We start from the raw sequence: 56,651 nt of genomic DNA on the forward strand, positions 1-56,651 counted from the left end.
ACAAAACCATCTGCTACGGTCTCTCCTGTTGTCCATCGACAGGAGTCGACTGATGTCCCACGACGCACGTCCCGTGCACGAGCAGCCCACCCGCTCACCCTGGTTGGCGCTGGCGATCCTCTGCGCGGGAATGCTGATGATCATCCTCGACGGCAGTATCGTCACCGTGGCGTTGCCGTCGATCCGCGACGACCTCGGCTTCTCGGCCTCGAGCCTCACCTGGATCCTGAACGCCTACCTGATCGCCTTCGGCGGACTGCTCCTGCTGGCCGGCCGGCTGGGTGACCTGATCGGCCGCAAGCGTACGTTCGTCGCCGGCCTTGGCCTGTTCACCGCCGCCTCGCTGCTGTGCGGTGTCTCCACCAACCAGGAGATGCTGATCGCGGCGCGCTTCGTCCAGGGCCTCGGTGGGGCGGCGGTCTCGGCGGTGAGCCTCGGCATGATCGTCACCTTGTTCCCCGGTCCGCGCGAGCGGGGCAAGGCGATCGGTGCCTTCAGCTTCGTCGGCGCCTCCGGTGCCTCCATCGGACAGGTGCTCGGCGGCGTACTCACCCAGGCGTTCAGCTGGCACTGGATCTTCTTCATCAACCTGCCGATCGGGATCGCCGCGATGCTGCTGGCCGTTCGGGTGCTCCGATCCGATCGCGGGCTCGGCCTGCGGGCGGGAGCGGACGTGCCGGGAGCCGTCCTCGTCACCGCCGGCCTGATGCTCGGGGTCTACACGATCGTGGAGTCCAGCCGGTACGGATGGGGATCGCCGCACACCCTCGGGTTCGGACTCCTCGCCGTGGCGCTGCTGGTGGCGTTCGTCGTACGGCAGGCGAAGGTGGCCGAGCCGCTGCTGCCGCTGCGCGTGCTTCGTTCCCGCAACGTCGCGGGCGCCAACCTCATCCAACTGCTGGCGATCTCCGCGATGTTCGGGTTCCAGATCATGGTCGCGCTGTACCTGCAGAACGTCGTCGGCTACGGTCCCGCGGCCACCGGCCTCGCCATGCTCCCGGCCGCGGTGATGATCGGGACCATCTCCCTCGTCCTCTCGGCGCGGCTGAACGCCCGCTTCGGCGAACGCCGGGTGCTCCTCGCCGGCCTCGCGTTGCTGGTGGTCGCGTTGGGCCTGCTCGCCAGGCTGCCGGTGCACGCCGACTACGTCACCCACCTACTGCCCACGATGCTCCTCGCGGGCGGTGGCGGGCTGGTGCTGTCCGCGCTCACCGTGCTCGGCATGTCCGGAGCGGGTCCCGAGGACGCCGGTGTCGTGTCGGGTCTGTTCAACACCGGGCAGCAGGTCGGCGGCGCACTCGGGGTCGCGGTCCTGTCGACGCTCGCGACCGCGCGCGCCGGTCACCTGCTCGCCGACGGACAGAACGCGGCCGCGGCGACCACCAGTGGGTTCCACCTGGCGTTCGGCGTCGGAGCGGGCCTGCTCGCCGTGGGCTTCCTTCTCGCCCTCCTGGTGCTACGGCAGCCGGCAGCGTCGGCACCGGAGCAGGAGCAGGAGCCGCGGCCGGAGGTCGTTCCCGTCAACGTCGGCTAGACATCCCACGTTCGTAAGGTGTCAAGCGGCTTGGTGATCGGTTTGGTTGGTGGGGGGCCAGGCGGTCGTTTCGTTGTAGGGGGTGTGGTGGCGTAGGCAGCCGTGGAGGATGCCGACGAGTCGGTTGGCGAGTGTGCGTAGGGCTTGGTGGTGGGTGGCGCCGCGGGCTCGGTGGGTGTCGTAGTAGGCGCGTGCTCCTGGCGAGGCGCCCAAGGCGGCGAAGGCTTGCTGGTAGAGCGCATCAGCGAGTCGGCGGTTGCGGGCGTGTCGGGCCAAGACGACGCGTTTCTTGCCGGAGGCTTTGGTGACCGGCGCCATGCCGGAGTAGTTCTTGCGGGCGCGGGCGTCGGTGTAGCGGTCTGGGTCGTCTCCGAACTCGGCGAGCACCCGGGCACCAAGCGTCATGCCGAGCCCTGGCTGGCTCAGGTAGATCTCAGCGTCCGGGTGCCGACCAAAACCCGCCTCCACCTCACCCTCCAGGGTCTGGATCTGGCGGGACAGTTCGCTGATCACCGCGACCAGGGCGGCCACGCTGGCCGCGTAGGCGTCGACGACACCCTCCCGGGCGGGTAGCTGTTGGGCGGCCAGCGCGGTCACGATCGTCTCCGCGGTGCCGGGCAGGTTACGTTTGCGCCCGGCCCGGGCCAGCACCTGCGCCACCCGCTTCTGGGTCAACCGGGCCCCCTTGGCGGGGGTCGGCGCGAGGGTGAGCACGGCGAGTGCGTCACGGCTCGCCAGGTCGTCGAAGGCGGCCAGAGCGCCGGGGTAGAACTCGCGCAACGTGGAGCGCAGCGTGTTGGTCTGCCGCTGCCGAGACCACACCAGCGACTGGTGCGCCCGGGCCACCACCTTGACGTGCTCGGCCAGCGCGGAGTCCCCGGCCACGGGGCGATGGTGGGCACGGTCCAGCCGGACCAGCTCGGCCAGCACATGCGCATCCCCGGCATCGCTCTTGGCGCCGGAGACTGCGTGTCGTTCCCGGTAGCGGGCGGCCTGCAACGGGTTGACCGCATAGACGGTGTAGCCGGCCGCGATCAACGCCTGCACCCACGGGCCCCGATCAGTCTCGATCCCCACCACCACATCTACCGGCTCACCCTGATCGGGTAGATGATCAGCGACCAGCCCGTGCAACACGGCGATCCCGGCCACCCCTTCCGGCACCCGCCGCCGCACCAACCTTCGCCCACCCTCATCCACGATCTCGATGTCGTGATGGGACTCCGCCCAGTCATCACCCACGAACAACACCAGCCAGGCCTCCCTACACCCTCCTCGACAACACCACACGAGCCTGCGAGGAGACCCAGGCGACCTAATGGACCAGTGCTCACCGGCACGACATCCCACCAGCCCTACCGCTCCCCGACCACCAGCACGGGGCACGATCTAGCCATAGGTCTCAAACACAAGACCAGGGCGCGTAAGTGCTCACCGGCCAGCGGCTCAGACACCAGACTGGCAAAACCACCCGGTGCACTCCCATTAGGGTGCGTCTCCCACACCCTAGGGCCGGTCTCGTCCGTCCCGCCGGACGCACGTGTCGGTCATCAGTTTGTCGGGAGTGAGCGGCAGGTCGCGACGCCGGATACCGGTGGCATGGTAGATGGCGTTCGCGACCGCCGCGGCCGTTCCGCTGATGCCGACCTCCCCGATCCCCTTGGCCCCCATCGGGTTGACGTAGGGATCGTCCTCCTCGACCCAGATCGCGTCCACGTCGCCGATGTCGGCGTTCGCGGCGATGTGGTACGTCGCGAAGTCGTGGTTGACGATGTGCCCGAAACGGGGGTCGAGGACGCTGTCCTCGTACAGAGCCATCGAGATCCCCATGGTCATGCCGCCGATGAGCTGCGAGCGTGCCGTTCGTGGGTTGAGGATTCTCCCGGCCGCGAACACACCCAGCATCCGGTCCACCCGGACCTCGCCGGTGCCAGGGTGGACCCTCACCTGTGCGAACTGGGCGCCGAAGGTGTCCATGGCGTACTTCGCGAGGTTGGGGTTCTGGGGCATGTCCACGGTGACGTCCGCGCCGGTCTCCGGGCGGTCGCCGTACTTGGTCCGGAACGCCTCCGCGGCGGCCACGATCGTCGACCCCCACGAGCTGGTGCCTGACGACCCGCCCGCGACCGATCCGGGCGGCAGTTCGCTGTCACCGATGCGCAGGTTGACCCCTTCGAGCGGAACCTCGAGCGCGTCGGCGGCGATCTGGGCCAACACGGTCCACGCGCCGGTACCGATGTCGGCGGCGGCGATCGAGACGTCGTACCGCCCGTCCGCACCCAGTCCGATCGACGCGGCGGAGCCGGGCAGCAGGTGCACCGGATACCTCGAGCTGGCGACGCCGGTGCCGACCAGCCAGTCGCCGTGCCACCGGACCGCCGGCGTGGGGTCGCGCCCTTCCCACTCGAAACGGCGCGCGCCCTCCCGCAGGCAGGCGAGGAGGTTCCGGCTCGACCACGGACGCCCGGTCTGCGGGTCCACCTCGGGCTCGTTGCGGATCCGCAGCTCGACCGGGTCCAGCCCGCATCGAAGGGCGAGCTCGTCCATCGCCACCTCGAACGCGTACATTCCCGGCGTCACACCGGGCGCGCGCATCCAGGCCGGCACCGGAAGGTCGAGGGCGGCCAGCCGGTGACTCGTGCGCCGGTTGGGCGAGGCGTACATCATCCGGGTCGGTGTCGCGGTCTGTTCGGCGAACTCCTTGACCTTCGCGGTCAGCTCCACGACGTCGTGCACGATCGCGGTGAGGTGTCCGTCGCTGTCCGCGCCGAGACGGATCCGCTGGATGGTGGGGGTCCGGTAGCCGAGGAAGGAGAACATCTGCTGGCGGGTGGCGGCGAACTTCACCGGCCTGCCCCGCGCGACCTTCGCGGCCAGCCCGACGAGCACGTTGTGCGGATGGGGACTGCCCTTGGAGCCGAACCCGCCACCGACGTACGGCGAGATGACCCGCACCTTCGCCGGGTCGACGCCGAACACCTCCGCCAGCGCGGTGCGCACCCGGGACGGGCCCTGGGTCGAGTCGTACATCGTCAGCCCGTCGTCGGTCCACTGCGCGATGGAGGCGTGTGGCTCCATCGGGTTGTTGTGCTCGAACGGGGTCGAGTAGGTCTCGTCCAGCGTGACCGCGGCCGAACGCAGCGCCTCCTCGACGTCGCCCTGGTCGGTGTCCGGTGCGTACCCGGCGTTGAGCACCTTGGGTGTGTAGAGGTCGTCCCGGTCGACCCGCAGCTCGACGTCGTGCGGCTGCTCGGCGTACTCCACCCGGACCAGCTCCGCGCCATGGCGGGCGATCTCGGATGTCTCCGCGAGGACGGCGCCGACGATCTCACCGCGGTAGGAGACCTCCTCCGACTGGAGCACCCACAGCTCGCTGTCCGCGTCCGAGGCCAGCCGGGGCGCGTTCTCATGGGTGAGGACGGTCACCACTCCGTCGAGGGCGGTGGCGGCGGAAGCGTCGACCGCGATGATCCGTCCGCGCGCGATGGTGGCCTGGACCGGATACACGTACAGCGGATCGAGGACCGGGAACTCATAGGCGTACGGCGCTGTCCCGGTCACCTTCGCCCTGCCCTCGACGCGGGACAGCGACCGGCCCATCTCGCGGGCCTGGACTGGTGTGGTCATCGTCCCTCCTGCTCGGCGAGTTCGTGGAGAACGGAGATCACCGTGTTGCGCGCCATCGGCACCTTGAACGCGTTACCGGCCAGGGGCCGCGCGGCGGCGAGTTCGGCGTCGGCGGCGCGGCGGAAGGTCTCCGTCGTGGCCGGAGCGCCACGCAGCACCTCCTCGGCCCGGCTCGCCCGCCAGGGCCGGTGTGCGACGCCGCCGAAGGCCAGCCGCGCCTCGCGGACCGTACCGTCCGCGACGTCGAGAGCCGCCGCCACCGACACCAGGGCGAACGCGTACGACGCGCGGTCACGCACCTTGCGATAGGTCGAATGGGCGGCGACCGGAAGCTCCGGCAGATCGACCGCGACGATGAGGTCGCCATGGCCGAGCACGGTGTCGCGCTCCGGCTCCTCGCCTGGCAACCGATAGAAGTCCGTCAGCGCGATGGTCCGTTCGCCGTCCACACCCAGGACGACGACGCGCGCGTCGAACGCCGTCATCGCGACCGCCATGTCGGAGGGATGCGTCGCCACACAGTGCTCCGAGGCGCCGAGGATGGCGTGGTCACGGTTGTAACCGTCGATCGCCGAACAGCCGGAGCCGGGTTCGCGCTTGTTGCACGGAGTGGTGACGTCCTGGAAGTAGACGCAGCGCGTGCGCTGCAGCAGGTTGCCCCCCGTCGTCGCGAGGTTGCGCAGCTGTGCCGAGGCGCCCGCGAGCAGCGCCCTGGACAGCGCCGGATAGCAGGCGCGGACGGTCGGGTGGATCGCCAGGTCGGTGTTGCGGACCGCGGCGCCGATCCGGAGTCCGCCGTCGGGGCGTTGCTCGACGTGGTCGAAGGGAAGTCTGCTCACGTCGACGAGCAGGTCCGGACGTGCGACCCCGAGCTTCATGTGGTCGACCAGGTTGGTGCCGGCGCCGAGGAACCGTGCGCCAGGGTGGGCCGAGACCGTGGCCACCGCGCTCGCGGCGTCCGTCGCGCGCACGTACTCGAACGGGTTCACCGGGCCACCTCACGAACCGCGGCGACGATGTTGACGTAGGCGCCGCACCGGCACAGGTTGCCGCTCATGCGTTCCCGGATCTCCTCGTCGTCCAGCTTGATCGAGCCGATCAGGTCCTTCGTGACGTGGCTGGGGTGGTTCGCGTGGACCTCCTCCAGCATTCCGACCGCGGAACAGACCTGGCCCGGCGTGCAGTACCCACACTGGAAGCCGTCGTGCTCGACGAACGACTGCTGCATCGGGTGGAGCTCCGCGCCGTCGGCCAGGCCGTCGGCGGTCGTGATCTCCGCACCGTCGTAGGCGACCGCGAGGGCGAGGCAGGTGACCGCGCGACGACCGTCCAGCAGCACGGTGCAGGCGCCACACTGGCCGTGGTCGCACCCCTTCTTGGGAGAGGTCACCCCCAGCCGGTCCCGGAGTGCGTCCAGCAACGTGGTGCGGGTGTCGACGGTCAGTGCGCGCGGCTGCCCGTCCACCCGGAGTTCGATCTGCGCGTCCATCCCTGCTCCCCTCACGGCCGACGCCCGACCCGGCCTGGCACCGGTGGCGTGGCGGCCGCGAGTGGCCAGACCGACTCCTTGCAGCCTAGCCACGGTCACGCTCGTGCCCGGTTCGTGCGCTGCGTGCCCGAAGGGATGATGTAGGACCGGCTGTGCGCATTCTCCTGACCCACCGGACCACCGATCCGCCCCGATCGCGCCGCCCGGGGCCGGTCTGGCCAAGATCGGCAACGGCTGGCGGGGGACTTTTGGGGGAGGCCGGACTTCACTACTGTCGCCCCGCTGTGCGGTGCCGTCGCGGCCGCGGGGGTACGACGGGGGCACGGGGAAGGACCGGCGATGAAGCGTCGCATGGGTCGGTGGAGAGCTCTGCTCGTCCTGCTGTGGCGGGCCGGACGCTGGCAGGCGGTCGTCGTCGGTGTTCTCGCGATCGTGCAGGGACTCCTGCCGACCGGCCTGATCCTCGCCACCGGCGAGTTGGTGGCCGCGGTTCCCGACGCCGTACGCCAGGGCCTGGACTCGGCGGCCGGTGACCGTGCCCTGTGGGCGCTCGGGCTGGTCGGCGGCGCGTTCGTCGCTGGCGCGATCCTGCAGGCGATCACGTCGTACCAGGTCTCGGTGCTCGACAACCGCTATGCGGAAGCTCTGCACGACGCTGTGGCGAGGGCGACCCTGGGCACACCGGGAATCGCGCCGCTGGAGGACCCGCGGATCGCGAACGAGATCGCCGCCCTGGAAGAAGTCGAGCGGGTGGACAACTTCCTGGAGACGGTCGCCAACCTCCGCCAGGTCGTGCAGGAACGCGCGACCGGGATCGGTGCCTTTCTCATCCTGCTCTCCTTCGCGTGGTGGGCGCCGTTCGTGTTGTACATCGGCTGGCGGGCCGTGATCGTGATGGTCACCCGGCTCGTCGAGCACGGCGTCGAACTCGGCTTCAGCCTCGGCGCGGCGGGTGAGATGCGACGCTCCCGCTACCTGCGCGGACTCGCGGTCGAGTCGGCCGCGGCCAAGGAGATCCGCGTGTTCGGGTTGGCCGACTGGGTCACCGGGAGCTACGCGCACAGTTGGCTCACGTCGATGCGACGGATCTGGCGGGGCCGGTTCAACGACGGGCTTCGCACCATCGGCGCGGTCGCGGTGCTCGCGGTGGCGCACGTGGTCGTGCTGGGCGTACTCGGCTGGGAGGCCGCTCGCGGCACCCTCTCGGTCGCCCAGGTGGTGGTGTTCGTCCAGGCCGTGCTCGCCACCGAGTCGCTCGGCTGGGTGGGCGATCCGCAGTGGGCGACAAGCCGTGCGGCCGTCGTGGCGGGTCAGGTGGTGGACCTCGAACGACGGCTCGCGGCCGCTCCGTCGGCTGGACCGGCCCGCGCCGCGGTCGACGGGCCGTCCGGTCCGGTTGCCGTTCGCCTCGAGAACCTCAGCTTCACCTATCGCGGCCGTGCCCAGCCGACCCTGTCCGGACTGGATCTGGAGATACCGCCCGGACAGTCGCTCGCCATCGTGGGTGAGAACGGCGTCGGCAAGACCACGTTGATCAAACTGCTCTGCGGCCTCTACGACCCGGACGCGGGTGCCGTCCGCATCGACGGCGCATCACCCCAACAGGACCGCAGCCGGATCGGGGTGATCTTCCAGGAGTTCGTGCGCTACGAACTGCCGCTCCGCGAGAACGTCGGCTTCGGCAACCTCTCCTTGACAGGTGAGGAGGAGGTGCTGCGCAGGGCGCTGGCCGACGCTGGTGGGGCCGACCTGCTCGCGACGATGCCCCTGGGCTGGGACACCGTGTTGGCGCGCGGTTACGAAGGCGGCCGCGACCTGTCCGGAGGCCAGTGGCAGAAGGTCGCGCTGGCGCGGGCACTGACCGCGATCCGTGGCGGAGCGGGCCTGCTGATCCTCGACGAACCGACCGCCAACCTCGACGTGCGCGCGGAGACCGAACTGTTCGACCGGTTCCTCGAGCTCACGAGGGACACGACCACCATCCTCGTCTCGCACCGGTTGGCGAGCGTCCGGCACGCGGACCGCATCGTCGTCATCGACGACGGCCGAATCGTCGAGGACGGCACTCACGACGAACTCCGTGCACTCGGCGGCCGATACGACCGCATGTTCGGGCTGCAGGCGCAGCGGTTCGCGGCCGAGGCGGCCGGGACGGGAGGGGGTGAGGCCGATGCGTGAGCAGTGGCGGGGATTCCGGCTGCTGGTGTCGACGGCCGTCCGGACCGATCCGTGGCGGACCTTCGGGCTGGTGCTCGAGCCGATCGGTCGGCTGGCCTGGCCACTGGCCGGACTGTGGCTGTCGTTCCTGACCGACGGCGTACTCCAGGATCGTGGCAACCTCATCGTGGCCGGCATCATCGGGCTCCTCGCCGGCGTCGTGGGCAACTGGGGGATCAGCCTGTGCGGCAACATGATGCGGATCACGCTGTCGGAGAAGGTGGGTTTCGCGTTCGACCGTGAGATCACCCGGCTCACCGCGGACCTGCCGGGTCTGGACCACCACGAGCGTGCCGACTACCAGGATCGCCTCGAACTGCTCCGGCAGAGCCAGGGCGCCCTCGGCGGGGCGATGAACAGCCTGATCAACTCCGTCGCGAACGTCGTGGGCGGGGCGGGCGTCATCGTGATGCTGGTGGTCGTTCATCCGCTGCTGTTGGTCCTCGTGTTGTTCGCGCTGCCGGCGATCCCGGTGGCACGCCTGGAGCAGCGGTGGAACAAGCAGGCCGAGGAGGAGTCGGCCACCCCGAGCCGGCAGGCCCGGCACCTGCGCCGGCTGGCGTACGACCGCGGCGCCGGCATGGAGATCCGGGTCTTCGGCCTGCAGGAGGAGTTGCGGGCGCGCTCCCGCGAGGCCTGGCGGACGGCTCGCCGCCCGGCGGTGCGGGCCGCGTGGCGGCGGGACCTGGCGCACGGCATCCAGGAGATCGTCTACGCGTTGGCGTTCGTCGCCGCGATCGGTTTCGTCCTGTGGCGGGCGACGCGCGGGCAGTCGAGCGTGGGCGAGGTGGTGATGGCCGTCTACACCTGCGCGCGTGTCCAGCAGGTCGTCTGGGCCATCCACGGCGTTGCCCGGTTGGGCCAGTCGCTGCGCGCGGCAGGCCGGATGCTGTGGCTGCGCGACTACGCCGCGACGGCCGACGCGAGGCGCTCCGGACGAGCGCCGGAGCAGAGCATCGCCGACGGGATCGTGTTCGAGAACGTCTCCTTCCGCTATCCGGGAACCGAACGCTGGATCCTTCGTGGGATGTCGCTCCACATCCCGGCGGGTGGGGTCGTCGCGCTGGTGGGGGAGAACGGCGCCGGGAAGTCCACGCTGGTGAAGCTACTGGCGCGGATGTACGAACCGACCGAGGGACGCATCCTGGTCGACGGTGTCGACCTGGCCGAACTCGACGTGGACGCTTGGCGGGAACGCCTCTCGGCCGCGTTCCAGGACTTCGCGAAGTTCGAGTTGGTCGCGCAACAGACGGTCGGCGTCGGCGACCTCTCCCGGCTGGACGACGAAGCCGCCGTCACCGCGGCGTTGGACCGCGCCGGCGCGGCCGATGTCGTACCGAAGCTGCCACAGGGCGTGGCTTCCCAGCTGGGTTCGAGCTGGGAGGACGGCGTCGACCTGTCGACCGGGCAGTGGCAGAAGCTCGCGTTGGGGCGGGCACTGATGCGGGAGGCTCCCCTGGTCGTCTTCTTCGACGAGCCGACCGCATCGCTGGACGCTCCGACCGAGCACGCGTTGTTCGAGCGGTACACCGAGGCGTCCCGGGCCGGCGCGGCCCGCGGCATGATCACCGTGCTGGTGTCGCACCGATTCTCGACCGTTCGGTCGGCGGATCTCATCCTGGTGATCGACGACGGACGGATCGCCGAGCTGGGAAGTCACGCCGAGCTCATGGAGATCGACGGACTCTATGCCGAGCTGTACACCCTCCAGGCCAGGTCCTACGCGTGACGCTGGGGTGCGGGTTGGTTGGTTCGCTGCGAGGGCGGGCGAGCCTCAGCGGATGGTGGTCCGGTCGGTGTGTCGGATGACGTTCTGGTAGGGGTCTACCCAGGGTGGTGGGATGTATTCGGGGTGGCCGTCGCTGATGCGGACGGTCCAGCCTTGGGTGTGGATGACGGTGTGGTGGTGTTGGCACAGGAGCACGCCGTTGTTGAGGTCGGTTGCTCCTCCGTCTACCCAGTGCTTGATGTGATGCGCTTCGGTCCACTTCTCTGGTCGTCTGCAGTCGGGGAAGTGGCAGAAGTAGCCGTCGCGTTCGGCCAATGCGTGTCGTTGGGAGTAGGTGAACAGCCGGGTGCCTCGTCCGAGGTCGAGGACGGCGCCGTCTCCACCGAGCACGACGGGGATGATCTCCGCATCACAGGCCAGTTGCCGCACCAGGGTGGCTGACAGCGGCGGCCCGGTGATCCGGTAGCCGATCACCGCGTGTCTCCCGCTCCCGTCCTCGTCGCTGTGGGTCTTCACGTGCAGGTGCGCGGGGCCGGAGTCGGTGAGCACGGAGTTGAGGGTGCCGTAGCCGAGCCGGGCCACGAGGTCGGCCAGGGACATTGTCAGCGTGAGGCGCGGCCTGATGCTGCTGCGGGTGGGTGCGCTGGCTGCTGCCTGGGCCAGGGCGAGGAGTTCGGCGAAGGCGTCTGCATAGCGGCGTTCGCTGCTGCGAAGATCTGGCCCGTCAGGGCCGGTGGGACGCGGGCGGGCGAGTGGGTCGAGGAGCGCTTGCAGGATTGCGAGGGTGGGGACGTCGAGGCGCATGAACATGGTGCCCATCCCGTCGCGGACCGGGCCGAAGCTGAGGGTGCGGTTCTCTCGGGCGTGGCATTCCTGTTCTTCCAGTTGCTTGCCGATCCGGCGTTCGGCGTCCTCGGGTGCGATCACTTCGTAGAGGTGTTTGCCGGCCTTGTCCAAGTCATCGGTGTCGAGGGCCTGAGCACTGTCCGGGAGGAAGGCTTGCGCTTCCGCCTTCACGGCGGCGTCGACGTCGTTGGGCAACCGTCGGATCGCACGTTCGATCACCTGCGCCTGGCCTAGCGAAATCTCGCCGTCAGAGAGGGCTTCGCCCGTGGCGCGGAGCGTCTGGTCCAACGCCTTCGCGAGCCGAACTGACACCGACGCCTCACGCCGGCCCATCCGCGTCACCTGCTGCACCCAGCCCGCCGTGTTCGCGGCACCGGTCAGCTTCCTGACCTCGTTCAGCTCGGCTTGCCGCGTCAACGACAACCGCAGCGACGCGAGCCTCGCCTCGCAGACAGCGACCTGCCGTAGCGCCGACTCGTACTCGCCCAGCGGCAACGACAGTGTCGGGCACTCGATCGCACCATCGATCTGCTCACCAACACCAGCAAGCCAACGCATCAACGGATGCGCCAAGCCTTCCCCGGTGTCAATGTCCATGACCAAACCGTAGACCCGACCACCGACAACAACCCCAACAAAACAGGGGCATCCAGGATCATCCGGCAACGTCAGGCGTCGTGGTCGACTCCTGCCCGCTTGGTGCCGTCCGGCCTGCGATGGTGCTCATGGAGACCTCGCTGAACCACTCCCGGCCGAGCAGGAGTCCGAAGAGTGGCACCGGCAGGCGAACGAGAACGCGCGTGACGGAGGCGATCCTGCCGTTGCCGTTCACCTCCGAAAGATGTGCCGCGAGTGCGGCACGTTTCTGCCGGGCGAAGCGACGCACGTTCAGACGGTGGGTGATGGCCGAGGCGGGGCTGTAGGTGGCGTCGAACGCATTGTCGTCGAACCGGAACGGGATGCGCAGCAGGCGGATCAGGCGTACGAGCCGCTGGACGGTGTCGCGGGGCATGGTCGCCTCCAGCACCCGCCGGACTCCCGCGAGTTCGGCGGCACGCCTGCCGACCTGGTGCACCCGAACGTGGTCGGGGTGTCCGTAGCCGCCGTTGGGGTCGTAGCTGAGCAGGAGGTCGGCGTTCTCCGCACGCAGGAGTGCGGCGAGCCGTTCGGCGGCCTCCTCGGGGTCGGCGCGGGTGAAACGTGCCCGGTCCGGCGGGTCCGGATAGAGAATCGGGCCGTGGCCACTGTCGGCGTATCCCAGATGTTCGACGCGGTGGACGCCCAGGATGGCCGCGCTGGCACGTAGCTCCCGAAGTCGCGGGGCTCCCTGCGGCGGGACTGCCCCCATGACTCCGTCGCAGGCGACCACGACCACCACTCGGTGGCCCTCGGCCGCGGCTTGGGCGAGAGTCCCGCCCGTCAGGATCACCTCGTCGTCGGGATGTGCGTGAAATGCCACCAGGGTCGCCATCACCACATTGTCGACCACCAACCGACGTACGGGGTCAGGGTCTCTCCGTTCCATGGCATCGAAGGTCCGGCACCGAAGGAGTGAACCCCACCGGTGCGAGGCTCACCCCGTTTTCAGCGGTTGTAGTGGGGCGCGATGCCGCTGAGTTGGTCCCAGACCAGGTCGCACGCACGCAGCGTGTCGTCGTCCAACGCCGGACCCTGGAGCGCCGCGAGGTTGCTCCGAAGCTGCTCGGCACTGGACGCCCCGACCAGGATCGCGTCGGTGAGTGGTCGGTCACGCAGCCACCGGAACGAGAGTTCGAGCAGGGTGAGGCCCGTCGCCCGAGCGATCACCCGCAGCCGCTCCACCGCCTCGAACTGCGTGTCGTTCCAGTAGCGCGAGCGGTACATCTCCTTGCTGAAACGGGTGCCGGCCTCGGGCGTGGACCATGGGCGGTGCTTGCCGCTCAGCAAGCCACCGGCGAGCGGGTTGTAGGCGATGTCGAACATCCGCAGATGTGCGGAGCAGGCGGCGTACTCGACCTCGACCCGACGTGCGAGCAGGTTGTACATGATCTGGCTGACGTCGACCGATGGCCATGCGTGCGCGTGAGCCACGTGGTGCAGCTCCGTGACCTGCCAGGCGGCGAAGTTCGACTGGCCGAGTGCGCGTACCTTCCCCGACGCGACGAGTTCGGCCGCGGCTTCCAGACTTTCCGCGATCGGCGTTTCCCGGTCCGGTCGGTGGAAGTAGTAGAGGTCGAGATAGTCGGTGCCGAGCCGGCGCAGGGTGTCCTCGACCGCCCGGATGATCGCCTTCCGGCCAAGGCCGACGACGGTGGTGTCCTCCTGGCCGACGGTGCTGCCGACCTTGGAGGAGAGCAGGATGTCGTCGCGGAACGGCCTGACGACGCGGCCGAGGATCTCCTCCGACGCACCCGCGTTGTAGTTGTTCGAGGTGTCGAACATTCGAACGCCGCCCTCGCGGGCCAGGCCGACCATGCGCTCGGCCTCGGCCACGTCGACCTGCGAGCCGAACGTCATCGCGCCGAGGACAACCGGCCCGATCTCCAGATCCCGCATCGCGATCCTCTCCACACCTTGCTGGCGACCTCGCTCCGGTTGGTCACTTCAGTCCCGTCGTCGCGATGCCCCGCACCAGCAGGCGTTGCGACGCGAGGAAGAATCCGAAGATCGGACCGAGTGAGGCGAGGGACATGGCGAACATCGGGCCGTACGACGACCGGCCCTCGGTGTCGAGGAATGATCGTAACCCGAGCGGCACGGTGAAATGCTCCGAACCGGTGAGGTAGATCAAGGGCGAGAAGAAGTCGTTCCAGGTCCAGATGAAGGTGAAGACCGCCGTGGTCGCGAGCGCGGGCGTCAACAACGGCAGAATGATCCGGACGAAGATCTGGAAGAAGCCGGCGCCGTCGATCTCGGCGGCCTCGTCGAGTTCGCGCGGGAGACCGCGGATGAACTGCACCATCAAGAAGATGAAGAACGCGTCGGTGGCAAGGAACTTCGGGACGATCAACGGGTAGAAGGTGTTGATCCAGCCGAGGTTCAGGAACGTGATGTACTGCGGGATCACCTGCACGTGGTAGGGCAGCATGATCGTCGACAGCATCACGAAGAACAGCACGTTCTTGAACCTGAAGTCCAGCCGGGCGAAGGCGTAGGCGGCGAGCGAACACGACACCAGGTTTCCGACGATCGAGCCGATCGCGATCACGAACGAGTTGAAGAAGAGCGTCCCGAACGTCACGTCGCTGAACGCGTACCACCCGTCGACGTAGTTCTCCCACCGAAACGTGGTCGGCCACAGGCCCTGGCCGCCGAAGATCTCGTTCGCGGGCTTCAGCGAAGCGCTCACGAGCCACACCAGCGGATAGATCATCGCGAGCAGGACGACGATCAACCCAGCGTGGGCCGCGAGGCGCCGAGCCCTGGTGCGCGGCGCGCCGGGCTGGGGTCGTGCACGTCGAGGCTCTCCACGCCGAGGGCCCCCACGGGCCGGGGCGGGCGTCCGGATCGCGGCCAACGTCCTCATCTCCCGTCGTAGTAGAAGACCCAGCGGCCGGAGGTCGCGAAGATCAGGCCGGTACAAAAGGCGATGGCACCGAGCAGTGCCCACGCCATCGCCGAGGCGTAACCCATCTGGAAGCTCGTGAAGCCCTGCTGGTAGAGGTACAGCGTGTAGAAGAGGGTCGAGTCGGCCGGACCGCCCGTCCCGTTGCTGACGACGTAGGACGGTGTGAACGCCTGGAACGACGAGATCATGTTGAGGATCCCGTTGAACAGGATGATCGGTGTCAGCAGCGGAAGGGTGATGTGCCGGAACCGCTGCCAGGTACCGGCGCCGTCGATGAGTGCCGACTCGTAGAGGTCGGTCGGGATCTGCCGCAGGCCGGCGAGGAAGATGATCATCGCCGATCCGAACGTCCACACGTGCAGGGCGATCAGCGTAGAGAGGGCTGAGTCCGGATCGCCGATCCAGCTTCGCCCCTCGATGCCGAAGACGCCGAGGAAGGCGTTCACCAGGCCGTCCGCGCCGAACACCTGCCGCCACAGGATCGCGATGGCGACGCTGGACCCCATCAGCGAGGGCAGGTAGTAGAGCGATCGGTACAACGACAGGAACCGAAGGCCGCGGTTGAGCACCACGGCCAGCGTCAGCGCGAACGTCAACACCAGGGGAACGGAGATCACGACGTAGGTCAGCGTGACACGCACCGACTGCCAGTAACGCGGGTCCTCGGTGAACATCTCCCGGTAGTTCTCGAAACCGATCCAGCGCGGCGTCTCGGTGACGTTGAACTCTGTGAAGGACAGGTAGAGCGACGCGAGCATCGGGCCGATCGTGATGAACAGCAGCCCGGCGAACCACGGCAGCAGGAAGAGGTACGCCGCGCGCTGCTCCCGTCTCGCCCGCAGGCTTCGTGGTCGGTGCCGGTCCCCACCGACGTCGCCGCGACCGACCCGGCCGCCGCGGCCGCGGCGTCGTGTGCTCGCCACCGGCGGGCGGACGGCCGTGGTCGACCCGGCCGTCTGCTGGAGTGGTGCGCCCATGAGTGGACCTCCGCCTGCGTACGTCGTGGATGACAGCGGTGGTGCCGAAGTGCAGGAATGCCGAGGTGTCGAGGTGCCGGAATGCAGACCGCGTACGCCTCGGGTCGACGCGCTCGAGACGCCCATGGTCGCCGGGCGACGGCGTTTCCGCGGGACGTCGTCCGGCGACCATCTGGCCCTGAGCGTCGGTCAGGTCGTGACGGTCCAGTCCTCTTCGAGGCCGACCTGGCCATAGAGGGCCCGCCGCTTCTCCTTGTCGCGGGTCGCGTGCCGCCACGCGTGCGTGGCGACGTCCTCGGCCTTGGCCGCCGGAACGACGACCACGCCGTCCCCGTCGGCTACCACCACGTCGCCGGGATGGACCACGGCACCGCCACAGTTGATCGTGACCTGGGTGGCGTCGAGTTCGATCCGGCCGGGGCGGATGGTTCGCGAGATGTAGCGGCTGTAGACGGGCGTCTGCTGCTTGATCAGCTCGTCGGTGTCGCGGGCGCCGCCATTGGTGACCGCGCCGACGGCGCCGTGGGCGATCCAGGACAGCGCGTTGTTGGAGCCGATGAAGCCCACGCTGCCGAGTTCGAAGCCGTCGATGACGATGAGGTCACCCGGCTGGATCTGGTCCCGGATCGGCCCCTGGGCGTACTGGCCGTACCAGTCCGACATCCACTCGTAGAACTCCTCCGGTGTCTGTGCCGGGACGGGTCGCTGGGTAGGAACGAAGCGGACCGTGTGAGCGACGCCGTAGATCCGGTGCTTGAAGTTCTCCGTGTCACGCCACAGGGGTCGGATGTCGCGGGACATCTGCCCCATGTCCTCCAACCCGACGGCGTCCATGCCGTCGCAGACATCGGTGACTCGCAGCCCCTGGTAGCTTTCCAGGCCGCTTCGTACGTCGGTCCGTTTGTCGACTTCCACGTCGGTCATCTGCTCAAGCCCCTCACATCTGTCGGAACGGCGATTCGGTGGGAACCGCGACTCGGTTGGAGCCGGGAATCGGTGGGAACGGCGAATCGGGTCGGTGACCACGAACCCGTGGGGAACCGCAGGTCACTCGATGGCGTCCTTCGCGGCGGCGAGGAACTGGTCCGCCGCCCGGTCCACGTCCATCCGGCCGAACGCGAGCTCGTCGCAGGAGCGGCCCAGCGCGGCGTGCTGCTCCCGGGCGAGGTGGAGGAGACCGCGCGCCGGAGCGCCGAGCGCGACGGCGTCCTCCTCGCCGACACCGTCGTACGCGATCTCGAAGCCCTCTCCCGTGAGCTCGGGGATCCCGCGGCTCTTCCGGCGGTGGTCCTCCCCAGCCCATCCAACGATGCCTGCTGAAGGAGCGAGCCCATGCCCGTCCCCTGTGTCGTCCACCCCGCCAGCCCTGCTCCGGCGCCGGAGCTGCTCTCCCGCCTCGCCGCCCTTTCGACGTCCCTGGTCTCCGACGTGTTCGGCCGCTGGGCCGGGGCGCCGGGCATCATGCCGGTCACCGGTCTCGCTCCGGGCCAGGTCGTGGTGGGTCCGGCCCTGACCGTTCGTACCCGCCCTGGCGACAACCTGGTCGTCCACAAGGCCGTCGATCTCGCCGTCCCCGGCGAGGTCCTGGTCGTGGCGGCCGGCGGCGCCAACGACCGCGCGATCCTCGGTGGCCTGCTCGGCGCTCACGCTGCCCGTCGCGGTCTCGTCGGACTGGTCGTCGACGGCGCCGTTCGCGACCTGACCGAACTCCGGGAGGCCGCGCCCCCGACCTTCGCGACCGGGGTCTGCCACCTCGGTCCCTACAAGGACGGACCCGGTGAGATCCGCGGTCCGGTGTCGATCGCCGGGCTCGCCGTCCATGACGGCGACCTGGTGATGGCCGACGAGGACGGCGTGGCCGTCATTCCGCGCGCGCTCGCCGACGAGGTGACCGCGGCCGCGGAGAAGAAGGCGCACAGCGAACAGCAGGAACGGGCCGCCATCGACGCCGGCACGTGGGACCGCGGCTGGCTCGAGGAGGCGTTGGAGATCCAGACCCCCGGAGCCTGAGCGCGGATGGTGTTACGTCGCGCGGGTTGCGGGTAGCTCTTCGCCCATGGGGGAATCCTGGTCGGCGCCCCGCGTCGGCGTGGCGTTCGGCAGGGAGTGCCACTGGCTTCTCCCGGACGGGCGTCGAGACCGGTCTTGCGCGACGGTAGGTGAAACGTGTCGACCAACACAGGCGAGGACAGGGGACCGGAGGTGACCCTGCCGCCCCTGCCCTCGTTCTCACTGCGACTCTTCGTCTCGGGTGACACCGAGCTCTCCGTCGCCGCCGAGACGCGGCTGCGATCCCTCTGCGAGAGCAGGCTTCCTGGCGGCTACCAGCTGGAGGTCATCGACGTCTCCGAGCACCCCGACCTCGCCGACGAGGACCAGATCGTGGTGATCCCGACCGTGGTTCGGCTGGCGCCCATTCCGCAGCGTCGCGTGATGGGCGACCTCTCCGACGACGTGCGTACCGCCGCGGCTCTCGGTCTCCCCGACCCGGACCAGGTCGTCTTCGGAAGGGGCCGGGAGTGACCGAGCGGGACCTCATCGACAAGGTCCCCACCGGCATCACCGGCTTCGACCCGGTCGCTCTCGGCGGGCTGCCGGCCGGACGAAGCACCCTGGTGGTCGGAAGTACGGGCAGCGGGAAGACGGTGTTCGCCGTCGAGTACCTCGCCCGCGGCATCTCCCGGTTCCAGCAGCCCGGCGTGTTCGTGACGTTCGAGGAGAGGCCATCCGCCGTCCGAAGGAACGCCGAGTCGCTGGGCTTCCCGATCGCCCAGTGGGAGAACGCGCACACCTGGGCCTTCGTCGACGTCTCCGAGCGCGCCGAGGACGAGGCTGTCACGGTCGGCGTCTACAACTTCGCGGCCCTGGTGGCCCGGATCGAGAGTGCCGTCCGAAGGATCGGAGCCACCCGGGTCGTGCTGGACTCGATCGGTGCCGTCTTCGCCCGCTATCCCGACATCGGGACCATCCGCACCGAACTCGTCCGGCTCTCCGCCGCCCTCGACCGGATGGGTGTCACGACGGTGATCACCTCCGAGCGGCGGGAGAATCAGGACGGGCTGTCCAAGCTGGGGGTGGAGGAGTTCGTCCTCGACAACGTGGTCGTCCTGCGCAACGTCCTGCACCAGGAACGGCGCCGGCGGACCGTGGAGGTGGTGAAGTTCCGCGGGGCGCCTCACCGCTGCGGTGAGTGGCTGTTCACGATCGCGGAGGAGGAGGGGATGGTCGTCATCCCCCTCGCCTTCCTCGAACACCGCGAGCGGGCGTCAGGGTTGCGCGTCTCCTCCGGCAACGAGGGACTGGACGCGATGTGCGGCGGCGGCTTCTACCGGGACTCGATCATCCTGGTCACCGGACCCACCGGCGCCGGCAAGACGCTGCTCAGTCTCGGGTTCGCCGACGCGGCCTTCCGGGCCGGTCAACGCTGTCTCTTCTACTCCTTCGACGAGACCCGCCAGCAACTCGCCCGCAGTGCCAAGGGTTGGGGCTTCGACCTCGACGTCATGGAGGACGCCGGCCTGTTGCGCGTGGAGGCGGAGTACGCCGAGGTGGCCTCCCTCGAGGATCACTTCCTGAAGATGAGAAGGGCGATCGCCGAGTGGAAGCCTCAGCGAATGGTCGTCGACACGGTGTCGGCGCTGGAACGGATGGGCCCGACCCGTTCCCTGCTGGACTTCATGATCGCGCTCGGAACGCTGCTGCGCCAGCATGAGATCACCAGCCTGCTGACCTCGATACCCACCCGTGGAGGGGAGGTCCGCACGCCACAGGTCGCACTCGAACTCACCGGCCTCACCGACGTGACGATCATGCTGCGCGACCTCGAGGGGCCGGGTGAGATCCGCCGCGCTGTGTCGGTCCTCCAGATGCGGGGCTCCGCGCACGACTCCGCCATTCGCAGGGTTCGCATCGACGAACGGGGCATGCACATCGGCGAACCCCTGCCCGAGCTCTCCCGCATCTTCGTACCCGGAACGTAGGCACCAACGCGGTGCCGCGCGCGGCCGGCACGGGTCCGCTCCGGCGGACCGGAGCGGACCTTCGCGGGTGGGCGCGCGGGTGCGTCGCTCAGTCGGCGCTGCACAGCATCGCGCGGATGCCGACCGTGAGGCCGACCGCGGCGGTGGCGAGGGCCGCGACCCATCCCCACAGCACGGCCGAGGACGTGAGGTCACCCGCGAACAGCGCCCGCTCGGCGTCGACGACGTAGGCGAGCGGATCGAACCGCGCGGCGATCCGCATCCACTCCGGTCCTGTGTCGAGCGGGAGCAGCATGCCCGAAAGGATCATCAGCGGAAAGAGCAACGTCTGTTGGACGACCCAGAACATCCAGTCCTGCTTGCGAACCGCGATCGCGAGCGCGTAGCTCAGGGAGCCGAGCCCGACGCCGAACACCGCCAGCATGGCCAGGCCGAGCAGACCGCCGACCGGATGGAGCTGGAAGCCGAACGGCGTCATCACGGCGACGATGATGACGGCCTGCCCGGCCAGCGGCACCATCTCCTTCAGCGAACGCCCGACCAACAGCGACGGTCGGGACAGGGGAGTGACGAGCATCCGCTCGTGCGCACCGGTCTGGAGTTCATAGAGCAGGTTCGAGCCCGTGGTCGACGTGCCGAAGAGCGCCGTCATCACCAGGATCGAGGGGACGAACCACTGCCACACGTCGCCTCCGAGCGCGCCGTCGGCCTGCCCGCCGAGTGAGCCGACGAGCAGCGGACCGAACAGGGCGAGGAACACCAGCGGCTGGATCATGCCGAACAGCAGCGAGAACGGGTCGTGGAGTACGGGCCGAAGCTCACGCACCATGACGATGGCCGTGTCCCGGAGCAGCCCGCGCGGGGCGTCCTCGGGCTGCGGCGGGCGGGTCGGGGGAGGCGTCCGCGTCTTCGTGGCGAGGGTGTTCATGCCGCGTCCTTCCGCGTGGGGCCTGCGTTGCCGTTCGGTCCGGCTTCTGCTTCGCGCAGGCTGCGACCGGTGAGATTGAGGAAGACGTCATCGAGCGTCGGACGGTGGACCTGCGCGGTGGCCACCGGTACGCCGGCGTCCCTCGCCGCTGCGAGCAACTCCGGCAGCGCGCGCGGACCGTCGGCCACCCGGATTTCGACCTGGCTGCCCTCGGCGTCGACCTCGCGGACGCCGCTCAGCCGCTCGGCGAGCGTGGCGAGGCGGCGGGTGTCGTCGGGTGCGTCGGTCGTCGCCACGATCCGGTCGCCGGCGAGCTTCGACTTGAGCGCTTCGCCCGTGTCGTCGGCGATGATCTCGCCGTGGTCCACCACGACGACGCGGGCGGCCATCGAGTCCGCCTCGTCGAGGTAGTGGGTCGTCAACACGATCGTCATGGCGTACCTCTCGCGCATCCGCAGGATGTGTTCCCAGAGGTTCGCGCGGTTGTGCGGGTCGAGCCCGGTGGACGGCTCGTCCAGGAAGAGCAGGGACGGTGCGTGCACGAGTCCCATCGCGACGTCGAGGCGCCGTCGCTGCCCGCCGGACAGGTCGGACACCTTGCGGCCGGCGAGTTCGGTGAGGTCGAGCGCCTCGAGTAGTTCGTCCGCGCGCTGTCCGGCGGCACGCCGCCGCAGGCCGTAGATCAGGCCCTGACAGTGGAGCTCGTCGCGCGCCCGCTGCGCGTGGCCGGCGCCGTTGCCCTGGCCGACGTAGCCGATCCGTCGGCGTACCTGTGCCGGTTCGGCCACCACGTCGTGACCGGCGACCGTCGCACTGCCTGACGTCGGTGCGATCAGGGTCGTGAGCATGCGCATCGTGGTCGTCTTGCCGGCGCCGTTCGGGCCGAGCACGGCCACCAGTTCGCCGGGTTCGATCTCCAGACTGAGGCCTCTGACCGCGTGCACGGTCTGGCGCTTGCTCACCACGAAGTCCTTGGTGAGCGATCGGGCGCGAATCACGGGACGCCTCCCCACATGGGATCGGGTTCTTGGATTGCGAACGGGACCGACCATTCCAGGGACAGCGGCCAGTTTCTGTCCCCAATCGGGGGCGTCCGCGATTCGCCGACGCGAAATCCGAGGCCGGCGGGTGAGAGGCGGAGAAACGATCACTCCAGGCGGTCCGGCTCCGCTACCGTGCCCACCATGACCGCCCCGGAGCACCTCGCGACCTCAGCCGTCGTCATCGAGGACAGCGTCCTCGTCCACGAGCACGTCCTCGTCGACTTCGGAGGCGTCCTGCGCCCTGGCAGCTACGACGCCGAGGACGTCTTCGCGGCGGCGAGGCCGAAGCTCGAGGAGGCATACGCGCTCGGCTGCCGGCGGCTGCTGGAGTGCACGCCCCACCACCTCGGCCGGGACCCGTGGCTGCTCGCCCGGCTCGCCGACGCGACCGGGGTGGAGATCTGGACCAACACGGGGATCTACGGCGCAGCATCCCGGGTCGGCGTGCCGGCCTACGCGCGAGAACTCTCCGCGGAGGACCTCGCCAGGCGCTTCGTCGACGAGCACACCAACGGGATCGACGGCGTACGTCCGAGGTTCGTCAAGACGGCCGTCCGGGACGGAAAGCTGGAGGACCTCGACCGCAAGCTCGTCCGGGCCGCGGCGCTCGCCGCCCGGGAGACCGGCCTCACAGTCGCGTCCCACACGACCGCCGGCATCGCCGCGGTCGAGCAACTCGCCATCTTCGACGAGGTGGGCGTTCCGACGAGCCAGTTCGTCTGGGTGCACGCTCACGCCGAGGAGGACCCCGCCTACCACGAGCAGGTGGCGCGGGCGGGAGCGTGGGTGGAGTTCGACGGGCTCCGGCCTGGCGAGACGGAGTGGCAGCGCACCTGTGTGGAGCGGCTCGCGGCGGCCGGGTTGCTGGGCCGCACGCTGATCGCCAACGACAGCGGCTGGTACCACGTGGGCGAGCCGGACGGCGGGGAGTTCCTCGGCTACGACTTCGTTTACACCGACCTGCTCCCGACGCTCGACCCCGCGTGGCACCGCACCCTCATGGTCGACAACCCGCTCGCGGCGTTCGGTCGCTGAGGCGGCTCGCGGGGGCCGGGAGCGTCGCGTCGTCCACCACGAAACATGTGCACAATTTTCTTTGCACAATTTCTTGTGCATCGCTAGGGTGGCACTCGTGCCCGACCAACCCATCCGTGAGCTCGGCGACCTCCGTGCACTGAAGGTCCTCGCGCACCCGCTGCGCAACCAGGTCTTCGAACACCTCCGGTTGCACGGCCCCGCGACGTCGGCGTCCCTCGCCCGGGATCTGGACGTCAACACCGGCGCGACCAGCTACGCCTTGCGGATGCTGGCGAGCCACGGATTCGTCGAGGAGGTCCCGGAGCGCGGCCGCGGTCGGGAACGTTGGTGGCAGGCCGTACGCCGCGACTACCGACTGCCCCCGCCCGGCCAACGTGACCCCGCGCAACGCGCGATGGTCGACGAGATGCAGCGACTTGGGCTCGCCGCCGACCTCGACATGCTCGCGGCCTTCCAGCAGCAGCGTCCCGCGATGGGGGAGTGGGCCGACGCGACCCCGTTCTCCCGTTCGTCGATCCGGGTGACACTCGCCGAGCTCGAGGAGTTCTTCGAGGAGTACCTCGCGTTGGTGCGCCGCTACATGCGCACCGACGAGGAGGCCCCGGAGGGCTCCCGGACGGTGGTCACCCGACTGCTCGCGTTCCCCGCCCCGGACACCGAGGGGGACGGGGACGAGCCACCGTCGGGATAGGGCTCGGCTTCCCCGGCTCTGACCCGATCAGGGCTCGCCCCAGGGAATCGCTCCAGGGAATCGCCCCTGGCCCTGGGTCGCCGAGCAGCCACTCGACGACCCAGGTACGGAAAACACGCACGACCACGCCTCTTCCGGCGTGCCTTCGATCGTCCGTATCTCCGAAAGGACAGTAATACCGTGCTCTCCACATGGACGCTCCGGTCGCGGCGAGTGAGCGTCATGCTCCTGCTCGCGATGGCGATCCTCACTGGTGTGGTCGCCTCCGACGCGGCGGCGACCACCACCCAGGTGCCCGAGGGTGCCACCGCGGGCGCCGCGCCCCACGTCGCGACCGCAGTCGCGCCAGGGCTGACAGGGAAAGGCGTTCCGGCTCCGGCCGCCGCTCCGCGGTCTCGGAAGCCGAAGGTTGTCGTCATCGGAACCGGCGGCACCATCGCCGGCGTCTCCGACTCGCGGGTGAGCTTCCAGACCTACAAGTCCGGGCAGCTCCCGATCGGCAAGCTCCTCGACGACCTGGGTCCGGAGTTCAAGGATGTCGCCGACGTCAAGGGCGTCGACTTCGGTACGACGGACTCCGCGTCGTACACCATGAAGGACTACTACGACCTGAGCCGCGCGGTCGACCAGCAGCTCGCGAAGGCTGACGCGGTTGTCGTCTCGACGGGTACGACGACGATGGAGGAGCTCGGCTACTGGCTGGACCTCACGGTCCGCAGCGACAAGCCGGTGGTCCTCACCGGTGCGATACGGCCATGGACCGTGATCAGCAGCGACGGGCCGGCGAACCTCTACAACGCCGTCATGCTGGCGGCGAGCGGCCGGACCGGGTGCTTCGGTTCGGTGCTCCTGCTCAACGACCAGATCCTCCCCGCCCGCGACGCGACGAAGAGCAACACGACCCGGCTGGACACCTTCACGGCACCTGAACTCGGGCTGCTCGGCGTGGTGGACGAGACCAGGATCCGGCTCGAGCGCGCACCGGCCCGAGTGCAGAAGTGCGGGAAGGAGGCATGGCGGACGCCGTTCGACCTGGCCAGGATCGATCGCGCCAAACTTCCGCGGGTCGAGGTCGTCTACACCTACCAGGAGGCCGGCGGCGAAGCGATCACGGCGTACGCCAATGCGGGTGTCAAGGGGATCGTCGTCGCCGGAGCGCCGTCGCCGCAGCAGGTCACCGCGGCCATGGAGGTCGCGAAGCGCGGAACGGTGCTCGCCGGGGCGAACCGGAACAACGCGGGTGCGACCTACACCGACGCGCCATGGGTCCTGCCCGCCGGTGATCTGCCGCCGCAGAAGGCCCGGCTGCTGCTGATGCTCGCGCTCGCCAGCAGTAACGATCCCGCGCGGATCCAGTCGTGGTTCGCGGAGTACGGAGACCCGGAGTTCGACGTGGCTGCTGCCCAGCACTGAACGTCCATCCGTATCCGGACGCCGCCCGCTCCGCGACTGCTCCGTGGGTTGACACGCCGAACGCGGCGAACTTACGGTCCCACCCATAAGTGCGGAAGATGCTGCCGTCGAAGGTCGCCAACGGAACGTCGTCGTCGTACGTCGTCGAAGCAACGAGGACGGGTGGTCTGCCTTGCGAAGGCACCGGGTTCTCGCGTCGACTCTCGCCTGCGTGTCCGTAGCGGCGGCGCTCCTCAGTACCGGACCCGTAGCGTCCGCTGCCGGCTCGGACACTGCTGGCGTGGGCGCTGCCGGTGCGGATCCCGGCGACCTGCTGATCGCCAACCACAGCTTCGAGTCCGGGCCAGCGAGTGGATTCTGGGCGAAGCCGGCGGGCCTGTTCCCAGACCGAGCGAGGCATGTTCGCGGGCTGTCTCCGTCTCCACCGAGCAGCACGTGACCGGAACCGCCAGCCTCCGGTTGGCGTCCGCGCGTCGGTGTGCGGTCCCCGGCGCACTGTCGGGGGCTGTCCCCGCCCGGCCCGGAGATTCGTACCGCGGCTTTCTCCAGGCCTCTACGGCGCGGGGCGGCACGGTGCGGTCGACTAACTGCTCTCGGATAAGTGTCGGTGAGTGTCTAGTGTCACGAAATTTTGTATGGTTTTGTGTGTGAATCTGACGGGATGGGCACGCGCCCAGGGGATCGCGCCGCGTACCGCGTGCCGCTGGTTCCGTGAGGGCACGTTGCCGGTCCCTGCGGAGCGAGTGGGGCCGCGCACGATCCTGGTGAATATCGACGCTTACGGGTTGGGCTCGGCGAGCAACCGTGCCCGCAGGGCGCTGGAGGCGGCGGCTGCCGATGAGTAAGAAGCAGCTCGCCACCATGAGTAGGAAGCAGTTGCGCACCATCGATGCTGCGTTCGTCGCTCCCGGCCCGTCCGGGGTGGCGATACGCGACCGCCTCAAACACCTCACGGCCGAGGACGAGGAGGTGTTGCGGCTGGTTGGTGAGCATCTGGGCGCTCTGGCGTCGGGGGATCTCAAGGCGCGCTGCGCCGATGGGTTGGACCACAGCGCGGAGGCGTGGGCGGCCCGTAAGCAGGGCCTGACGGCGCAGTCGTCGTCGCGTTGGGCCGGGTCGATCACGAAGGCGTCCCACGATCAGTGGGCGCTGTCGCGGCGCTGCCAACGTGCGCACATCCAGGGTCTGGAGGCCGGTGTGGCCACCCTGGCGCACCGCCTGTCTCAGCCTCTGGGGGAGCGGGGCACCAGCCGGGCACCGGGTGGGTACCGGGGCAAGGGCGAGTGGTTCCACAAGTCCCGCCGCCTGGCGGCCCTGCAGCACCGCCTCGATGTTGCCCGCGCTGAGGCTGAGGCCGGGCGTGTGCACGTCGTGCGTGGTGGCAGGCGCCTGATCAACACCCGTCACCACCTGGACAGGGCCCAGCTCAGCGAGCTCGAGTGGCGTCAGCGGTGGGAGGCGCAGCGCTGGTTCCTGGCCGCTGACGGGGAGTCCGGCAAGCGCTTCGGCAACGAGACGATCCGCGTCAGCCCGGACGGCGAGGTCAGCATCAAGCTGCCCGCCCCGCTCGTCCACTTGGCGAATGCCCGCAACGGTCGTTACGTGCTGGCCTCCGTGGTTGCCTTCACCCACCGGGGCGTGGAGTGGCGCGACCGTATCTTGGTGAACCAGGCCGTGGCCTACCGCATCCACCTGGACGTGGCGCGTGGGCGCTGGTACCTCACCGCGGCGTGGAGGCGGCCGGTGGTCCAGACGATCCCGCTCCAGGCGGCCCGCGCTGCCGGGATGGTCGGGGTGGACACCAACGCCGACCACTTCGCCGCCTACCACCTCGACCCCCACGGCAACCCCGTCGGCGAACCCAGGCGGTTCTTCTACGACCTGTCCGCAACCGCCGACCACCGTGACGCGCAGATCCGGCACGCCATCAGCCGCCTGCTGCACTGGGCCAAACGCTGCGGCGTGGCTGCGATCGGTATCGAGAACCTGGACTTCACCGCCGAGAAGACCCGTGAGAAGCACGGCCGCAAGAAGCGTTTTCGGCAGCTCGTTTCCGGGATCCCTACCGGCAAGCTGAAGGCAAGGCTCGTCAGCATGGCTGCTGCCCAGGATCTGTCGATCGTGGCCGTCGATGCGGCGTACACGTCGATGTGGGGCGAGGAGCACTGGCGCAAGCCGTTGACGAGCAACAAGCGAAAGATGTCCCGACACGATGCCGCTGGTATCGCGATCGGGCGACGCGCCCTCGGGCACCCGGTCCGGCGACGGACGGCACCGCCCCACGACGACCAGAGCGATCGTTGTGGGCATCGGACCGCCCAGGCCGGACCAGAGGCACGAGGGCGTGAGGGAACCCGCCCACCCGTCACGGAGCGTGCACACGATGCACGTTGCCGGCCGGGGACTCAGCGAACGCGGGAGACCAGCGCATCCAACACCGTTCGGGATGCGCGCAGTTCCAGGACGTGGCACCAGATGCCACTCCCGGACACTGCTTAGGAACGGTGTACTGGTAGAGGCGACAGGTCGTCGTAGTTGTAGCTGCCGACGTAGTAGACGCGGCCGTCGCTCGCGGTCGTGGCGTTCCAGGCGCCGGTGGCACCCGGCAGGGCGAGGTTGGCGGTGAGCTCGCCGGTGAACGCGTTGACACCGATCAGGCGGGCGTCGTGTTGCACGTTGCCGGTGAGGACGGCGTAGCCGGTCGGGGTGCCTTCGGCATCGACACCCAACGTCGCGGCGTTGATGGTGGCAGCGCTGATCTGCGCGCCGAGGTTGGTGTCCTGGTCGGACAGCAGCACGTCGTCGACGTACACCGGACCTCCCTCCCTCCCGACCGGACGGCCGCACCTGCAGCGACGCGGTCGTCGTCCCAGCCGGCGCCTCGCCGGTCACCGACAGCAGCACCCATTGGTCACTTCCGGTCGGACCGCTCCTGCCGTTCGGCACCCCCAGCGGAACACCACACGCAACCCCCGGCGCCGCCTCGGTGGTGGACCTCGGCAGCCCGATCGCGGGTGACACGTTCAGTGGAACGTCACCGCCGGACCGGACGGTGCCGTCTTCGGTGGCGGCTACCCGTCTGGTGGAGCGTTCAGGTACACGCCCGATGCGGGGTTCAGCCAGGTCGGCGGCCGCCCGCTGGTCGCTCCCGAGCAGTACGCGCGCAGTCTCGCCTATGACCCGTCCCTCGACATGCTCTACGTCGGCATCGGTGCGCACGCCCACCTGATGGCCTGCCCGGGTGGCGGACCGACGTGCACAGACATCCTTCCCCCGGAGTACGCCGAGGAGGAGTTCGCGTACTCGGTTTCGGCCGGTGCCGGTCACGGGTTCGTCAACCTCTCCCCGTCCGGCGATGGTCATCTCGTTGTCCTGAAGGTCACCAAGCACGCGGACGGATCGGTCAGTGCCGCCACCGTCCGGGACATTCCAACCGTGAAGTACCCCGGTGCGTCGCCCGTCGTCGACGGTTCCGTCTACTACGTGGGCAACAACCGGCTGTCCCGGTACGACATCGCGACCGACACCGCGACCTCGCTCGGGCGCGGCCTCCCCGTCGGCCCGCGGGCATGGGGTGTCGACACCGCCGGTGGCAAGCCTGTCCTGACGACCATGGGCAACAGCTCCAACGGTCCGACAGTTGTGCGGTACGACATCGACGGCGACACGCTCACCTCGGTCAGCGCTGCGGACGCACCCGCGATCCCGACCGATCTCCAGAGCATCCAGACCGGCCCCGACGGCAAGATCTACTCCTCCGGGTTCCGCAGTGGCACGGTCGGCATCTACACGCCGATGCGTTCCGACCTGTCCGTGGGCCAGAACGGCATCTCCCAGGCGGAGGGTTCGACCACCATCGGCGACACGCTCTACTGGGGCACCTCTCCCGGAGCGATCGTCTACGCGTACCGGCCGTCCCAGCCGTGGAAGTCCGGGACGAATCCGAAGGTCGTGTGCTCGTTGACCGCGCAGGACCAGGACCGCCCGTACGGCATGGTGAACGCCGACGGCAAGCTCTACATAGGAACGATGGCCGGGTACGGCAAACTCGAAGGGCGCACTGAGCGTCTACGATCCGGAGACCGGTGGGTGCACCACCTGGAAGAATCCCGTGCCGGAGCAGAGCATCGTCAGCCTCGCCTACCTCGACGGCAAGGTCTACGGCGGAACGTCGATCTGGGGCGGCCTCGGTATCGAACCCACCCAGACCGAGGCCAAGCTGCTCGTCCACGACACGGCGACCGGTGCCAACCAGATCGTCGACCTGCCCACCCGGGGCCTGCGTACCGCCCTCGCGGTGACCGTCGGGCCGGACAACCGGATCTGGATGGTGGCCGAGGACCACATCCTCGTCTACGACCCGAGGCTGGGAAGGTTCGTCGTCGACCAGAAGGTGTTCGATGAGCTGGACATCCCGAGCGATGACCAGGTGGACGCCCACGACGCGATTCTCACCGTCGGCGCAGACAGCATGTTGTACGGCACGATCCACGGCAGCTACCTCTACCGGCTCGACCCGGGCAGCCTGCGGGTCACCATTCTGCGAAGGGGCAACGTGCACCACGTCGTGACCGACGAATACGGAAACCTTTACTACGTCGAGAACGGCTACGAACTCCACCGCCTGCTCGTGGACGACAAATGAAGCGACCGGGACGCCGGCGGCTGACTAGGGTTCGATCATGACGCTGACCATCACGACCGTGGCCGAGCGACCCGAACTCCTGGAACCACTGTGGCAGATGCCCGACAGCTGGCCGGAGTTCGTCCTCAACGACCCGATCGGCTGGGCCTGTTTCGGGCAGATCCCGGTCGTCTTTCCGAGGTTCGCGCTCATCGCCACGAACACCGACGGGGACGTGGTGGCGCGGGCGTTCAGCGTACCGTTCTCCCTGGACGCGCCAGACCGTCAGAAGCTTCCGGCGGCGGGCTGGGACCAGGTGCTGTTGTGGGCGTTCTCGGACCATCGCCGGTCGGTGCGTCCCGACACGGTGAGCGCGATCGACATCACCATCAGGCCCGATCACCACGGCCGGGGTCTGTCCGCCACCCTGGTTGCCGCCATGCGCGAGAACGCCGCGGCCGAGGGCTTCACCGAACTGGTCGCGCCGGTACGGCCCACCGGGAAGAGCGCGCATCCGCACGTGCCGATGACAAAGTATGCGTTCCTCACCCGCCCGGACGGGTTGCCCGTCGACCCGTGGCTGCGTACGCACGTCCGTGCCGGGGGTGTCATCGACTCGGTCGCGCCGACGTCGATGACCGTCGCGGGAACGCTCGACCAGTGGCGGAGTTGGACCGGCCTGGCCTTCGACAAGCCGGGGCCGGTGGAGGTACCCGGCGCACTCACGCCCGTGCACTGCGAGCCCGACCACGACTACGCCGTCAGCGTCGAACCCAACGTGTGGGTTCGCCACAACCTGGCCGGCACGCGAGACTGAGGCCCGCGCGCCCGATTCGTTGAAACCATGCAGTCATGCAGTCATGCAGCCTCAGCGTCACGCTCGAAGCCGCGAAATGTGCGGTGCGAGAATGAGCGGACCATGCGACAGGAACGCTTCGACGGAGCCCGCGAAGGGCGAGAGATCTGTCGGGTGGGCGACACGGTTCGGCGGCCCAGCGGACCATGGACGCCCGCGGTGCATGCACTACTCCGCTACCTGGAGTCGGTTGGCTTCGAGGGTGCGCCGCGTGTGCTGGGGGTTGACGACGAGGGCCGCGAGGTTCTGCGGTTTGTGGCTGGTCAGGACGGCCGGCGGGTTCCAGATCCGTGGGCGTCGCTACGTGCCGTCGGAGAACTGATCCGGCGTTTCCATGACGCGGTGAGAGGGTTCGAGCCGCCGCCGGACGCCCTCTGGCGGCGGCCCGGATCAGACGGGAGCTCGCGAGCCGGACCGACCATCATCTGCCACAACGACCTGGCTCCGTACAACACGATCTACGAAGACAGCCGCCCGACCACCCTTATCGACTGGGATCTCGCCGGGCCCGGATCAGCGCTGACAGATGCCGCGCACGCGGCGTGGTCGTTCGTTCCCCTCTACACCGACGAGGACTGCGCCCGCATCGGCCTACCCGTCGCGGCGCGCGGGCCTCGACTACGCGAGTTCTGCGATGGGTACGGCTTGCAAGATCGCGACGTGTTCCTGGACGCCGTACGAACCCATCTGCGGACCAGCCAGAGCAGCTTCGCTCGACGCAGCATCCCCTTCCTGGAAAAACATAGAGCCGAATGGGAGCAGCATCTGCTGTAACCGCGCCGTAGGGCGACACCTGACGCGGCACGGAATGTCAGGGAGGTGTGGGCAACCAACCGCTTCGCTCGTAGACGTCTTGGTCACCAAGCCAGGCAACGTAGTCCGCGTAGGTACTCGCGACGCCTTGGAAGACCGCCTGGTAGAGCCAGGGACCGTGCGCACGTTGGTCAACGGACATCGCCTCCTCCTTGATACGCAGGATGGTGTCGCGGAGATCGTCGGTCAGGGCCGCGCCGACCGCTCGGGTCAGCGGCGCGGCGATTGGCCCCGGTCGATCGGAGGCGAACAAGCACATGTCGATCGCCCAGGTCTCCTCGGGCGTCAGCTCGTAGTCGACCTTCCAGTACAGGCCACCCTCACCACTGTCGCGCAGGTCGAGGTAGGAGCAACTGCGTACCTTGGGGAGTTCGGCCAGGGCGGCGACAACCTCGAAGCCGTGCCTTACCGCGGGAGCGTCAGCGTAGACATCCAGGTCGATGTCGGGTCGGACGACGAGGCCGAGTGGTACCGACCCGACAAGGACAGGTTCGCCGTAGGGCCGCCAGCGGTCGAGGAGTCTCAACTCCTCGACCACTCCCAGCGCGATCCGACGACGAGCCTCCGCGCGTGCCAGGCGCTTCGTGCGGGCGCTCGTCGCGGCCGGAGGAGTCATCGCGTCCGGTCGGTCGTCCCGAAGCACTGTGCCCGCTCCCTGCCGTAGAGGTGTCACCCACGTGAGTATCAGCTGTTTCGTCGGAGGCGCCGGGTACGAGCGGGGGTCTAACCGCCCGCCATCGCTCCGACCACCCGGAACGGCTCCGCTCCGCTCGCCACATCGTCGGGGAGCGGAGCGTCCGGATCCTCATGCGAGAGATCCTGTTCGCAGGCGAAGAAGCGTACGAAGGGCCGGCGCTTCCCGGTCGCCGGGTTACGCATGGTCCCGCGCAGTGGCGGAAAGCGGGCCTCGAGTGCGTCGATCACCAGCCGGATCGTCGGCTTGCCGGCGATGTCGAGCTCGATCTCGTGGTCGACGCGGGCCAACGTCCGTAGATGCGCGGGGAGCGCGACCCGGATCATGGCAACGTCTGGACTTCGACGGACAGGACGGCCGGGAGGTCGCGAACGATCGGCGCCCAGGTGTCGCCGGAGTCGGCGGACGCGTAGACCTGTCCGCCGGTCGTGCCGAAGTAGACGCCGCACGAGTCGAGCGAGTCGACCGCCATCGCGTCGCGCAGGATGTTGACGTAGCAGTGACTTTGGGGGAGTCCCTTCGTGAGCGGCTCCCACTCGTTGCCGCCGCTCCGGCTGCGGTAGACGCGCAGCTTTCCCTCCGGCGGGTAGTGCTCGGAGTCGCTCTTGATCGGGATGACGTAGACCGTCTCGGGCTCGTGCGCGTGTACCTCGATCGGGAACCCGAAGTCGGAGGGCAGGTTGCCGCTGATCTCGTGCCAGGACTCACCGGCGTCGTCGCTGCGCATGACGTCCCAGTGCTTCTGCATGAACAGCACCTGGGGCCGGGACGGGTGCATGGTGATGCGGTGGACACAGTGGCCGACCTCGGCGTCCGGATCGGGAATGCCGTCGGACACCAACCCGCGGTTGATCGGCTGCCAGGACTTGCCGAGGTCCTCCGTACGGAAGGCGCCGGCGGCCGAGATGGCGATGAAGATCCGCTCCGCTTCGACCGGGTCGAGCAGGATCGTGTGCAGGCACATACCGCCGGCACCCGGCTGCCAGGACGGCCCGGATCCGTGTCCCCGAAGCCCGGGTAGCTCCTGCCAACTCGAGCCGCCGTCCGTCGAGCGGAACAGCGCGGCGTCCTCGACGCCGGCGTAGACCGTGTCGGGGTCGGTGAGGGACGGTTCGAGGTGCCAGACCCGGGCGAACTCCCAGGGGTGTGGGGTGCCGTCGTACCACTGGTGGGTTCCGGGCACGCCGTCGTAGGTGAACTCGTTGCCGACCGGCTCCCACGTCTGCCCGCCGTTGTCGGAACGCTGGATCTGTTGCCCGAACCAGCCGCCGCTCTGCGCGGCGTACAGCCGGTCGGGATCGGCGGGGGAACCCTTGACGTGGTAGATCTCCCAGCCGCCGAAGTGTGGCCCGCTGACCTCCCACTTCTCCCGCTTCCCGTCGGAGGTGAGGACGAACGCACCCTTTCGAGTGCCGACCAGAACCCGTACGCCGCTCATGCGGACTCCTTCATCGACTGGTGACGGTGAGCGCTGGCCGAACCGAGTCCAGCGCCTGATTGGGGGAAACCATAGAGCCCGTACTGCTGCGCGGTCCTCTCCAATCTTGCGCATCTTCGCCCGCGAGCGGGGGAAGGGCGAGAACGACGAGCGCGGACCATGTCGGGTTTACTGCGCGCTGACATGATCGGCGAGCCAGGACAGCAGCGGCCGCAGCTGGGCGGCCGTCGCGACCACCCGCTCGACCGTCTCCGGAGTGTGGATCCAGACGTCGCCGTCGAGGTGCCGGGCGGCGTTGAGTGAACGATGTCGTAGCAGCAGGGCGCGTGGATGATCGGGTGGGTAGCCGCGGGGGACGCGCTTCATGAGGTCGCCGGACACCTCGAACCCCTCCTCCCGGAGGGTCTCCACGACCTCGGTGAGGGCGCGCCCACTCGAGTCGTCGGCGACGGCGGCGCGGAACTTCTCCACCTCCTCCCGGGCGGAGAACGCCCAACCGCCGCTGACATCTAGCCCGTCGAGGTCGAACCGCAACCCGATCTCGAACCTCCCGGGCATCCGGACGACCGCGCACTGGTGCTGCCATCCCCAGGGATGGGTGCCGTAGCCCCAGACGGAGAAGTCCTCGTAGGCGTGGTCGGCGTCGGCGACGTCCTGCAGCAGCGCGACCATCGGCTTCCGGACCAGGTGCTCCCGGTCCTTGCGGTGTTTCTCTCGGACGGCGACCGACGGGTCGCCGTCGAGTTGGAGCAACACGTCGAAGGCGGTCTCGGGCCAGCCGGTGAAGTGTCCCATGGCGCGCATTCTGCAGCCGGCCACCGACAACTCCTCCGGGCTCGGCCGGGCGGAGCTGGCCCCGGCGGCCACATCCGGTCGCGGTCCGTAGTCGGTCGTTGTCAGAGCGGATGCGGCTGGCTAGCATTCTCGTGATCGAAACGGTTGTTCCGCTATGCGGAATGCCTGGCGGATCATTTCTCTCACCTCGATGTCGACGCACCGTCGCGGCAGAGGAGGAACTCAGCAGTGAAGATCACGGACATCTCGTGGATCCATTCCGGTCGGGCGGTGTACGTCAAGATCGAGACCGACAAGGACATCACCGGCTATGGCGAGGCCACCAACTTCGCTCCGCGCTCCGTCATCGGCCTGATCGAAGAGATACGGCCGTACCTCCTCGGTGAGGACCCCCGCCGGATCGAGCATCTGTGGCAGGAAAGCTTCCGCCGGCTGTTCGCGCGCGGTGGACCGATCACCGGTTCCGCCCTGGCCGGCATCGACATGGCCCTGTGGGACATCAAGGGCAAGGAACTCGACACACCCGTGTACGAGCTTCTCGGTGGTCTCGCCCGCACGCGGGTGCGACTCTACGGTCACGTCACCGGGCACAGTGCCGAGGAGATCGCCGCCAACGCGAAGCGCCTCGCCGACCGCGGTGTCACGGCCATCCGCTACCGCGGCTTCCACGACATGGACGCCAAGGGGTTGCACGACCACCAGCGTGCCGTACGCCAGCAGGTGGAATACACCGAGGCCATCCGGAGTGCGGTCGGGGACGACGTCGACCTGATCATCGAATGTCACGGGCGGTACGACCCGGACCACGCCGTCCAACTCGCACGCCAGGTGGCGGAGTTCAACCCTCTCTACATCGAGGACCCGGTACGACACGAGAATCCCCAGGCGTTCAGATATCTGCGTAGCCACACCGGAATTCCGCTCGCGACCGGTGAGCGGGGCCACAGCAAGTGGGACTTCCGCGAACTCGTCGTCGACGGCCTGGTCGACTACGTGCGCCCCGACATCTGCTGGGCGGCGGGGTTCACCGAGATGAAGAAGATCGCCGCTCTCGCGGAGGTCTACTACGTCAATCTCGTGCCGCACAACACGCAGGGTCCGCTCGGTTCGGCGGCGAGCCTGCACGCCTCCCTCGCGATCTCCAACGTCGCCCTGATGGAGGCACCGTTCGCGGGCCGGGATCCCGACGTCGACGTGGTGAGCCCCTGGCCGGTGGTCGAGGACGGCTACGCGCTGCCGCCCACCGGTCCCGGGCTCGGTGTGGAGTTCCACGAGGACGCCGTCGCGCCGCCGGCCGAGCCGCGGCGTCAGCATCCCGTCCTGCGTGCCCTCGACGGTTCGGTGCGGGACTGGTGACCATGACCGCAGGCCACAGCCGTCGGCGTTTCCTCGGGTCGAGCGGGCTGCTGCTCGCCGGACTCGGCGTACCCGGGCTCACCTCGTGCGGCGGGGGATCGGGGTCTGGTGGTCAGGTCTCGCTGCGGATGTTCTGGTCCGGCAGCCAGGAGACCAACCGCATTCTCCTCAGCGTCATCAAGGCGTTCGAGAAGGCCAACTCCAAGATCGACATTCGACCGGAGTACGGCGCCGGCGGTGGTGCGGCGGACAAGCTCAACACCCAGATCGCGGGCGGTCGAGCACCGGACCTCATCGTGATGTCGACGTCCAGCATGTCCGACTACGTGAAGCGCAAGGTCATCTTCCCGCTGGACGAGTACACCTCCAGCGTGATCGACCTCTCCGACTTCGACAAGCGGGTCGTCGCCAACGCCACCATCGACGGCAAGCTCTACGCCCTGCCACTCGGTGTCAACGCGCCCGGACTCATCTACAACAGGACGGTCTTCGAACGTGCCGGCGTCGACGTCCCGCCGCCGGAGTGGACGTGGGACGACTTCGCGCACACGGCCAACGTCCTGACCACCGCGGTCGGAGACGGGGTCGCGGGAAGCGAGGACGCGGGCGGCAAGAAGGCTCCGTTCGAGCTGTTCATCCGGCAACGTGGCAAGGAACTCTTCGACGGTCCCCAGCTCGGCTTCACCAAGGAGGACCTCGGTGACTGGCTGGACTTCTGGTACCAGCTGCGCAGGACGGGCGGGGTCGTCGCACCGGACGTGCAGGCGCTTTACGACCAGATGGCCAACAGCCCGCTGATCAAGGGGAAGGCGCCGATGCTGTTCGCCGCCGCGGACAACATCCTCGGGGCGCAGCCGCTGATCAAGGACAAGCTCGACCTGCACCTGTATCCCCGCGGTGAGGGCGACGCGCCGCTCGGCTTCTACCTCGTGTCCAACACGATGTTCGTCGGATACGCGCGAACCGAGCGCAAGCAGGAAACGGCCACCGCGATCGGGGCCATGCTCACCAAGCCCGAGATCGCGAAGTTCAACATGGTCGAACACGGCATGCCACCGTCGTCGAAGGCCCGCGACCTGGTCGCGGCCGAACTCGACGCCGACGCGAAGCACGTGTTCGACTTCATCCAGAACTTCGCGACGATGGCCGGCGACCCGCCCGCGCCCGCACCGCCGGGAGGCTCCGAGGTCGAGGACATCCTCGACCGGACCAACACCGACGTGGCGTTCCGGCGTCTCGACATCCCCGCTGCGGTCGACCGCTTCTTCTCCGAGGCCTCCTCGGCGCTGAAGAGCGACTGACGCGCATGGCGGCGACTACCGGCTCTGCGGCGTCGACCCGGGACCGTGGCTCGCGCGGTCCCGGGTCGGGGCGGCGTCGCTACAGTCCCTTCGGGACCGACAACCTGTGGGGAAACCTCTTCCTGCTGCCGTGGTTCCTCGGCTTCGTCGGCCTCACCTTCGGTCCGATGCTCGTCTCGCTGTATCTGTCGTTCACCGACTATCCGCTGCTGTCCGCACCGAGTTGGATCGGCCTGGACAACTACGCGCGGATGTTCTTCCACGACCCGCGTTTCCTGCAGTCCGTACGCGTGACGCTCATCTACGTGGTGATCTCGGTACCCCTCGAGCTGACCTTCGCCCTCTTCCTCGCGCTCATCCTCAACCGCGGGCTGGCCGGTCTGGGCACGTACCGGGCGGTCTACTACGTACCCTCACTCCTCGGCGGCAGCGTCGCGGTCGCCGTGATGTGGCGGCAGATCTTCAGTGCAGACGGTCTGGTCAACAGGTTCCTCGCGGTCTTCGGCGTCACCGGTCCGAGCTGGGTCTCCTCGCCGGAGTACTCGCTGTACACGCTGATCATCCTCACGGTCTGGCAGTTCGGCTCGCCGATGGTGATCTTCCTCGCGGGACTGCGGCAGGTGCCGCCCGAGTTGTACGACGCGGCGTCGGTGGACGGTGCGAACTGGTGGCGGCGGTTCGTGCACGTCACGCTTCCGATGCTGACGCCGATCATCCTGTTCAACCTGATCCTGCGGACGGTCTCGGCGTTCCAGTCCTTCACCGGCGCCTACATCGTCAGTGGTGGCAGCGGTGGACCGTCGGACTCGACGCTGTTCTACACGCTGTACCTGTACCAGGAGGGATTCACCAACTTCCGGATGGGCTACGCCTCGGCGATGGCCTGGCTGATGTTCCTGACAGTCGGTGCGGTGACGCTCGTCAACTTCTTCATGAGCCGCTACTGGGTCCACTACGAGAGCGAAGACAGGTAGGAGGCTGACCCGTGGGCTTCTCGTCGACCTCGGTCCCGGTGTCGCGCGGCGGGGTGCACCGCGTTCCACGACTGGTGGCACACGTCGCACTCGTCGTCGGTGCGGTGATCATGATCTACCCGTTGGTGTGGATGCTCTCGAGTTCGGTGAAGCCGGCGGAGGAGATCTTCACCGACATCTCGCTCCTCCCGAGACACCTCACGCTCGCCAACTACCTCGACGGCTGGTCCGGGCTGGAGCTTCCGTTCGGGAGGTACTTCCTCAACTCGCTGCTGGTCTGTGCCGGCGCGATCGTGGGAAACCTGGTCGGTTGTTCGATGGCGGCCTACGCGTTCGCCCGGTTGCGCTTCCGCTTCCGGAACCTGTGGTTCGCGCTGATGATGGCGACCATCATGCTGCCCTCCCACGTCACGCTCATTCCGCAGTACGCGTTGTTCAACAGCATCGGCTGGACCAACTCCTACCTGCCCCTGATCGTGCCCAAGCTGCTCGCGACGGAGTCGTTCTTCATCTTCCTGATCGTGCAGTTCATCAGGGGCCTGCCGCGTGAGCTCGACGACGCCGCCAAGATCGACGGCTGTGGACCACCGGGCATCTACTGGCGGATCATCCTGCCGCTGCTGCGTCCTGCCCTGGTGACCACGACGATCTTCACGTTCATCTGGACCTACAACGACTTCTTCTCCCAGCTCATCTACCTGTCCGACTCGAGGCTGTTCACGGTGCCGCTCGCGCTCAGCCTCTTCCTGGACATGACGGGGGAGTCGGCCTGGGGGCCCATGTTCGCGATGAGCGTGTTGTCGCTGATCCCGGTCCTGGTGTTCTTCGTGGTGTTCCAGCGGATGATCATCGAGGGCATCTCGACCAGCGGTCTGCGGTCCTGAAGGAGGCCCGACGTGCGTTTCGGCCGGATCCACGCCATCCTCGAGGTCTTCGCCAACCACGTGTTGCTCAGCTTGTTGTGGCTGGTGGGATGCCTTCCGGTCGTGACCGTCCCGGCGTCGACCGCCGCGATGTTCGCGGTCACCCGGCGGTGGGCGGACGGCGACGAACCCCGACTCCTCGGCGAGTTCGCTTCCGCGTTCCGGCGTCTGTTCTGGCGGAGTTCGCTCGTCGGTGTCGTCTGGCTGGCGGCCGGAGCCGTTCTGCTCCTCGACTTCGTGATCATCGGTCACATGGAGGCGGGTGTGCGCCGGCCGTTGTGGGTGCTCCTCGCGGGCCTGAGTGTCATCTACGCGTTGACATCGGCGAACGTGGGCCCGGCGCTGACCGGCCGCGACGTCGGGTGGCGCCGCGTGGTCGCGAACGCTGCCCTCGTGGCCGCCGCCCAGCCGTTGCCGACCGCCGCGTCGGCGCTGGTCATGGCGTCGGCCGCGACGCTGGTGTGGGTCTTCCCGCCGGTGCTCCTCGTGCTGCCGAGCGTCACGGCGTACGTCGTGACCCGGTTGCACGTTCGTGCGGTTCGCCACCTGCTGGACCGGGAGACGGGTCGTACGCCGCGGTCGAGTCGTCAGCCGGTCTCGGGTTGAGCTGGCGGCGATATCCGGTTGTGGGACGGGCCCGGGTGGTGCTGAAGTGTGCCGGTGGACAGTGGTGTGGTGCTGGCGTGCTTCGACCAGCAGATGCGGCGGGACGCTCCTCCTGACGGACCGGGCGCACGGGTCGAGCGGGCCGACGACGTGGTGCGACAGGTCGGAGGCGACGCCGGCTGGAACGGAGTTCTGTGGTCGGAACTGGACGCCGACACCGCGGACGCGGCGATCGCCGCCCAGGTGCGCCACTTCCGCGAACTGGGCCAGGAGTTCGAGTGGAAGCTGTACTCCCACGACCGGCCCGTCGACCTGGCGGAGCGACTTCGGCGCGCGGGCTTCGCCGCGGAGCCTCCGGAGACGTTGATGGTTGCCGAAGTCGCCGCCCTGACCACCGAGGTCGAACTCCCCGACGGTGTCGATCTACGCCTCATAACCGATCCGGAGGCAGTCGACCTGGTGGTGGACGTGCACGAGCAGGCGTTCGGTGAGGACGGTTCCCGCTTCCGCGACAGCATCCGCGCCCAACTGGCGGAGCAGCCGGACAGGGTGGCCGTGGTCCTCGCCGTGGCCGGCGACGTGCCGGTGTGCGCGGCACGGATGGAGATGCCTCCGGGCACCGACTTCGCCAGCCTCTGGGGCGGGGGCACCCTGCCAACCTGGCGTGGACGTGGCATCTACCGGGCGACGGTCGCGCTCCGCGCCCGCATCGCCGCCGAGCGCGGCTACCGCTACCTCCAGGTCGACGCCTCGGACCAGAGCCAGCCGATCCTGGGGCGGCTCGGGTTCGTCGCGCTGAGCACCACCACGCCGTACGTGTACGAGGCTTAGCCTCAATCCGTGGACCGGGTGAGTGGGCCCTCGGCGCGGTAGCAGGGAAAGTGCCTTCTGGATCGGGAGAATCTGGAGTGTCGAAGTCCTGATCCAACCCGATCCAAAAGGCACTGGTAGTGAAGTTACCGTATGGGTGGTCGCGTGCGAGGCCGGTGTTCGATGATCAGAACCTGGTGTCGTGTGCGGGCCTGGTGCCGGTGATGGCGTTGGCCGAGCGGGCGGGCCTGTCGGAGCTGGTGGACGAGCGGGTCGCGATCCGGACCACGACGGTGAGGTCGGCAGCGGTGAACCCGGCGGGCAAGCTGACTTCGATCGTCGCGGGGATGGCTGCCGGCGCGGACTGTATCGACGATCTGGATGTGATCCGCTCTGGTGGGATGCGGCGGCTGTTCGGCGGGGTGTATGCGCCGGCGACGCTGGGCCAGTTTCTGCGGGAGTTCACCCACGGCCACTGCATGCAGTTGGCGTCGGTCGCGCGGGCGCACCTGGTCAACCTTGTCCAGGCCAGCGGGCTGCTCCCCGGCATCGAGACCCAGGCGTTCATCGACATCGACTCACTCCTACGCCCGGTCTATGGGCACGCCAAGCAGGGCGCGAGCTTCGGGCACACCAAGATCGCCGGCCGGCAGGTGCTGCGCCGGGGCTTGTCACCGCTGGCGACCACGATCAGCACCAGCCAGGGCGCGCCGGTGGTGGCCGGGATCCGGCTCCGCGCCGGACGGGCCGGGTCTGGGAAAGGTGCGGCGAGCATGGTGGTCGAAGCGATCGCCACCACCCGCGCCGCCGGGGCGGCCGGCGAAATCCTGATGCGGGGCGACTCGGCGTATGGCAACCACGCCGTGGTCGCCGCGTGTGTGAAAGCAGGGGCGCGGTTTCTCGGTGGTGCTGACCAAGAACCCGGCAGTGACCGCTGCGATCGCCTCCATCCCCGAGCACGCCTGGACCCCGGTGCACTACCCCGGCGCGGTCACCGATCCCGACACCGGTGAGTTGATCTCCGACGCCGAGGTCGCCGAGACGGAGTTCACCGCGTTCACCTCCACCAAACACCCGGTCACCGCCCGGCTGGTCGTGCGCAGGGTCCGTGACCGAGCCCACGACCAGGCCGGCGATCAGGAGCTGTTCCCGGTCTGGCGTCATCACCCGTTCTTCACCAACAACACCGAACCCACCGCGCAGGCTGACATCACCCACCGCCGGCACGCGATCATCGAAACCGTGTTCGCCGACCTGATCGACGGACCACTCGCACACCTACCCTCAGGCCGGTTCGCCGCCAACAGCGCCTGGGCGATCTGCGCAGCCATCACCCACAACCTGCTCCGCGCCGCCGGCACCCTCACCAGCCCCCGCCACGCCGCCGCCCGCGGCGCGACGCTGCGCCGCCACATCGTCACCGTCCCCGCCAGAATCGCCCACCCACAGCGCCGCACCGTCCTACACCTGCCCGAGCACTGGCCCTGGGCGGAACAGTGGAACACCCTCTGGCACAACGTGTTCCGCCCCGCAACCGGGCCACCACACGTCGCCTAAAACTAGCCACCCGCCACCAAGGCCCGACCGGAGACCAAAGGAAAGCTGGGCAGACCAGCAATCCCGGCCTGCCCACCCACCACCAACCACGACCCACCCACAACCAAGACCATCAACTCAGCGGGTCCACGGATCGAGGCTTAGGGTGCGTCTCCCACATCCTGCCTGACTCGCGATGCCCCGCATCCACGCTGGCCACGTTGTCCTCGTCGCGCGTAGAACACCGCTACGCGCTCCTCCTCCGCCTCGCCACCGCGGCGCGGATGCACCGCTCGCTTCACCGGCTCGATGTGGGAGACGCTCCCTAGGGCGCCTCTCCGACGATCGCGCGGAGCGCGGCCACATGGTCGCGGTAGGCGGCTCGACCGGCCGACGTCAACTGGAGCCAGACACGCTGGCGGGTGTCGCGAACCGCCTTGCGCTGTTGGACGTATCCGGTGTCGATCAGCACGCTCACATGCTTGCTGAGGACGGAGGCACTGACCTCCAGTCGCTCCTGGACGACGCTGAACTCGGCTTCGGCCACCGCGTCCAGGAGCGCGCAGATGCGCAGTCGGTTGGACGCGTGGATCGTGGCGTTGAAGCCATCGACGGGATTGTCGCTCATGCTCATGCCGACCTTCGGGCGCGTCGTCGGAAGAGTGCGCCGGAGGCCGCGATGATCAGCGCGCCGATGGCAGCCGCCGCCACCCACCAGTACGTCTGTCCGTACGCCACGTCCAGCACCGCGGCGGCGGCGAAGGTGAGGAAGATGCCGATGGTGGGAGGCCACACCAGGCGAGCATCGGCTCGACCAAGCTGTGCGCGGACACCGACTTTATTGACGTAGACGCGCACCAAGCCGCCGACACCTGCCAGCGCCACCAGGGTGACCACGACCGTGGCGGGCCCAGGCAGCAGTTGGCCCAGAGCGAGGACCGCGACCAGGAGGGCGAGGGCGGGGAAGTACCAGCCGGGAACGGGGATGGTTTCGATGCTGGATCGAGCCTGCTCGGCCGCGCGGAGGGCGACTCGTGCCTCCTCGGGTGTGGGGCGAGGGCTCGGACTGTCGGGGTGGGCGTCTGTTTCCATGGCGGAAAGAAAAGCATGCGACTTTCCAAGTTGTCAACTCGCGACTTTCCGATCCGGCAAGCGTGACCTTCGGGACGTGGACCGGCGAGCGTCCGCCGTCAGGTTGACCTAGAGCGCGCTCTAGGTCATACGTTCGTGGACATGGACCAGGAACGGAACAGCAGGAACACCGGATCGGGCGGCTCCGAGGTCCGTCAGGACCGCTTCGAGCATGGCCTGGAGGTCCTCAGCCGCATCGACGGTGAGAGCGGACACCGGGTCGTCGAATCCCTGAACGACATCTCGCCCGAACTCGGACACCAGATCGTCGCCTGGGCGTTTGGAGACATGTACGACCGGCCCGCGCTGCCGCCGCGGGACCGTCAGCTCGTCACCCTCGGCATGCTGACCGCGCTCGGTGGCTGCGAGGTCGAACTCGACGTTCACATCAACGCTTCCCTCAACGTGGGTCTCAGCCCCGAGGAGGTCGTCGAGGCCCTGCTGCACGCGGCGGTCCACTGCGGGATCCCCAGGTCGCTCAACGCCACCCTCGTCGCGAAGAAGGTCTTCGGCGAACGCGGACTGCTGCCGGTCGCGGGCTCGTGACGCGAAACGACTCCGCGTCCGACGTGTGGAGCGCCACGCCCCGGTATCACTTCGGGGTCTACGCCTACGTCGAGCGAGCGGGAGCGCTCCTCACCGTGCGGAAGACCCGCGGCCCGTACACCGGCCTGCTGGATCTTCCCGGTGGTGCGCCGGAACCGGGGGAGAGGCGAAGCGAGGCTCTCCGGCGTGAACTCATGGAGGAGTGCGGCGCCGAGTTGGTGACGTGCTCTGGCTGGAGGCATCTCTCGTTGCGAGTCCGGCAGGACTCCGAGGGAACGCCCATCGACTTCCACCACGAGGCGGACTGGGTGGTGGCGACGGTGACCGGCGGGTCGAACCCGCGCTCCGTCGACACGGCGGGCACCGAGTGGGCGGGACTGCGGGCCGGGCGCGAGCGGTTCAGCCCGCTGGTGCGCGCGGTCATGGCAGGGGTCAACCCGACCCGGTGACGTTTGGAGGATCTGTGCGCCGACTACCCGAACCAGACCATCCCCTGCCCGTGGCCCCGGGTCCAGGCGAGTGGCTTTCCGTCCAGTGCGAGCACGTTGTGCAGTGCCTCACCCGGCGGCTCCGCCAGCGCGTCGTAGGGCAGCACGTCGGGGTCCTCGACCGCGATCCAGTGGCCGGGCAGGTCACGTACCAGCTCGACGAACGCCTGCCGGCGGGGCCGCGGCACCTGGTACAGCACCGAGGTGTGGAACACCACGAGCGTCGCGCCAGCCGGCACCTTCTCGAGGAGTCCGGGCAGGTCGTCCACGAGGTCGCCGCGCACGAGCAGGGGCGGTTCGGCCGCGGCGACCGCTGCCGCGGCGCGCAGCCTGTCACGCCGGTGCGCGTGCTCCGGCCAGATGAGAGCGTCGAGCCACGCGACGTCGGCGGGGTTGGTCACGTCGAGTGGATTCAGGTCGATGCCGGCCCGCCACACCACCTCGGGAACCCCGGCCGGCGGTGTCATCCCGGTCGCCGCGCACTCGAGGACCGGATCGCCGGAACCGACCACGTGGTCGCCGTAACGGTAGCCGTACCGGTCGGGGTAGAGGCACAGGCCGGCGGCGGTGCCGACCTCCAGCAGGGCGAGCGGTTGCGGCAGCGAAGCCAGCACCGGCAGCAGTAGCGCGCACCGCCCGGCCTCGTTGGTCTGGGTGGCTCGGCCGCGCATCTCGAACTCGATCGCCGGCCAGTTGGCGACCGTGAAGTCATGGAAGTCCGCGGGGTCCTCGACCGGACCGCCGAGGAACCGCACGACGCCGAACAGCAGATTCGGCTGTCGTTTCGAAGGAGAGAGGGTGCCGAGCAGTGCGAGCAGTTCATCGTCGCGGGAAACGGCGAGCGACAGCCGCTCGTACGTCGCGGAGACGTCATGCGCCTCGCGGATGGCGAAGTCGGCGTACAAGTCGGCGGTCGTCATGGGCACCACCCTCTCAGACCTGACCGTCCACGCCGCCGTGTCACGACGACTGGACGTGTGAACAACGAGAGACCTGGGTCCGCAGGCCCGGTCGCAGAAACGGAAGAGACAGATGAAGTACAGAGTCCTAGGCGGAACGGGCATCTCGGTCAGCGAGTTCGCCCTCGGCACGATGATGCTCGGAGCGATGGGCAACACCGACCACGACGAGTCGGTACGCATGATTCACACCGCCCTCGATGCCGGCATCAACTTCGTCGACACCGCCGACGTCTACTCCCAGGGCGAGTCGGAGGAGATCGTGGGCAAGGCCCTCAAGGGCCGCCGCGACGATGTCGTCCTCGCGACGAAGTTCGCCCTGCCGATGGGATCCGACCGCAACCACCGCGGCGGCTCTCGGCGATGGGTCATGCAGGCCGTCGAGGACAGCCTGCGGCGGCTCGACACCGACCACATCGACCTGTACCAGATGCACCGGCCGGACCACGGCACGGACATCGACGAGACGCTGTCGGCGCTCTCGGACCTCGTTCACGCCGGCAAGGTACGGGCGATCGGCGGCTCCTTCTTCTCACCAGCCCAGGCCGTCGAGGCCCAGTGGACCGCCGAGCGGCGCGGCCACCAACGCTTCCGTACCGAGCAACCGCCGTACTCGATCCTGACCCGAGGCATCGAGGCCGAGGTCCTGCCGACCGCCCAGCGTTACGGCATGGGTGTGCTGACGTTCGGTCCGCTGAACTCCGGATGGCTGTCCGGACGCTCCGACCCGACCAGCGGCCACCGCAACGCCGGGGCCGGGGCGAAGATGTTCGACCTCGACGAGCCAGGCGTACGTGCCAAGGCGGACGCCGTGGACAAGCTGAAGGCGCTCGCGGCCGAGGTGGGGGTGTCCCTGCCGCACCTTGCCATCGCGTTCGTACGCTCGCACCCCGCGATCACGTCGGTCATCATCGGTCCCCGCAGGCCTGAGCAGCTCGAGGACCTGCTGGCCGGTGCCGACCTCGAACTCGATGCGGACGTCCTGGACCGGATCGACGAGATCGTTCCGCCCGGTGTGGACGTCAATCCCGACGACTTCTACATCGACCCGACGCCCCCGATCCTGGACAAGCGCCTGCGTCGTCGCTGACCGACGCCTTCCCCGACTTCGACGGTCACCTCGCCGTCGCGGTCTGCCCAGGCGGCTCGTACGCGGGGAGACTGTCGAAGTCGGGAAGGTCGGCGAGGTAGACGTTCGCGTAGCCGACGTGGTCACTGGTGAAGAGCACCTGACGGCCGTCGGGGGTGAGCCTCGGGTGCACGTGGTTCGTGCCGATGTGGAACGAACAACGGTGCGTGAGAAGGATCCTCGGCCCGTGCCAGCCGTCCTCGTGGAAGCGCCACAGCCGCAACTGCTGCTCGGACTTGCTCCCGTCTCCGACGATCAGGGACAGATCGTTGCTGTGGAAGTGCATCGAGCCCTGTGACAGTGGCGCTTCCGTACGCTCGGTGTTGTCGTAGCGGACGGAACCGAAGAACGGCGATTCGCCCTTGCGCCAGCCGTGGTAGCCGATGTGTTCGCCGTCGGCGAGCCAGTACTCGTGACCGACGCGCTCGCCCGGCGCCTGCGGCCTGATCTTCCAGGTCTCGCCGGTACGCATGTCCAGACCCCAGATGCGGTGTTCGACCTTGTACCACGGACCTTCGTGGCAGTAGGTGAGGATGTGGGGCAGCTTCGGCGAGGTGTTGACGTGGTTGAGCCAGCGCTTGTCCTCGAGGACGATCTCTTCCGGGCCACCGTCGGTCGGCACCCGAACCACTCGTGACAACGGGCGCAGGTCGAAGGTCTGGTCGATCCGAACACCACGGTCCGACATCTCGATGGACAGCCGGTCGGCGACGTCCTCGAAGACGTTGGTGCAGACGTACCTGCCGTCGGCCGTCACGTTGACCGTGCGGGCCCGGAAGCCCGGTGGTGTCTCGTAGAGAACGCGCTCCCGCAGCGTCACGAGGTCGAGGGCGTGGAGTTGGGTGCCGTACCAGTAGTACGCCTCCCCCCGGACCGGGTTCGTGCCCGAGTGCATGAACTGCACCTCGGCCGAGGGAGAGAAGGACGGCAGGTCGGTGAGCTGGGTGATCTGCCCGTCTCGCAGATCGACGCCGTACAGGTTGGGAACGTTGTTCCGGTCGGAGCTGACCAGCAGCTTGCTGCCACCGGCGTACCAACCAGGGTTGGTGAAGTAGAGGTGGGTCGTGTGGCCTCTGTGGTTGGTCAGCTGGGTTACCTTCACCCCCGTCTCGGGGTGGTTGAACGTTCGCCATTCGGCATCGTAAACGTCACCCTTGGCCACGTCGCTGACACTCCGTTTCTGCGCTAGGCGTCATTCGCTGAAGTACCACTGCTGGGGATTGACGGAGACGGGAGTGCTGAAGATGAACGAGGACGGCATGCTCTCCGGGACGTTGCGCAAGGTGTTCTTGACAACGGCGAAAGTGGGCGCGATGAGGCTCGTTCCGATGTGGTAGAAGTACTCCTTGCTGATCTGGAGTATCCGCTTCATCATCTCGTCGCGGCGGGTCTGGTCGTTCGTCGCCTTGAGGTCGTCGTAGAGCTCCATCTGCTCGCGAACGGGCGCGGGTGGTTCCTCTCCGCTGCCACCCTGGGTCTGGTACCAACGAAGCCACAGGGGTGCGTAGTTGATGGACTCCACGCCGGACGGGAAGTACCAGTCGGTGCGCAGGATGGGCTCGAGCAGGCCGCCGCCCTCGGAGTCCCAGACGGTCGCGTCGTGCTGGTTGGCCAGCCGGCGTTCCTCGAAGAGCGCCCGCGAGACGGAGTTGAGCCGCATGTCGATCCCGACCTGGCGCCACGTCGCCCGAATCATGTCCAGACCCGACACCTGGACCTTGACCTCCGGCCGGACGTCGACGGCGAAGGAGATGCGCTCGCCGTCCGGCCCTCGACGGAAGCCGTCGTCGTCGCGCTCCCGGTACCCGGCGCGGTCCAGATGCTCGTTGGCCCGGGTGAGGTCGAACTCCGTGTACTGCTTGGCGAGTTCCTCGTCGTAGTAGGGGGAGTCCGGTCGGGGTGCCGCCTGGTAGGGCTCGCCCTGGCGCTGGTAGGCCGCGTTGATGATCTCCTGCCGGTTGATCGCGTACGACAGGCCGACGCGGAAGTCGCGGTTCTGGAAGATCTCGCGCCTGACCGGATCGCGGTGGGTCAGGTTGAGGGAGATGACGAGGGTGTTGGAATTGGTCGGTACCTCCTCGCTGAGGCGGTAGTCGCCCTTCTCTCGCTCCCGGGCCAGCACCGGTTTGTTCTCCAGGTCGTTGATGTTTCGGTCCTGCATGTCGATCTCGCCGTTGGTCGCCTTGAGGATCATCACCTGGGGATCACCGACGACCGCGTAGACAACGGAGTCGATGTAGGGCAGCTGGCTGCCGTCCGGGTCGACCTTGAAGTAGTACGGGTTGCGTTCGAGGACCAGCCGGTTGTCCTCGTCGAAGGTGTTGGTGGGAAGCCAGGCGTGTAACCGGGGGAGCGCGGGATTGGTCCAGGCGTCGTGCTGGGCGAGGAAGAGCTGGCTCCAGTCCGACATGCGCTTCTGCGCGGCGAGCTGTGCGGCCTTGTCGTTGTACTTGGCGTGGAACTGCTCCAGATAGCGCCGTGGAGTCATGGTGAGTTCCGCGGCGTAGGGCGTCGCCAGGTTGTAGAGGAAGAGACTCTGCGGCTCACTGAAGACGAACTGGAAGGAGTGCTCGTCGAGCACCTCGAGCCGGGCCGCCTTGTCGCCGCTGACGTAGAGCGTGCGCAGCTCCGGGAACAGCTGCTTGTTCAGCAGGTAGTCGTCGTAGGCGAAGGCCACGTCCGCCGCGGTGAACGCCGTGCCGTCGGACCACTTGAGGCCCGCGCGCAGATGGAAGACGAACGTTCGGCCGTCGTCGGCGACGCTGTAGCGCTCGGCGACATTGGGGATCACCTTCTCGAACTTCGTGTCCCAGCGAACGAGGTTCTCGTATCCGACCGTGCGGTCCAGCCAGGCCGTGTCGCTGGGGCCGAGGATGGTCGTGTCCCAGGTCCCGCCGTAGATCCCCACCCGATCCACCGGCTCGAGCACCATGGGCCGGGCCGGAAGCCGCTTCTCCAGGGCGGGCAGCTTGCCCTGCTTCACTCGCTCCGCGAGAGCGGGAGCTTCCTTCCCCTTCGCGACGCGAGGAGGCTCCTTACTGCCCTCCGGAGCGGTGGACAGCCAGCTACAGGCCGACACCGGACCCATCGCGGCCGCCAGGGCCACACCGGAGCGCAGGAGATCTCGTCGGCTGGACCGGTACGGGCTCGCGGGCGACGGACGCATTCTCGGTCTCCTTGTCTTGGCCCGGTCCTGTCGATCCGCGGCGGTGAGAAGGAGACAGGTCGGAGATGGAGTCGAGCGTGGCGCGCGGCCCGTGAACGAGATGCCACGCAGGGTCGAAGTCGCCACGATGATAGATCAGTTCGCTCACTCATCGCGTCCGTCAGGTCCACAAGCGGTCACCGCCAGGGCCGAGCGATGCGGTGACGCGGCGGCGGCTCACGTCGCCCGTCGCCGCCCCTCAGGAGTGCCGGGTGCCAGGGCGAAGCCGAACCCAGTAGCCGCCAGCGAGATCGGGAAGGATCGTCTCGGGGAAGTTCCCGACCCGCCACCCGGCGGCGTCGAAGCAGGCCTTGACGCGGGCAGCCAGGGCCTTGCGGTGCTCGAGTTCCCGCTCCCGGTGGAGCCGGATCTCCAGCATCGTGCCCTGCAGGTGCGGGCGCACGATGTAGGCGGACCTGCCGATTCCCTCGGCGTCGAGCATGGCCTGCCCCTCCACCGCACGGACCGTCATGTCGGCGTGGCGCTGCGCGGCCGGGTCGTCTGGTGGCGGGGAGACAGGTGCGGGTTCGATCACGGAGTGCGCTCCAGCGTCAGGTCGTGCCCGGCGCGGACCTCGCGGTCGTGCGCCGATCCGGACGTACGTGCGCCGGACGTCCGTTCGACGTCCGGCGGTGGCCTTCGCACGAGGGTCGCATCCGCTCTCGCCGTTGGCCAATCGGCGGCGCGTGGGTGTTCTCTCACCCGCTGTGAGCGTGTTGCTGTCGATAGGTGCGCGGCGAGGCGCCGGTGACGCGCTTGAACGCGTTGCTCAGCGCGCTCTCGGAGCTGTAACCGATGGCCTGCGCGATCGCGCCGAGGGTGTCGTTGCCGTGCCGCAGGCGGTGGGAAGCGAGTTCGATCCGCCACCCGGTGAGGTATTCGAGTGGTCCGGTGCCCACCGCGGACTTGAAGCGGGCCGCGAGCGTCGAGCGTGAGACGGCACTGACCCGCGCGAGTTGCTCGACGCTCCAGGGACGGGCGGGGTCGGCGTGCATCGCGTTCAGGGCGGTCGCGACCACCGGGTCGGAGAGTCCGGTGAGCCATCCGCTGACCGATCCTGGTTCGCTCGCCAGGTGCAGGCGCAGGACATGGATCAGCATGACGAGGGCGAGATGTTCGGCCACGAGGTTCGCGGCGACCGATCTGGTCCGAAGCTCCGACTCGATCTGGGTCAGTGCCCACTGCATGCTCGCGGCCTCCGGGGTGCCGGCGGGGACGTGGATGACAGGCGGCAGAGCGTCGAGCAACAGCACCCGGGCGCGGTCTTCGAAGGAGAACCGTCCTCCTATCAGGGCGACGTCCTCGCCTTCTCCGGTACGCGCCATGCCGCCCTCGGCCGCCTCGAAGATCGGCTGCGCGTCGACCGGCGTGAGATCGAGATCGGAGCACAGCGAGAACGCCCGCGGATGGGTGAGGAGGAAGCAGTCGCCCTCACGCAGAGCGATCGCTTCGTCGAGTCCTTCGATCCTCACGTAGCACTGGCCGCGGCGGACGGTGTTGAACTTCACTCCGGATGGCGGGGGGAACCGCAGTGCCCAGTGTCCGCCGGCGATCAGGCCGGTCGAGAGGTGGCTGGTCGTGCCGAGCAAGGACAGCACGTCTTCCAGTGGATCCATCCCACCCCTTCCTGGACGACGGAGCATGAATATCGAACGTCGCAGTATAGGAAGTCCGAAAGCCGCGTCTCGGCTCGGGTGGTCCAGGGCGCCGGACGACCTCCTGGCACGTGGAGGAGGTCAGGTGAGGTGTCGGTTCAGTCGGTGATGGAGGCGCGGAACCGGTAGCGGTCGCCACGGTAGATCGCCACCGTCAGCTCCAGGGGTCTTCCGTCCTGGTTGAAGGCCAGTTGCTGGGCCACTAGGACGGGGGTCGCTTCGGTGAGTTCCAGGAACTCAGCTTCCTCCCGCAGCGGTTGCCGAGCCTCGACCGAGTAGTCCGCGACGCGGGGGAACTGTGGCGGTTCCGCGTTGCGCAGCGTCGCGTAGAGCGAGGCGGTGGTGAAGTCGGTGGTCGCGAGGTCGGGGCACAGGGCCAGGGGGAGCCGGTTGTGCTCGAGGACGACGACCAGGTCCTCGAGGTAACGCAGCCGGCGCATCTCGAAGAGTTCGGCGCCGGGACCGATCCGCAACGTCTCCGCCTCGGCGACGGTGGCGGGGCGGGTGCTGGAGGAGAGGATCCTGGTGCGGACCCGCAGTCCCTGTTCGACCGCGTAGTCGGCGAAGCCCCGCACCGTGTGCCGCGGTCGGGTGGAGGTCGCGCCGTCGCCGGGGCCGTCGACCGGCTCCTCGTCGGCCTGGGCCACGAACCAGCCGCGGGCGGCGGAGGACTCCACTCGGCCGCGGGCGGCGAGGTCGGCGAGCGCGGCACGCATCGTCACCCGGGACACGCCGTACTGTGCCGCGAGGGTGCGTTCGGACGGCAACCGGTCTCCCGGCTTCGCTCCACCCGCGGCCATGTCGGCCCACAGCCGCGCGGCGACCTGGGCGTACAACGGCAGCGCGACGTCGCCCAGGAGCCCCTGCGGGAGAGGAGGAATGTCCGATTGATGCATACCAGAACCATACCAAGAGGCGGCTTTGACGGCTTAGAATTAAGACCAGTATCATGCCAGTAAGCCGCTGGGGCCAGTGACGATGCCCTGGGACGATGGAAGAGGTGCATCACGCGAAGCCCGCTGGATGAAGTCATCCACCACCAGAAGTCCGGTCAGCCCCTCGGCATCCCTTCCGTTTGTTCCGCACATCCGCTCGTCATCGAGGCCGCCGTCCTGCAGGCGCGGGAGACCGGCGGCTTCGTCCTGATCGAGGCGACTTCCAACCAGGTCGACCAGTACGGCGGATACACCGGACTGCGTCCGGCCGACTTCCGCGACCTCGTGCATGAGATCGCGCAGCAGCACGGCCTGCCGCTCGACCGGGTCGTCCTGGGTGGCGACCACCTGGGCCCCAACACCTGGCGCGCCCGACCCGCCGAAGAGGCGATGGTGGAGGCGGAGGCTCTCGTGGCGGCCTACGTCGAGGCCGGCTTCACCAAGATCCACATGGACTGCAGCTTCTCCTGTGCCGACGACCCGACACCGCTGACGGACGACATCGTCGCCGAACGCGCCGCCCGACTGATCGAGGTGGCCGAGCGGACCGCGGGGGAGAAGGCCGCCGGGATCCGCTACGTCATCGGCACGGAAGTACCCGTGCCGGGTGGCGCCGCCCACGAGATCGAGGGCGGGCTGGCGCCCACCACCCCGAGCGCGGCGCGGGCCACCGTCGAACGCCACCGCCAGGCGTTCGCCGAGCATGGCCTGCAGGAGGTCTGGTCGCGCGTGCTGGCTCTCGTCGTCCAGCCCGGCGTGGAGTTCGACCACCTGCAGGTCGTCGACTACCTCCGGGACCAGACGCAGGAGTTGCGCACGGTCCTCGACGCCGAGCCCGACATGGTCTTCGAGGCGCACTCCACCGACTACCAGACGATCGAGGCGCTCACCGCCCTGGTCGAGGATCACTGGGCGGTCCTCAAGGTCGGGCCCGGCCTGACCTTCGCGCTTCGCGAAGCGTTGTTCGCGCTCGCCGCGATCGAGGACGAACTCCTGCCCGAGGCCGACCGGTCCCGGCTGCCCGAGGTCGTCGAGCAGCGGATGCTCGCCGAGCCCGGACGGTGGGAGGGCTACTACGGCGGTGACGCGGACGAGCAACGGATCGCCCGCCGCTACAGCTACAGCGACCGGATGCGCTACTACTGGCCCGATCCGGAGATCGACAAGGCGCACCGGAAGCTGCTGGACAACCTCACGGCGCGGGACATCCCCTTGCCGCTGCTCAGCGCGCACCTGCCCGACCAGTACACCCGCGTCCGTCGCGGAGAGCTCGCCGTCGAACCGCGGGCCCTGGCGATCGACCGAGTCCGCGACGTCCTGCGTGCGTACGACCGTGCGTCCCACCCTCAGCAAGGGGAGAACCTGTGACCAGCTCCACCGGAACAGCCTCGCGAGGTGCCGGGGCCGAAGCCACGACCCGTGAGATCGCCCAGCAGCCCAGGCTGTGGCGGGAGGTCGAACGTCTCGTCTCCGCGCGGCGTGCCTCGCTCGAGGAGTTCCTCGCTCCGCTGGTCGCTCACGAGAACCTCCGGGTCGTCCTCGCCGGCGCGGGAACGTCGCACCACGTCGGCCAGATCCTGGCGACGACGCTGGCTCGGCGGCTCGGACGTCGCGTCGAGGCGATCGCGACCACCGACATCGTGGCCGACCCGCACGGGTCGTTCGCGCAGGACGTGCCCACCCTGCTCGTGTCCTTCGCGCGTTCGGGTGACAGCCCGGAGAGCGTGGCGACCACGGAACTCGCCGAGCAGTGCCTGTCCGAGTGCCACCACCTCGTGATCACCTGCAACTCGGCGGGCCATCTCGCGCGCACCCACGCCGAGCGCCCGAAGTCCCAGGTGCTGTTGCTGCCGGCGGAGTCCAACGACGAGGGCTTCGCGATGACGTCGAGCTTCACCTGCATGACGCTCGCGGCGCTGCTGACGTTGGGCGGCACGAGCTACGACGGGCTGGGCGACCGGCTGGCCGCCGCCGCCGAGCGGGTGCTGGCCACGGTCGACGCGAAGGCGCACACGCTGGTCGACCAGGCACCGGAGCGCCTCGTCTACCTCGGCAGCGGGGCCCTGCGCGGGCTCGCGGCGGAGTCGGCGCTGAAGGTCCTCGAACTCACCGCCGGTCAGATCGTCGCGACCTCGGAGTCCTCCCTCGGATTCCGGCACGGTCCGAAGGCGATCCGTAACGACAACACGGTCGTGATCACGTACGTCTCCAATGATCCCTACACCCGTCAATACGACCTTGACATCGTTGCCGAGCTGCTCGAGGGAGCCCGGCCGGGTGGCGTCGTCACCGTCGCGGCGAGCACGGCCGGGCTGCCGGAGGAGAGCACCTGGCTGCTCGAGGGCCTCGAGGACGTGGACGATGCCGCGCTGGCGCTTCCCGCGATCGTCTGTGCCCAGCTCATCGGCCTGTACGCGTCGCTGGGCCTCGGCCTGACCCCGGACAACCCGTTCCCCTCGGGTGAGGTCAACCGGGTGGTGCAGGGCGTGACGCTGCACCGGCTCAGAGCCTGAGCCGAGCTGGTTACCGGCTCGCGGGCCGGTGATCCGTCGCCGCGGACACCTGGCCGCCGGCGAGATCGTTGACGACAACTCGACAGCGGCGCCGATGTGGACGCCGACGGAGGTGCACGATGTTCCTGGGAGTCGACGGCGGGGGAACCAAGACAGCGTTCTGTCTCGTCGATTCGGCAGGTGCCGTTCTGGGGCAGGCCCGCACCGCGGGGAGCTACTACTTCCCCGAAGGTGTGGGCCTGGTCGAACGCGTCCTCGCCGAGGGCATCCAGGCCGTGTGCGCCGACGCGGGCATCGCGCCCGCGCAGATCTCCTACGCCTTCTTCGGACTCGCGGGCTACGGCGAGGCGGCGGCCGACCTCCCGGCACTGGACGCGGCGCCGCGGGCGGTGTTGGGCCACGACCGCTACGCCTGCGACAACGACATGGTCTGCGGGTGGGCGGGGTCACTCGGAGCGGCGGACGGCATCAACGTCGTCGGCGGGACCGGTTCGATCTGCTACGGCGAGAAGGACGGTAAGGGGGTCCGCACCGGCGGTTGGGGTGAGATCTTCGGCGACGAGGGCTCGGCGTACTGGGTGGCGATCCGCGGCCTGAACGCCTTCAGCAGGATGAGCGACGGCCGGCTGGCCGAAGGTCCGCTCGCCGAGGTCTTCCGCCGGCACCTGAAGCTGAGCTCGGACCTCGACGCGATCGACGTCGTCCACAACCAGTGGCAGGGCGGCCGGCCCGAGATCGCGGCGCTGAGCCGGCTCGTCAACGAGGCGGCCGAACTCGGCGACGCGACCGCGACGAGGATCCTTTCCGACGCCGGCGCCGAACTCGCCCAGCACGTGGACGTCACCAGGAACCGGGTCGGCTTCGCGGCGGAGGCGGTCGTGGCGGTCTCCTACTCCGGCGGGATCTTCTCCGCCCCCATCGTGCGCGAGTCGTTCTCCCGCGAACTGGAGAAGCGGGCGGGCGCCTACGAACTCCGGCATCCGCTGTACGAGCCGGTCATCGGCGCCGCGCTCTATGCCGCGAAGCTCGCCGGCACCCCACTCGACCAGACGGCACTGGATCGCCTGGCCTCCGTCGACACGTCCGGGGGGAACTGAGGAGGCGACCACGACGGGCACCACGACCACGGCAACCGCCAAGCACAGCTGGATTCTGTACGGGGCGCTGCTGGTTGTGTTCTGGGGCGTCTGGGGAGCGTTCTCCAACGAGCCGCACGCGAGGTTCGGCTACCCCGACGGGATGGTCTACGTCATCTGGTCGCTCACCATGCTGGTTCCGGCGTTCTTCGCCCTGCGTGGTCACCGTTTCGACCGTCGGCCCGTCGCCGCGACGTACGGACTGCTCGCCGGGCTCACCGGTGCGGGCGGCCAGTTGCTCCTGTTCAACGCACTCGCCAATCGGCCGGCGTACCTGATCTTCCCGGTGGTCTCGCTGTCTCCGGCCGTCACCGTCCTCACGGCGTTGGCCTTCCTGCGCGAACGCATCGGACGCCTCGCCGTCGTGGGGTTGGTCGCCGCCCTCGCCGCGATCGTGCTGCTCAGCATTCCGGCCGGGGGAGGGGGTTCGGCGGCGTCCGGGCCCTGGTTGGTGATGGCGATCATCGTGTGCGTGGCGTGGGGAGCGCAGGCCTACTTCATGCGGAAGGCCGCGACGCTCGGCGTCAACGACGCGACGACGTTCGGTTGGATGACGATCAGCGGGCTGCTGCTGATACCGGTCGCCTTCGTGATGATGGGCGGCTTCCCCGGCAACGCCCCGTGGCAGGCGCCCGCGCTGACCGCCGGTACCCAGGTGCTCAACGCGATCGGCGCGTTGTTCCTGGTCATGGCGCTCAGCCGCGGCAAGGCCACGGTCGTGTCGCCCGTCACCAACGCGCTCGCGCCGGTTCTCACCGTCATCCTGTCCCTGGCGGTGTACCGGACGTTGCCGTCGGCCCTTGGTGGCATCGGCATCGTGTTGGCGTTGGCGGGTTCGACGCTGATGGTCTACAGCGACGAGAAACGCGGCGAGGAGACGGTCACCGCGGGCGCGGAGGCGGGCGTCAGTGAGTCTCGCTGGGGACGACGCTCACCGTCGCGTCGACATCTCCATCTGTGGGCGGTGGGTCACAGGTCAGCGGGACACCCGCGGAGATAGCTCCGGGCTCTTGCCCTGGCACGATCCTGAGCTCCGCCGAAAGCCCGGTCAGTACTATTTCGACGGGTAGCAACGCGAATCCGAACACACAGGTCTTGGTCTGGCCCCCGCAGTAGCGACGTGTCCACCGTTTTGGATAGGAGCGAAGGCGCATGGGAGCAGCACCTCT

At 68.6% G+C, this 56,651-nt stretch carries 53 protein-coding genes and 2 pseudogenes (1 of these 55 only partly in view); 29 read left to right on the top strand and 26 right to left on the bottom strand.

The features are described 5' to 3' along the window. Positions 1–52 precede the first annotated feature (52 nt). Positions 53–1,534, top strand: coding sequence for an MFS transporter (locus tag HEB94_RS24460; protein WP_192752056.1), 1,482 nt, complete (start codon positions 53–55; stop codon positions 1,532–1,534). A gap of 21 nt (positions 1,535–1,555) precedes the next feature. Here HEB94_RS24460 and HEB94_RS24465 read toward each other — a convergent pair whose 3' ends face one another. The 4 genes from HEB94_RS24465 to HEB94_RS24480 all read right to left on the bottom strand — a co-directional run bounded on the left by HEB94_RS24465 (position 1,556) and on the right by HEB94_RS24480 (position 6,650). Next, a complete protein-coding gene (locus tag HEB94_RS24465) occupies positions 1,556–2,785 on the bottom strand; it encodes an IS110 family RNA-guided transposase (protein WP_192752057.1) in 1,230 nt (409 codons plus the stop codon). Positions 2,786–3,040: 255 nt separating this feature from the next. Beyond that, positions 3,041–5,161, bottom strand: coding sequence for a xanthine dehydrogenase family protein molybdopterin-binding subunit (locus HEB94_RS24470; protein ID WP_192752058.1), 2,121 nt, complete (start codon positions 5,159–5,161; stop codon positions 3,041–3,043). Continuing rightward, positions 5,158–6,150, bottom strand: a complete 993-nt coding sequence (locus HEB94_RS53705; protein ID WP_192752059.1) for an FAD binding domain-containing protein — start codon at positions 6,148–6,150, stop codon at positions 5,158–5,160. Before HEB94_RS53705 ends, HEB94_RS24470 begins: the two co-directional genes overlap by 4 nt. Next, positions 6,147–6,650 carry a 2Fe-2S iron-sulfur cluster-binding protein gene (locus HEB94_RS24480; protein WP_192752060.1) on the bottom strand — a complete coding sequence of 168 codons (504 nt, stop codon included), beginning with the start codon at positions 6,648–6,650 and terminating at the stop codon, positions 6,147–6,149. The genes HEB94_RS53705 and HEB94_RS24480 overlap by 4 nt, the downstream gene beginning before the upstream one ends. 339 nt (positions 6,651–6,989) lie before the next feature. Here HEB94_RS24480 and HEB94_RS24485 point away from each other — a divergent pair, with 339 nt between their 5' ends. Both HEB94_RS24485 and HEB94_RS24490 read left to right on the top strand, forming a co-directional pair. Beyond that, complete coding sequence (locus HEB94_RS24485; RefSeq protein WP_192752061.1) at positions 6,990–8,828, top strand: ABC transporter ATP-binding protein; 1,839 nt, start codon at positions 6,990–6,992, stop codon at positions 8,826–8,828. Continuing rightward, entirely contained in the window at positions 8,821–10,596 is a 1,776-nt protein-coding gene (locus HEB94_RS24490) for an ABC transporter ATP-binding protein (protein WP_192752062.1), read from the top strand. Before HEB94_RS24485 ends, HEB94_RS24490 begins: the two co-directional genes overlap by 8 nt. A 45-nt stretch (positions 10,597–10,641) precedes the next feature. On the opposite strand, the gene HEB94_RS24495 is transcribed toward HEB94_RS24490, so the two are convergent. The 7 genes from HEB94_RS24495 to HEB94_RS24525 all read right to left on the bottom strand — a co-directional run bounded on the left by HEB94_RS24495 (position 10,642) and on the right by HEB94_RS24525 (position 17,322). Then, complete coding sequence (locus HEB94_RS24495) at positions 10,642–12,039, bottom strand: HNH endonuclease signature motif containing protein (protein WP_192752063.1); 1,398 nt, start codon at positions 12,037–12,039, stop codon at positions 10,642–10,644. Between the two features lie 58 nt (positions 12,040–12,097). Then, the gene (locus tag HEB94_RS24500; RefSeq protein ID WP_238361614.1) at positions 12,098–12,967 is read right to left on the bottom strand and encodes a PIG-L deacetylase family protein; all 870 of its coding nucleotides are present in this window, start codon (positions 12,965–12,967) and stop codon (positions 12,098–12,100) included. 59 nt (positions 12,968–13,026) lie between these two features. Continuing rightward, the gene (locus HEB94_RS24505; RefSeq protein ID WP_192752064.1) at positions 13,027–13,977 is read right to left on the bottom strand and encodes an aldo/keto reductase; all 951 of its coding nucleotides are present in this window, start codon (positions 13,975–13,977) and stop codon (positions 13,027–13,029) included. A 43-nt stretch (positions 13,978–14,020) separates the two neighbouring features. After that, the gene (locus tag HEB94_RS24510; protein WP_238361615.1) at positions 14,021–14,794 is read right to left on the bottom strand and encodes a carbohydrate ABC transporter permease; all 774 of its coding nucleotides are present in this window, start codon (positions 14,792–14,794) and stop codon (positions 14,021–14,023) included. A 149-nt stretch (positions 14,795–14,943) separates the two neighbouring features. Further along, positions 14,944–15,966, bottom strand: coding sequence for a carbohydrate ABC transporter permease (locus HEB94_RS24515; protein ID WP_192752066.1), 1,023 nt, complete (start codon positions 15,964–15,966; stop codon positions 14,944–14,946). Positions 15,967–16,155: 189 nt separating this feature from the next. Continuing rightward, the gene (locus HEB94_RS24520) at positions 16,156–16,890 is read right to left on the bottom strand and encodes an RraA family protein (RefSeq protein ID WP_192752067.1); all 735 of its coding nucleotides are present in this window, start codon (positions 16,888–16,890) and stop codon (positions 16,156–16,158) included. A 123-nt stretch (positions 16,891–17,013) separates the two neighbouring features. Further along, positions 17,014–17,322 (bottom strand): hypothetical protein, encoded by a 309-nt coding sequence (locus tag HEB94_RS24525; RefSeq protein WP_192752068.1) that lies wholly within the window; start codon positions 17,320–17,322, stop codon positions 17,014–17,016. Here HEB94_RS24525 and HEB94_RS24530 point away from each other — a divergent pair. The 3 genes from HEB94_RS24530 (at position 17,299) to kaiC (ending at position 19,946) form a co-directional block, all read left to right on the top strand. Next, a complete protein-coding gene (locus tag HEB94_RS24530; protein WP_192752069.1) occupies positions 17,299–17,976 on the top strand; it encodes an RraA family protein in 678 nt (225 codons plus the stop codon). The genes HEB94_RS24525 and HEB94_RS24530 overlap by 24 nt on opposite strands. A gap of 156 nt (positions 17,977–18,132) precedes the next feature. Beyond that, positions 18,133–18,489: a circadian clock KaiB family protein gene (locus HEB94_RS24535; protein ID WP_202896519.1), complete on the top strand. Its 357-nt coding sequence runs from the start codon at positions 18,133–18,135 to the stop codon at positions 18,487–18,489. Continuing rightward, positions 18,486–19,946, top strand: a complete 1,461-nt coding sequence (kaiC, locus tag HEB94_RS24540) for a circadian clock protein KaiC (protein ID WP_192752070.1) — start codon at positions 18,486–18,488, stop codon at positions 19,944–19,946. Before HEB94_RS24535 ends, kaiC begins: the two co-directional genes overlap by 4 nt. Positions 19,947–20,034: 88 nt before the next feature. Here the strand turns inward: kaiC and HEB94_RS24545 are convergent, their stop codons facing one another. Both HEB94_RS24545 and HEB94_RS24550 read right to left on the bottom strand, forming a co-directional pair. Then, the gene (locus HEB94_RS24545; protein WP_192752071.1) at positions 20,035–20,874 is read right to left on the bottom strand and encodes an ABC transporter permease; all 840 of its coding nucleotides are present in this window, start codon (positions 20,872–20,874) and stop codon (positions 20,035–20,037) included. Next, positions 20,871–21,872 (bottom strand): ATP-binding cassette domain-containing protein, encoded by a 1,002-nt coding sequence (locus tag HEB94_RS24550; protein WP_192752072.1) that lies wholly within the window; start codon positions 21,870–21,872, stop codon positions 20,871–20,873. The genes HEB94_RS24545 and HEB94_RS24550 overlap by 4 nt, the downstream gene beginning before the upstream one ends. Before the next feature lie 186 nt (positions 21,873–22,058). On the opposite strand from HEB94_RS24550, the gene HEB94_RS24555 reads away from it, so the two are divergent. From HEB94_RS24555 to HEB94_RS24575, 5 genes and pseudogenes are all read left to right on the top strand, one after another. After that, positions 22,059–22,952, top strand: a complete 894-nt coding sequence (locus tag HEB94_RS24555; RefSeq protein ID WP_192752073.1) for a phosphotriesterase family protein — start codon at positions 22,059–22,061, stop codon at positions 22,950–22,952. A 97-nt stretch (positions 22,953–23,049) separates the two neighbouring features. Then, positions 23,050–23,646, top strand: a complete 597-nt coding sequence (locus tag HEB94_RS24560; RefSeq protein ID WP_192752074.1) for a helix-turn-helix domain-containing protein — start codon at positions 23,050–23,052, stop codon at positions 23,644–23,646. A 180-nt stretch (positions 23,647–23,826) separates the two neighbouring features. Then, positions 23,827–25,059, top strand: coding sequence for an asparaginase (locus HEB94_RS24565; protein WP_337917968.1), 1,233 nt, complete (start codon positions 23,827–23,829; stop codon positions 25,057–25,059). A gap of 647 nt (positions 25,060–25,706) precedes the next feature. After that, positions 25,707–25,829 (top strand): annotated as a pseudogene (locus tag HEB94_RS50995) (IS607 family transposase); the annotation flags it as partial. A gap of 67 nt (positions 25,830–25,896) precedes the next feature. After that, positions 25,897–27,558 (top strand): transposase, encoded by a 1,662-nt coding sequence (locus HEB94_RS24575; RefSeq protein ID WP_192752075.1) that lies wholly within the window; start codon positions 25,897–25,899, stop codon positions 27,556–27,558. On the opposite strand, the gene HEB94_RS24580 is transcribed toward HEB94_RS24575, so the two are convergent. Continuing rightward, positions 27,555–27,872 carry a hypothetical protein gene (locus HEB94_RS24580; RefSeq protein WP_192752076.1) on the bottom strand — a complete coding sequence of 106 codons (318 nt, stop codon included), beginning with the start codon at positions 27,870–27,872 and terminating at the stop codon, positions 27,555–27,557. The genes HEB94_RS24575 and HEB94_RS24580 overlap by 4 nt on opposite strands. A 1,298-nt stretch (positions 27,873–29,170) precedes the next feature. On the opposite strand from HEB94_RS24580, the gene HEB94_RS24585 reads away from it, so the two are divergent. The 3 genes from HEB94_RS24585 (at position 29,171) to HEB94_RS24595 (ending at position 31,313) form a co-directional block, all read left to right on the top strand. Next, complete coding sequence (locus tag HEB94_RS24585) at positions 29,171–29,704, top strand: NHL repeat-containing protein (protein ID WP_192752077.1); 534 nt, start codon at positions 29,171–29,173, stop codon at positions 29,702–29,704. A 37-nt stretch (positions 29,705–29,741) separates the two neighbouring features. Continuing rightward, entirely contained in the window at positions 29,742–30,500 is a 759-nt protein-coding gene (locus HEB94_RS24590; protein ID WP_192752078.1) for a GNAT family N-acetyltransferase, read from the top strand. A gap of 102 nt (positions 30,501–30,602) precedes the next feature. Beyond that, a complete protein-coding gene (locus HEB94_RS24595; RefSeq protein WP_192752079.1) occupies positions 30,603–31,313 on the top strand; it encodes a phosphotransferase in 711 nt (236 codons plus the stop codon). 37 nt (positions 31,314–31,350) lie between these two features. On the opposite strand, the gene HEB94_RS24600 is transcribed toward HEB94_RS24595, so the two are convergent. The 4 genes from HEB94_RS24600 to HEB94_RS24615 form a co-directional block, all read right to left on the bottom strand. Beyond that, on the bottom strand, positions 31,351–32,025 hold the full coding sequence (locus HEB94_RS24600; protein WP_192752080.1) for a hypothetical protein: 675 nt from the start codon (positions 32,023–32,025) through the stop codon (positions 31,351–31,353). Between the two features lie 50 nt (positions 32,026–32,075). Then, the gene (locus HEB94_RS24605) at positions 32,076–32,372 is read right to left on the bottom strand and encodes a MoaD/ThiS family protein (RefSeq protein ID WP_192752081.1); all 297 of its coding nucleotides are present in this window, start codon (positions 32,370–32,372) and stop codon (positions 32,076–32,078) included. Beyond that, positions 32,369–33,484: a WD40/YVTN/BNR-like repeat-containing protein gene (locus HEB94_RS24610; protein WP_192752082.1), complete on the bottom strand. Its 1,116-nt coding sequence runs from the start codon at positions 33,482–33,484 to the stop codon at positions 32,369–32,371. The genes HEB94_RS24605 and HEB94_RS24610 overlap by 4 nt, the downstream gene beginning before the upstream one ends. Positions 33,485–33,652: 168 nt before the next feature. After that, entirely contained in the window at positions 33,653–34,279 is a 627-nt protein-coding gene (locus HEB94_RS24615) for a DUF2461 family protein (RefSeq protein ID WP_192752083.1), read from the bottom strand. Positions 34,280–34,507: 228 nt separating this feature from the next. On the opposite strand from HEB94_RS24615, the gene dgoD reads away from it, so the two are divergent. The 7 genes and pseudogenes from dgoD to HEB94_RS24650 all read left to right on the top strand — a co-directional run bounded on the left by dgoD (position 34,508) and on the right by HEB94_RS24650 (position 41,806). After that, on the top strand, positions 34,508–35,635 hold the full coding sequence (gene dgoD, locus HEB94_RS24620; protein ID WP_192752084.1) for a galactonate dehydratase: 1,128 nt from the start codon (positions 34,508–34,510) through the stop codon (positions 35,633–35,635). Positions 35,636–35,637: 2 nt separating this feature from the next. After that, positions 35,638–36,936, top strand: a complete 1,299-nt coding sequence (locus tag HEB94_RS24625) for an ABC transporter substrate-binding protein (protein ID WP_192752085.1) — start codon at positions 35,638–35,640, stop codon at positions 36,934–36,936. 5 nt (positions 36,937–36,941) lie between these two features. Continuing rightward, entirely contained in the window at positions 36,942–37,910 is a 969-nt protein-coding gene (locus HEB94_RS24630) for a carbohydrate ABC transporter permease (RefSeq protein ID WP_192752086.1), read from the top strand. A gap of 11 nt (positions 37,911–37,921) precedes the next feature. Then, a complete protein-coding gene (locus HEB94_RS24635) occupies positions 37,922–38,794 on the top strand; it encodes a carbohydrate ABC transporter permease (RefSeq protein ID WP_337917972.1) in 873 nt (290 codons plus the stop codon). Between the two features lie 12 nt (positions 38,795–38,806). Beyond that, positions 38,807–39,439: a DUF624 domain-containing protein gene (locus HEB94_RS24640; protein ID WP_192752087.1), complete on the top strand. Its 633-nt coding sequence runs from the start codon at positions 38,807–38,809 to the stop codon at positions 39,437–39,439. A 48-nt stretch (positions 39,440–39,487) separates the two neighbouring features. Further along, positions 39,488–40,270: a ferritin family protein gene (locus HEB94_RS24645; RefSeq protein ID WP_202896522.1), complete on the top strand. Its 783-nt coding sequence runs from the start codon at positions 39,488–39,490 to the stop codon at positions 40,268–40,270. A gap of 119 nt (positions 40,271–40,389) precedes the next feature. After that, positions 40,390–41,806, top strand: a pseudogene (locus tag HEB94_RS24650) (IS1380 family transposase). A gap of 304 nt (positions 41,807–42,110) precedes the next feature. Here HEB94_RS24650 and HEB94_RS24655 read toward each other — a convergent pair. Then, positions 42,111–42,413 (bottom strand): transcriptional regulator, encoded by a 303-nt coding sequence (locus tag HEB94_RS24655; RefSeq protein WP_202896523.1) that lies wholly within the window; start codon positions 42,411–42,413, stop codon positions 42,111–42,113. Positions 42,414–42,415: 2 nt separating this feature from the next. Continuing rightward, positions 42,416–42,877: a hypothetical protein gene (locus HEB94_RS24660; RefSeq protein WP_192752089.1), complete on the bottom strand. Its 462-nt coding sequence runs from the start codon at positions 42,875–42,877 to the stop codon at positions 42,416–42,418. A 141-nt stretch (positions 42,878–43,018) separates the two neighbouring features. On the opposite strand from HEB94_RS24660, the gene HEB94_RS24665 reads away from it, so the two are divergent. Continuing rightward, on the top strand, positions 43,019–43,462 hold the full coding sequence (locus HEB94_RS24665) for a carboxymuconolactone decarboxylase family protein (RefSeq protein WP_192752090.1): 444 nt from the start codon (positions 43,019–43,021) through the stop codon (positions 43,460–43,462). Continuing rightward, entirely contained in the window at positions 43,459–43,911 is a 453-nt protein-coding gene (locus HEB94_RS24670; RefSeq protein WP_192752091.1) for an NUDIX domain-containing protein, read from the top strand. Before HEB94_RS24665 ends, HEB94_RS24670 begins: the two co-directional genes overlap by 4 nt. A gap of 23 nt (positions 43,912–43,934) precedes the next feature. Here the strand turns inward: HEB94_RS24670 and HEB94_RS24675 are convergent, their stop codons facing one another. Beyond that, positions 43,935–44,870 (bottom strand): DUF2332 domain-containing protein, encoded by a 936-nt coding sequence (locus tag HEB94_RS24675; protein WP_192752092.1) that lies wholly within the window; start codon positions 44,868–44,870, stop codon positions 43,935–43,937. 112 nt (positions 44,871–44,982) lie between these two features. Between HEB94_RS24675 and HEB94_RS24680 the strand changes: the two genes are divergently transcribed. Next, positions 44,983–45,999 (top strand): aldo/keto reductase, encoded by a 1,017-nt coding sequence (locus tag HEB94_RS24680; protein WP_192752093.1) that lies wholly within the window; start codon positions 44,983–44,985, stop codon positions 45,997–45,999. A gap of 25 nt (positions 46,000–46,024) precedes the next feature. On the opposite strand, the gene HEB94_RS24685 is transcribed toward HEB94_RS24680, so the two are convergent. The 5 genes from HEB94_RS24685 to HEB94_RS24705 form a co-directional block, all read right to left on the bottom strand. Beyond that, positions 46,025–47,200, bottom strand: a complete 1,176-nt coding sequence (locus tag HEB94_RS24685; protein ID WP_192752094.1) for an oligogalacturonate lyase family protein — start codon at positions 47,198–47,200, stop codon at positions 46,025–46,027. A 30-nt stretch (positions 47,201–47,230) separates the two neighbouring features. Then, positions 47,231–49,204 (bottom strand): ABC transporter substrate-binding protein, encoded by a 1,974-nt coding sequence (locus tag HEB94_RS24690; protein WP_192752095.1) that lies wholly within the window; start codon positions 49,202–49,204, stop codon positions 47,231–47,233. 238 nt (positions 49,205–49,442) lie between these two features. Next, positions 49,443–49,778 carry a hypothetical protein gene (locus HEB94_RS24695; RefSeq protein WP_192752096.1) on the bottom strand — a complete coding sequence of 112 codons (336 nt, stop codon included), beginning with the start codon at positions 49,776–49,778 and terminating at the stop codon, positions 49,443–49,445. A gap of 163 nt (positions 49,779–49,941) precedes the next feature. Then, entirely contained in the window at positions 49,942–50,859 is a 918-nt protein-coding gene (locus tag HEB94_RS24700; protein ID WP_192752097.1) for an AraC family transcriptional regulator, read from the bottom strand. A 137-nt stretch (positions 50,860–50,996) separates the two neighbouring features. After that, complete coding sequence (locus tag HEB94_RS24705) at positions 50,997–51,794, bottom strand: GntR family transcriptional regulator (RefSeq protein ID WP_192752098.1); 798 nt, start codon at positions 51,792–51,794, stop codon at positions 50,997–50,999. Between the two features lie 168 nt (positions 51,795–51,962). Between HEB94_RS24705 and HEB94_RS24710 the strand changes: the two genes are divergently transcribed. The 5 genes from HEB94_RS24710 to HEB94_RS24730 all read left to right on the top strand — a co-directional run. After that, positions 51,963–53,201, top strand: coding sequence for a D-tagatose-bisphosphate aldolase, class II, non-catalytic subunit (locus HEB94_RS24710; RefSeq protein ID WP_337918552.1), 1,239 nt, complete (start codon positions 51,963–51,965; stop codon positions 53,199–53,201). Beyond that, positions 53,198–54,346 (top strand): SIS domain-containing protein, encoded by a 1,149-nt coding sequence (locus tag HEB94_RS24715; protein WP_192752099.1) that lies wholly within the window; start codon positions 53,198–53,200, stop codon positions 54,344–54,346. Before HEB94_RS24710 ends, HEB94_RS24715 begins: the two co-directional genes overlap by 4 nt. A gap of 119 nt (positions 54,347–54,465) precedes the next feature. Beyond that, a complete protein-coding gene (locus HEB94_RS24720) occupies positions 54,466–55,443 on the top strand; it encodes an N-acetylglucosamine kinase (protein ID WP_192752100.1) in 978 nt (325 codons plus the stop codon). Continuing rightward, positions 55,361–56,482 carry a DMT family transporter gene (locus HEB94_RS24725; protein WP_192752101.1) on the top strand — a complete coding sequence of 374 codons (1,122 nt, stop codon included), beginning with the start codon at positions 55,361–55,363 and terminating at the stop codon, positions 56,480–56,482. Before HEB94_RS24720 ends, HEB94_RS24725 begins: the two co-directional genes overlap by 83 nt. A gap of 152 nt (positions 56,483–56,634) precedes the next feature. Beyond that, a protein-coding gene (locus HEB94_RS24730) for a mandelate racemase/muconate lactonizing enzyme family protein (protein WP_192752102.1) crosses the window boundary here: on the top strand, positions 56,635–56,651 show its start. The gene runs 1,135 nt beyond the window's last position; only the first 17 of its 1,152 coding nucleotides appear in the window; the start codon lies at positions 56,635–56,637; the stop codon falls past the right edge of the window.

Source organism: Actinopolymorpha pittospori (genome assembly GCF_014873875.1).
Lineage (GTDB): Bacteria > Actinomycetota > Actinomycetes > Propionibacteriales > Actinopolymorphaceae > Actinopolymorpha > Actinopolymorpha pittospori.

What these genes read in the sequence shown, in the direction of transcription:
- HEB94_RS24460 (WP_192752056.1), top strand. Translation starts at nt 53, where the DNA reads ATGTCCCACGACGCACGTCCCGTGCACGAGCAGCCCACCCGCTCACCC.
- HEB94_RS24470 (WP_192752058.1), bottom strand. Translation starts at nt 5,161, where the DNA reads ATGACCACACCAGTCCAGGCCCGCGAGATGGGCCGGTCGCTGTCCCGC.
- HEB94_RS24480 (WP_192752060.1), bottom strand. Translation starts at nt 6,650, where the DNA reads ATGGACGCGCAGATCGAACTCCGGGTGGACGGGCAGCCGCGCGCACTG.
- HEB94_RS24485 (WP_192752061.1), top strand. Translation starts at nt 6,990, where the DNA reads ATGAAGCGTCGCATGGGTCGGTGGAGAGCTCTGCTCGTCCTGCTGTGG.
- HEB94_RS24490 (WP_192752062.1), top strand. Translation starts at nt 8,821, where the DNA reads ATGCGTGAGCAGTGGCGGGGATTCCGGCTGCTGGTGTCGACGGCCGTC.
- HEB94_RS24495 (WP_192752063.1), bottom strand. Translation starts at nt 12,039, where the DNA reads ATGGACATTGACACCGGGGAAGGCTTGGCGCATCCGTTGATGCGTTGG.
- HEB94_RS24500 (WP_238361614.1), bottom strand. Translation starts at nt 12,967, where the DNA reads ATGGAACGGAGAGACCCTGACCCCGTACGTCGGTTGGTGGTCGACAAT.
- HEB94_RS24505 (WP_192752064.1), bottom strand. Translation starts at nt 13,977, where the DNA reads ATGCGGGATCTGGAGATCGGGCCGGTTGTCCTCGGCGCGATGACGTTC.
- HEB94_RS24510 (WP_238361615.1), bottom strand. Translation starts at nt 14,794, where the DNA reads ATGATCTATCCGCTGGTGTGGCTCGTGAGCGCTTCGCTGAAGCCCGCG.
- HEB94_RS24515 (WP_192752066.1), bottom strand. Translation starts at nt 15,966, where the DNA reads ATGGGCGCACCACTCCAGCAGACGGCCGGGTCGACCACGGCCGTCCGC.
- HEB94_RS24520 (WP_192752067.1), bottom strand. Translation starts at nt 16,890, where the DNA reads ATGACCGACGTGGAAGTCGACAAACGGACCGACGTACGAAGCGGCCTG.
- HEB94_RS24530 (WP_192752069.1), top strand. Translation starts at nt 17,299, where the DNA reads ATGCCCGTCCCCTGTGTCGTCCACCCCGCCAGCCCTGCTCCGGCGCCG.
- HEB94_RS24545 (WP_192752071.1), bottom strand. Translation starts at nt 20,874, where the DNA reads ATGAACACCCTCGCCACGAAGACGCGGACGCCTCCCCCGACCCGCCCG.
- HEB94_RS24555 (WP_192752073.1), top strand. Translation starts at nt 22,059, where the DNA reads ATGACCGCCCCGGAGCACCTCGCGACCTCAGCCGTCGTCATCGAGGAC.
- HEB94_RS24575 (WP_192752075.1), top strand. Translation starts at nt 25,897, where the DNA reads ATGAGTAAGAAGCAGCTCGCCACCATGAGTAGGAAGCAGTTGCGCACC.
- HEB94_RS24590 (WP_192752078.1), top strand. Translation starts at nt 29,742, where the DNA reads ATGACGCTGACCATCACGACCGTGGCCGAGCGACCCGAACTCCTGGAA.
- HEB94_RS24595 (WP_192752079.1), top strand. Translation starts at nt 30,603, where the DNA reads ATGCGACAGGAACGCTTCGACGGAGCCCGCGAAGGGCGAGAGATCTGT.
- HEB94_RS24605 (WP_192752081.1), bottom strand. Translation starts at nt 32,372, where the DNA reads ATGATCCGGGTCGCGCTCCCCGCGCATCTACGGACGTTGGCCCGCGTC.
- HEB94_RS24610 (WP_192752082.1), bottom strand. Translation starts at nt 33,484, where the DNA reads ATGAGCGGCGTACGGGTTCTGGTCGGCACTCGAAAGGGTGCGTTCGTC.
- HEB94_RS24615 (WP_192752083.1), bottom strand. Translation starts at nt 34,279, where the DNA reads ATGGGACACTTCACCGGCTGGCCCGAGACCGCCTTCGACGTGTTGCTC.
- HEB94_RS24625 (WP_192752085.1), top strand. Translation starts at nt 35,638, where the DNA reads ATGACCGCAGGCCACAGCCGTCGGCGTTTCCTCGGGTCGAGCGGGCTG.
- HEB94_RS24630 (WP_192752086.1), top strand. Translation starts at nt 36,942, where the DNA reads ATGGCGGCGACTACCGGCTCTGCGGCGTCGACCCGGGACCGTGGCTCG.
- HEB94_RS24655 (WP_202896523.1), bottom strand. Translation starts at nt 42,413, where the DNA reads ATGAGCGACAATCCCGTCGATGGCTTCAACGCCACGATCCACGCGTCC.
- HEB94_RS24660 (WP_192752089.1), bottom strand. Translation starts at nt 42,877, where the DNA reads ATGGAAACAGACGCCCACCCCGACAGTCCGAGCCCTCGCCCCACACCC.
- HEB94_RS24665 (WP_192752090.1), top strand. Translation starts at nt 43,019, where the DNA reads ATGGACCAGGAACGGAACAGCAGGAACACCGGATCGGGCGGCTCCGAG.
- HEB94_RS24675 (WP_192752092.1), bottom strand. Translation starts at nt 44,870, where the DNA reads ATGACGACCGCCGACTTGTACGCCGACTTCGCCATCCGCGAGGCGCAT.
- HEB94_RS24680 (WP_192752093.1), top strand. Translation starts at nt 44,983, where the DNA reads ATGAAGTACAGAGTCCTAGGCGGAACGGGCATCTCGGTCAGCGAGTTC.
- HEB94_RS24690 (WP_192752095.1), bottom strand. Translation starts at nt 49,204, where the DNA reads ATGCGTCCGTCGCCCGCGAGCCCGTACCGGTCCAGCCGACGAGATCTC.
- HEB94_RS24700 (WP_192752097.1), bottom strand. Translation starts at nt 50,859, where the DNA reads ATGGATCCACTGGAAGACGTGCTGTCCTTGCTCGGCACGACCAGCCAC.
- HEB94_RS24705 (WP_192752098.1), bottom strand. Translation starts at nt 51,794, where the DNA reads ATGCATCAATCGGACATTCCTCCTCTCCCGCAGGGGCTCCTGGGCGAC.
- HEB94_RS24720 (WP_192752100.1), top strand. Translation starts at nt 54,466, where the DNA reads ATGTTCCTGGGAGTCGACGGCGGGGGAACCAAGACAGCGTTCTGTCTC.
- HEB94_RS24725 (WP_192752101.1), top strand. Translation starts at nt 55,361, where the DNA reads ATGCCGCGAAGCTCGCCGGCACCCCACTCGACCAGACGGCACTGGATC.